The organism is Acidovorax sp. SUPP1855, from assembly GCF_030158955.1.
Classification (GTDB): domain Bacteria; phylum Pseudomonadota; class Gammaproteobacteria; order Burkholderiales; family Burkholderiaceae_C; genus Paracidovorax.
This window is the reverse complement of record NZ_BQXI01000006.1, coordinates 55,016-108,252: the sequence shown is the minus strand read 5'-3', so window position 1 is coordinate 108,252 and position 53,237 is coordinate 55,016. Positions and strand designations below refer to the sequence as shown.

Genomic DNA, 53,237 nt, shown 5'->3' with positions numbered 1-53,237 from the left:
CGCGCGGCGACCAGCGGGTCGATGGGCGCCCCCCCGGCCCGCATGCAGGCCAGCGCGCGCACCAGTTCATCGTCTTCGGCACTCTTGAGCAGATAGCCCCGCGCGCCGGCCTGGATGGCCGCGACGATCGTGTCGGTGTGCCCCCAGGCGGAGACCACCACGGCCTCCAGTGACGGTCGGGCTCGCGAAAACGCCTCCAGCAGCGCCAGTCCCGAACCATCCGGCAGCTGCAGGTCCACCAGCGCCAGATCGAAGCCACGCGCGGGCCACAACGCGCCGGCCTGGGCCAGGCTGCCGGCGTGCGCCACCGATGCCCCGGGATGGACCTGCCCGAGCAGGCGGGCCAGGCGCCGCGCGCAGGCGGGGTCGTCCTCCACCAGCAGCACGGCGGCCACGGCCAGCGGTGCGGGCGCGCTCATCGGCAGGGGCGCTGCACGCAGGAAAAACGGCATGCATCCCCGATATCAGGGATGCGCGCGAGGCACTGCCTCTCTAGTCTTGCGGGTCGGGGGTGCCGGCTGCTACAGGTGGGCGGCACCACCCGCCCGGCAACCGATTTTTCACAAACATGCATTTTTAGGAGGTGAACGATGACTCAGGTGCTCATGCAATGCGCGGCGATCCACGTGCCCACGGGCGAGCTGGCGGCCAGCCGGCAGGGATATCACATGATTCGGAAATAAAGACCAGCAACACCGACTGGATGGCGCACCTGCCGGACGGGCGCAGGCTCAGCGAGCTGTCCCTGCCCGGCACGCACGACACCATGTCGTTCTATGGCGGCGACATCACCCAGACGCAGTCGATGCCGCTGGCGAACCAACTCAAATCCGGCATCCGCGTGCTGGACATCCGGTGCAACCACACCAAGGACGAACTGCCGATCTACCACGGCATCCAATTCCAGTACGCGTACTTCTCCGACGTGCTCGCCACCGTGATCGACTTCCTGAAGACCCACCCGTCGGAAACCGTGTTCATGCGGATCAAGCAGGAGGGCGACGGCGGCGGCAACACCGAGACTTTCGAGGAAACGTTCAAGAACCGCTACTACCAGCCCAACCAGGCCGCCTTCTGGCAGCCGCCCACGGATGGCACCGGCGGCAACCCCGTGCTCAAGGACCTGCGCGGCAAGATCGTGGTGCTGCAGAACTTCACCGCGACGCACCAGTACGGCATCGCGTACCCCGGCGCGTTCAGCATCCAGGACGAATGGAAGCTGGGCACCAACTGGGACCTGTACGACAAGTGGGAAAAGGTCAAGGCACATGCCCGCGCGGCGATCGCCGGAAGCCGCGACCAGGCCTACATCAACTACCTGAGCGCCGCGTCCGGCTCGTTCCCCTATTTCGTCGCCAGCGGGGCGTCGAGCCCCCAGACCAACGCCCCCCTGCTCATGACGGGGCGGACCACCCCGGGCTGGAAGAACAGCTGGCCCGACTTTCCCCGCGTCAAATGCTTCATCGGCATCTGCTCGATCGCCTTCGACGGGACGAACCAGCTCCTGTACCCCCGCATGGGCCCGGGGGGGGAACTGCACGGGCGGGTGGGCATGGTCATGGCCGACTTCCCCGGCCCCGGCCTCATCAGCGCGGTGATCGCCACCAACGGCTGACGCCCCCGCCGCGGGGTCTGCCACAGGGCCCTCGCCTTGGCCACCGCGCCATGGCGGGGGGCAGGCGCCTGCGTACACTACGCCGGTCCCGGCTTCCCTTCCTGCCCCATGCACGTACCCCGGCTGCGCCCCGTTTTGTCCCTGTTTCCTAAGGCGCGCCCGAGGCTGCATGCCTGGGGCCTGGCGGCCCTGCTGGCGACTCTCGCGCCCGGCGCCTGGGCCGACGCGGGCCGCCCGCAGCCCGTGGCGGCCGACCCGGCCTTCTCGACCCCGGCCCCGGAACACATCGCCAGCCCGGCCATGCTCCGCGCGTTCCTGACGGAACTGCGGCAGACGCGGCGGCCCCAGTCGTTTTGCTTCGTGCAGCAGGCGTTTCCGCCGTCCAAGGCCGACCCGGAAGGCTTTGACCTGGTGTGGATGGTCTGGACCAACGGATCGCACATCTACCGGCTGCGGGTGCCGCCAGGGGCCCCGAACCCCGCGCAGGACGACGACCCGGCAGAGCGCGGCGCGGCGCTGGCGAATGGCAAGTCGGTGAACCTGAAGACCGACGTGGTGGCCACCGACGAGGCCGTGGGGTCCAGCACCTTCCTCGTGAGCCGCGCCTGGGTGGAGCGCATCCAGGGCCAGTGCCGGCGCATCGGCACTGCGGTGCGCGTGCCGGCGTTCCGGCCGCCGCCGCCCTGACGCTGCACTGAGGCCGCCCTGGGCGCCTTCCAGGCGTCTCGGCCCTGTCCCGTCCCCTCTTCTCTTCCCTCTTGCCACTTCGCGGCGCATTCCGTGGATGCCCGAAGCACCTGCCTGCGGGTCTGCCGCAGCCCCCTTTTTTCCTTTATTTCTCTCTCTTCCGATCCGAGCCATGCCCAATGCCCTCCTGAAGTTCGCCTACAACGACCCGGTGCCCAGCGTATTGACCCTGGTGGTGGGCAACAAGCTGCGCGTCAAGCTCGAGGCCATCGACAAGCGCCAGAAGCTCGTCGCCGTGAGCGACATCCCCAACCTGCTGGAGGTGAGCAGCACCCACAACAGCCGCGCCGACTCGTGGGCCTTCGTGGTCACCGCCCTGCGCGAGGGCAATGCCAAGCTGGCCATCCAGGTGCAGCAGGGTGCCGGCGCGCCGCTGCTGACGATCACCCCGCCGCTGGTCAGCATCACGATCCGAAAGCCGGTGTCGCTGCCCGATGCCGCCTCCGAGGCCGGCATGCTGATGCGCCTGTTCCTGGCCGAGGCCCCGGCGCCGCAGACATGGCGCGACACCGGCGTGAAGGACATCGAGGATGCCAAGCAGGGCATGCGCATGATGCGGCGCGTGCTCCACAACCGGCTCGCTTCGGGCAAGCCGCAGGACTTCGGCGCCCCCAATGCGCGCAGCCTGACGGACATCGTGCGCGCCAGCGCCCACGGCGTGCAGTTCAAGGGATTCGACCAGTATCCCCGGCTGGGCGGGGGCCAGGAAAAGGTGATCAACGGGGTGCTGGCACTCGTCAACGACGCCACCAACCTGCGCTGGAACGCCCAGTACACGGCCTTCTACAACGCGGCGCTCGAGGTGGCCACGGAGGGCCTTGCGCCCGACCCCAGCCCGACCGGGCTCTTCGGCTGGCGCACCGCCGGCTCGGGGGCGCCGTCGCGCGAGTTCAGCGAGTTCAAGACCTCGGGCGGCAACACGTTCTTCACGCACGCCACCCAGCGGGTCCGCCCCTGAACCAAAAGCGCACGGGGCCCGTGCCCCTCAGCGCTCGATCATCTCCCGCACCTTGGCGGCCAGCGCGCCCACGTCGAAGGGCTTGGTGATCACCTCCATGCCGTATTCCAGCAGGCCGTTGCCCACGGCCGCATTCTCGGCATAGCCGGTGATGAACAGCACCTTGAGGCCGGGGCGCGTGACGCGGGCGGCGTCGGCCACCTGGCGGCCGTTCAGGCCGCCGGGCAGCCCCACGTCGGTGAGCAGCAGGTCCACGCGGCGCCCGGACTGCAGCACGTGCAGACCGGCCGGCCCGTCGCCCACCGAGACGACCCGGTAGCCCAGGTTTTCCAGCTCTTCAGCGATGAGCCCACGGATGATGGATTCGTCCTCGATGACCAGCACCACCTCGCCCTCGCCGCGGTGGTCGTCCATGGCCGGCAGCTCGGGCACCTCGGCATCGGCGTCGCCCAGGTAGCGCGGCAGGTACAGGCACATGGTGGTGCCCTCGCCGGGCACCGAATAGATGCGCACCTGCCCGCCCGACTGGCGCACGAAGCCGTACACCATCGACAGGCCCAGGCCCGTGCCCTGCCCCATGGGCTTGGTGGTGAAGAAGGGGTCGAACGCGCGGGCGGCCACGTCGGGCGCCATGCCCGCGCCGGTGTCGGTCACGCACACCGAGATGTACTGGCCCGGCGCCAGCTCGCGCTCGGTGGCGGCGCGGTCGTCCAGCCACTTGTTGGCGGTCTCGATGGTCAGCCGCCCGCCTTGGGGCGACATGGCGTCGCGCGCGTTGATGCACAGGTTGAGCACCGCGTTCTCCAACTGCGACGGATCGACCCGGGTGAGCCACAGCCCCCCGCGCCGACGACCTCCACCTCCACGCCCGGGCCCACCGTGCGGCGCACCATCTCCTCGATGCTGCCGATGAGCCGGTTGACGTCCACGGGCTTGGGATCCAGCGTCTGGCGGCGCGAGAAGGCCAGCAGGCGCTGGGTGAGGGACGCGGCGCGGCGCACCGAGCCCTGCGCCATGCCGATGTAGCGCTCGGCGTTGTCGAACTTGTGCAGCGCGATGCGCTTTTCCAGCACCTGCAGGCTGGCGCTCATGGCGCCCAGCAGGTTGTTGAAGTCGTGCGCGATGCCGCCGGTCAGCTGGCCGATGGCCTCCATCTTCTGCGCCTGGCGGTACTTGGCCTCTACCTCCATCAGCTCGTGGGTGCGCTGCGCCACCGCCTGCTCCAGCGACTCGTTGACCTCGCGCAGCTGGGCCTCGGTGCGCGCGCGCTCGGCGGCGGTGCGCGTGCGGGCGGCCACTTCGCGCATGAAGGCGATCTCCTCGCCCGTCCACTTGCGCACGTGCTCGTGGTGGGCGAACAGCATGGCCACCAGCTGGCCATGTTCCACCACCGGCATGTTCATGAAGGCGCGGGCGCACAGCCCCTCCAGCGCCGGGGCCCGGTCGCGGGTGCGGGCGTCGCCGCGCACGTCGGCCACGCACACGGATTCATCGCGCGCCAGGTCGTCCAGGAAGCCGCCGAAATCGGGCAGGTGCAGCACCGGCGCGAGCGGATCGCAGCCGGGCGCCATCCAGTCGTGGTGCACGTGCACGGCCTGCGCGGCGGCATCCACCGCGCCATAGCCCGCGCGGCTGACCTTCAAAGTGCGGCCCAGGGTTTCGGCCGCGGCCAGGCAGACGGCGTCCACGCTGTCCAGCGACCGCAACTGGTCGGAAAACCGCGCCAGCGCCTCGCGCCGCGCCTCGGCCGCCATGCGCTCGGTGATGTCCACGCCCTCCACGAAGATGCCGGTCACCGCGCCCGCGGCATCGCGGATCGGCTGAAAGACGAAGTCCACGTACAGCTCGTGCTCCGGCCCGCCAGGCTCGGCCTGGCGGACGTAGCGGGCGGCATGCGCCGTCAGGGCCTCTCCGCTGCCATAGACCCGGTCCAGCAACTCGACATAGCCCTGCGTGGCCGCGTCCGGCAGCGCCTGCGCCACGGTCAGGCCCAGCAGCGGCCGGTTGCCCACGAGCCGCAGGTAGCCGGGGTTGGCCAGCACGATGCGGTGCTCGGGCCCTTCCAGCATGGCCATGAAGCTGGGCGACTGCTCGAACAGCTGGGCGAAACGCTCCTGCTCGCCCTTGAGCTGCCGCTCGGCCTGGACCTTGGCGGTGGTGTCCACCACCAGTGCGAGCACGCCCGCAGGCTGCCCGGTCCCGTCGAGCAGCGGCGAGTAGTCGAGGTTGATCCACACCGGCTCGGCACGCCCGTTGAGGTTCAGCACGAACGGCTGGTCGCGGTAGCTCAGGGTGCCGCCGGCCAGGACGGTCTTCACGACGTGGCGGTTGAACTGCGCCGCCTCGGGCCAGGCGTCGCCGATGTTGCAGCCCAGCAGCTGCGGGTGGCGCTGGCCCGAGAAGGCCGCATAGGCGTCGTTGTAGAGCAGCACGCCGGACTCGCCCCACAGCGTGGCCATGGGCACGGCGGCGTGCAGCATGGTGGAAATGGCCCATTGCATGTGGGCCGGCCAGGCGGCCAGGGGGCCGAGGGGCGTGGCGGCCCAGTCATGGCGGGCGATGCGCTGCGCCATCTCGCCGCCGGAGGCGAGGAACGAAGGGGGATGGATGGGGATACCGCTGGACATGGCACGGTTTCCTATCGATCGAAAGCGACCCGCCCCATGCCCGGCGGGGCCGGATTGCGACCCGTCATACGACCACTCCTTCCTGTTGATTTGCTCCTGAATTCATAGCGTAACGCCCTAGTATTTATTGCGGTGACTGGCATTTTCAATGGGGTTATCCATGCTGCACCAAAAAGAAGATCCAGGCCTTGCGGCGGGGTTCCGGGTGCGCTCAACGGCGCGGGACCGGGCGTTTGGGGGGCGGCACCTCCGGCTCGTCGCCGCCGAAGATGCGGCGCAGGGTTTCACCGATGCGGGCGCCGATGGCCGTGCCGACGCCCGGCGCCACGGCCGTGCCCACGGCCGCGCCGGCCAGCGCGGCCGGCGGAAGGGTCAGCGTGGTGTCGTCCATGGTGCCGCCGAATTCGAGTGGAATGCCCACCACGCCATCCACCAGATCCACGGCCACGTGGCCGCTCACCCGCCGGTTCTGCAGCACCGCGTCGCCCGTGGCCGTGAGCACGCCGGAGGTCGCCTTGAGGTCGCTGTAGCGCACGATGGTGCCGCTGCGGTCCGCCTCGGTGCGCACCACGCCTTCCAGGCTGTCGAGCTGCGTGGTGCCGCCGCGCTGGGTGCCCACAGTCTTCACGGCCCGCTCCAGGTCGAAGGTGAGCAGCCGGGCCCGCGCCACCGTGAAACGGGTGCGGGTGTGCAGGGCCTGCACCGCCTCGGCCGGGTCGGCCCCCTCGGCGATCAGGTCGGTGTGGCCGCTGGCCTTGCCGGCCACCACGGCGCGGCGCTCGAAGGCGGCCATGACGCCCTCCACATCGACGCCAGTGAAGTCGATGGCGCCCGTGACCCGGTAACGGCCGTTGATCTCCTGCAGGCGCAGGGTGCCCTGCTCGGTGCGCCCGCCGGCGGACACGTCGGCCCGCCAGCGGTCCTCGGCGCCCTCGCGCGTGATGGCCATGCGTGTGGACACGGGTGCGCCGGTGCGCTCCAGCCAGGCCTGGCGGGGCCGCCATGCGGTGTCGAATTCGGCGCTGCCGGCGTAGACGAGCGTGCGGCCGTTGCGGCCGATCCAGCGCACGCCTTGCCAGTCGGCCCGCTCCACCGGGATGGGGGACAGGGTGAACGGCAGGGAGGATTCGGCGCCATCATCGGTGGGCCGCACCTGGAACTCCGAAAGCGAGGCCTGCGGGATGGTGGCGTTCTCCAGTTGCAGGTCGGTCAGCGCCAGTCGCCGGTGCAGCAGGTCGCCCCAGCGCACGCCGGCCGAGAGGCGCTCGGCGCTCAAGGGGGCTTCCTGTTCGGTGCGCACGTCGCGCAGTTCCACGCGCGGCGAAGGAAACAGCGACCAGTGCAACTGGCCGACCTTGACCGGCACGCCCAGCCGCTCGGTCGCGGCATCGCCTGCGCGGCGGGCCAGCTCGGTCTCGGACGGCCACCAGATCGCCAAGGCGGCCGCGCACGCCAGCGCCACGGCAGTGGCGCCCAGGGCAATCCAGCGGAGGCGGTAGCGCGGCATGTGCGTCAGAAGGGTTCGAAAAGGTCAAAAAAGCCCCGGGGGCGGGCGGCGGGACGTGCTGCGATACCGAAGGGCTACGTTATCGCAGGGCCCGGCCGCGGCAGGTCGGCCCTGTCCTACGCGGCTGTGGGTCCAGGGGCCGAAACGCGGCGCCCCGCCCCCCGGCCGCACCGGTGTGCATTGACCCTAAACTCGCCCACGCCCCACCGGCCGTTCCCCCATCCAGACGGCACCCGCACGCCGCGGTGCCCATACCCTTTCAGGAGACCTTACCGTGACTTCCCCCTACTTTCCCCGCTGGCGGGTGACCACCGCTGCCCAGGGCGCCGTCGTCGCCCCCGACGAACGCCTGCCCTGGGGGCAGACCGCCGTGATGGGCGTGCAGCACGTGATCGCGATGTTCGGCGCCACGGTGCTCGCGCCCATCCTGATGGGGTTCGACCCCAACGTGGCCATCCTGATGAGCGGGCTGGGCACGCTGATCTTCTTTCTCATCACCGGCGGGCGGGTGCCGAGCTACCTGGGCTCCAGCTTCGCCTTCATCGGCGTGGTCGTGGCCGCATCGGGCTACGCCGGCCAGGGGCCCAATGCCAACATGGCCGTGGCGCTGGGCGGCATCGTCGCGTGCGGCCTGGTCTACACCCTGATCGGCGCGCTGGTGCAGGCCATCGGCACCGTCTGGATCGAGCGCTTCATGCCCCCCGTGGTGACGGGCGCGGTGGTGGCGGTGATCGGGCTGAACCTGGCCGGCATTCCCATCAAGAACATGGCGGCCAACAACTTCGAGAGCTGGATGCAGGCCGTCACCTTCGTGTGCGTGGGCCTGGTGGCCGTGCTCACGCGGGGCATGGCGCAGCGCCTGCTGATCCTGCTGGGGCTGATCGCCGCCAGCGTGGTCTATGCCGTGTTCACCAACCTGCTGGGCTGGGGCAAGCCGATCGACCTGTCGGCCCTGGCCTCCGCCCCCTGGCTGGGCTTGCCGCACTTCACGGCGCCGGTGTTCAGCGGCCCGGCCATGCTGCTGATCGCACCCGTGGCCGTCATCCTGGTGGCCGAGAACCTGGGCCACATCAAGGCCGTGACGGCCATGACGGGCCAGAACCTGGATCGCTACATGGGCCGGGCGTTCATCGGCGACGGCATCGCCACCATGGTGAGCGGCAGTGCGGGCGGCACGGGCGTGACCACCTATGCCGAGAACATCGGCGTGATGGCCGCCACCAAGATCTACTCCACCGCCGTGTTCCTGGTAGCGGGGCTGATCGCGCTGCTGCTGGGCTTCAGCCCGAAGTTCGGCGCGCTGATCCAGGCGATTCCGCTGCCGGTCATGGGCGGCGTCTCCATCGTCGTGTTCGGCCTCATCGCGGTGGCCGGCGCCAAGATCTGGGTGGACAACCGGGTGGACTTCTCGGACAACAAGAACCTCATCGTGGCGGCCATCACGCTCATCATCGGCACGGGGGACTTCACGCTGAAGTTCGGCGACTTCGCGCTGGGCGGCATCGGCACCGCCACCTTCGGCGCGATCGGCCTCTACGCGCTGCTGAACCGCCGGCGCTGACCCCTGCCGCAGCGGGCGCCCGGCCGCCGGTGCGGCCTCAGCGCCGCACCAGCGTCCAGACCAGTTCCAGCCCCGCGGCCAGCAGATCGAAGCCTTCGCCCGCGCCGGTCAGCCGCTCCCGCTCCATCTCACGCCGCTCGCGCGAACGCACGCGCTCCAGGGCCACCAGCGCATCGGCCACGTCGGAGGGCCCGGGCGCAGAGGTAGCCGGTGTGGCCCGCGCCGCGCTGGCGTGGCGGTCCAATGCCCGGTCCACGGCCTGCGGGTCCAGCAGCGACAGGGCCGAGCGGCAATAGGGGCAGGCGTGGTCGTTGCGGATGTCCACCGTGCCACCGCAACTGGTGCACTGGATGGTGCCCACGCGCTCGGCCAGCGCGTCGATCTCCGCCACCGACAGGTGCCGCACGAACCCCTTTTCCACCATGAGCGAGCCGAAGGTGCTGAAACGGCCGTGCCCCGCGGGGCAGCGGAAGGTCTTGTACCGCCCGCCCTTGACCACGTCGAAGCCGGGCTCCAGCGCGCGTGGGCAGTGCGGGCATTGCAGCCGCTGGGCCACCGGGTGGCGCGCATCCCCGCGGTGCTGGTGCAACAGCTCGAACAGCGCCACCACCCCGGCCGGGGCCAGGCGCGTGTTCTCCCGCGGGTCGAACCACAGGCCCTGGCAGGCGAAACACAGGTCCAGCTCGATGGTCTCGCTGCCGTGCGAGCGGAAGCGATGGGACTCGGCGGGCTGCCGGCAGGAGGGGCAAAGGGATGTCGTGGACATGGGTGGCATCGATCGTACCGCCGGTCGCCGCGGGTGCATTCCAAAGTGACCGGGACCGCTTTGACGCTCGGGTAAACCCTGAGGAATGGCACAGGCGGCTGCTAAGATTTCGCGCAGCCTTTGCGGCCCCTTGTGGCCGCCCCTCCTTGCGCCGAAAGCCCCCTCCATGACCCCACCCAGCCGCGTTCTCAACCCCCTGCTGCGCGAACGCACTCTGTCGGCCGAACAGGCCGCCGAGCTGATTCCCGACGGCGCGCGCGTGGGCATGAGCGGATTCACCGGCGCGGGCTATCCCAAGGCCGTGCCGGCGGCGCTGGCCCGCCGCATCGAGCGGCTGCACGCGGCGGGCGAGGCCTTTCGCATCGGGCTGTGGACAGGGGCCTCCACCGCGCCGGAGCTGGACGGCGCGCTGGCCAAGGTGGGCGGCATCAGCATGCGCATGCCCTACCAGTCCGACCCCACCTGCCGCCAGCAGATCAATGCCGGCCAGATGCAGTACGTGGACGCCCACCTGTCGCACGTGGCGCCCTACGTGTGGTTCGGCTTCTGGGGCAAGCTGGACGTGGCGGTGATCGAGGTGGCCGGCGTGCTGCCCGACGGCCGGCTGATCCCCTCGTCGTCGGTGGGCAACAACAAGACCTGGCTGGACCAGGCGGACCGCATCATCCTGGAGGTCAACAGCTGGCAGCCCGAGGGACTGGAGGGCATGCACGACATCTACTACGGCACCGACCTGCCGCCCAACCGCGTGCCGATCCCGCTGGTGCGCCCGGCCGATCGCATCGGCGAGCCCTACCTGCGCTGCGACCCGGCCAAGGTGGTCGCCGTGGTGGCCACGCACGCGCCGGACCGCAACTCGGCCTATGCCGCACCGGACGACACCTCCCAGCGCATCGCCGGCCACATCATCGAGTTCCTGCAGCACGAGGTGGCGCGGGGCCGCCTGCCGCCGGGCCTGCTGCCGCTGCAATCCGGCGTGGGCAACATCGCCAACGCCGTGCTGGCCGGCCTGAACGCCGGGCCGTTCGACCACATGACGGCCTACACGGAGGTGCTGCAGGACGGCATGCTGGACATGCTGCGCTCGGGCAAGCTCGACAGCGCCTCGGCCACGGCGCTGTCGCTCAGCCCGGCGGCCACCGAGGAATTCACCCGCCACATCGACTTCTACCGAGAGCGCATCGTGCTGCGCCCGCAGGAGATCAGCAACCACCCCGAGCTGATCCGCCGCCTGGGCCTGATCTCGATGAACGGCATGATCGAGGCCGATCTCTACGGCAACGTGAACTCCACGCACGTGATGGGCTCGTCCATCATGAACGGCATCGGCGGCTCGGGCGACTATGCGCGCAACGCCTATCTGTCGATGTTTCTCACGCCGTCGCTGGCCAAGGGCGGCGCCATCTCGTGCATCGTGCCCATGGCCTCGCACGTGGACCACACCGAGCACGACGTGCAGGTGATCGTGACCGAGCAGGGCCTGGCCGACCTGCGCGGGCTGTCGCCCTCGCAGCGCTCGCGCGTGGTGATCGAACGCTGCGCGCACCCGGACTTCCGCCCCGCGCTGCGCGACTACGTGGCCCGCGCCGAGGCCAGCGGCTGCGGCCGCCACACGCCCCACCTGCTGGGCGAGGCGCTGTCCTGGCACGAGCGCTACGTGCGCACCGGCACCATGCGCGCCTGAGCGACCCGCGCGGCGGGAAGGGCGCCGGATAATCCGGCCCACTTTCCCGGCCGCCCGCGGCCGGCCCCACCCACCAACGCAAGGAATCCCCCATGCCCATCTGGAAGCGCCCCATCGACCTGCCCACCGTGCAAGCCGGCAACGAAGGCACCGCCGTGTCCCACCTCGGTATCGAGTTCACCGAGATCGGCGACGACTTCCTGCGCGCCCGCGTGCCCGTCGATGCGCGCACCAAGCAGCCCTTCGGCCTGCTGCACGGCGGCGTGAGCGTGGTGCTGGCCGAGACGCTCGGCTCGGTGGGCGCGGTATATGCATCGCCCGAGGGCTGGCACGCCGTGGGGCTGGACATCAACGCCAACCACCTGCGCTCGGCCCGCAGCGGCTGGGTGACCGGCACCGCCAGGCCCGTGCACATCGGCCGCACCACGCAGGTGTGGCAGATCGACATGGTCAACGACGAAGGCGAGCTGACCTGCGTGTCGCGCCTGACCATCGCCATGCTGGCGCCACGCTGACCGCCGCGGCGGCGGATTTCAGGCCGGCGGCGGTGCCAGTCAGGCCGCGCCGGACTCCGAGCGCGCCAGGCGCTCGCTCTTCCAGTACACGTCGTCGCCGCCATCCAGGCGGTTGAGCACGCGCGCCAGCACGAACATCAGGTCCGACAGCCGGTTGAGGTAGCGCCGCGGCGCATCGCGCACCGGCTCGGCGGCGCCCAGGGCCACCACCGCACGCTCGGCGCGGCGGGCGACGGTGCGGCACACGTGGGCCTGCGCCGCGGCGCGCGTGCCGGCGGGCAGGATGAATTCGGCCAGCCGCGGCAGCGCCGCATTGTGGGTGGCCAGGGCCTCGTCGAGCTGCGCGAGCGCCTCGTCCTTGAGCAGCTCGAAACCGGGAATCGACAGTTCGCCGCCCAGGTTGAACAGCTGGTGCTGCACGTCCGACAGCAGCGTGCGCACCTCGGCCGGCAACGGCTCGCACAGCAGCAGGCCGATGTGGGAATTGAGCTCGTCCACATCGCCCATGGCATGCGGGCGCGGGCTGTCCTTGGAGACGCGGGTGTTGTCGCCCAGGCCCGTGGTGCCGTCGTCTCCGGTGCGCGTGGCGATCTGTGTCAGTCGGTTGCCCATGGGCTGCTCCTTGTGCATTGCAAGCCGCGCTGGAGGCGGCCGCGGGCATTGTGCGTTACAACCGGCAGGCAAATGTGTATCAGGGCAACAGCGGGCAAAATCACTGGCCGGGCACCGCAGGTTGCGGTGCAATGCAATCCTGTTCAACTTTCACGGAGCGTGAACCCATGGCACCTCAGCAACGACGCACCCTTCCTTTCGACAGCCGCAGCGTGATGCTGTTCGCGGCGATCACCCTGGGAGGTGCCGCAGTGCATGCACAAACGCCTTCCCCGACCCTCACCTCCCCGTCCAACCAACCTCCCCAGACCGCGTCGGGCACCTCCATGGGCCTGCATCCCGGCGCCAAGGGCGCCACCTTCGGCGGCTCGCAGCCAGCCGCACAAACTTCCAGCGCATTCGATCGCGTTGACAGCGACAAGAACGGACAACTGACCCTGGCAGAGGCCGCACGCCTGCCCGCCATCGGCAACCGTTTCAAGGAGCTCGACAAGGACCATAACGGTGCCCTGTCGCGCTCGGAATTCGAGGCCGGCGCCCACTCCTGACGCCGCCCGGAGCAACTACCACACGAACTCCACTCCACCCCGACGGGCCCGCATGCTGAGGAGCATGCGGGCCTTGATGCGTGTGCGGGCACGGACGGCCCGCCGCCATGGGAGCTACCGGCGAAGGCGGCTCAATCCTTGAGCGACGACAGGAACTGCCGCAGTTCCGGCGTCTGCGGGTCGCCGAACAGGTCCTGTGGCGGACCCATCTCGTGCACGCGGCCCTGGTGCATGAAGATCACGCGGTTGCTCACCTTGCGGGCGAAGGCCATCTCGTGCGTCACCATCAGCAGGGTCATGCCCTCGCGGGCCAGCGACTCCACGACGCGCAGCACCTCGCCCACCAGTTCGGGGTCGAGGGCCGAGGTGATCTCGTCGCACAGGAGCACGGCCGGCTCCATGGCCAGCGCGCGGGCGATGGCCACGCGCTGCTGCTGACCGCCCGACAGCTGGTCGGGCATGGCGTCGAATTTCTCGCCCAGGCCCACGCGCTGCAGCAGCCGTGCCGCCTGTGCGGACGCGTCCTTTTGCGAGCGCTGCTTGACCAGCGTGGGGGCCAGCATGACGTTGCGGCCCACCGAGAGGTGCGGAAAGAGATTGAAGTTCTGGAAGATCATGCCCACGCGCTGGCGCAGCTCGCGCATGGCCATGGCGCTGTCGTGCAGCAACGGCTTGCCGTCCACCGTGAGCGCGCCGTCCTGGAAGGTTTCCAGGCCGTTGATGCAGCGCAGCAGCGTGCTCTTGCCCGAGCCGCTCTTGCCGATGATGGCGATCACCTCGCCGGGCTGCACCGTGAGGTCGATGCCCTTGAGCACCTCGTTGGTGCCGTAGGACTTGCGCAGCGCGGTGACCTGCACGATGGGCCGGCCCGACGGCGCGGGCACGGCAGGCGCCACGGCGGGCGCGTCGGCCAGGGTTTCAGCGGCGGCCATGGAACTTCCTTTCGAGGTGTTGCGCATACAGGCTCACGGGAAAGCACAGCGCGAAATAAACGAGCGCCACGCAGGCGAAGACGGCGAACGGCTTGAAGGTGGTGTTGGCGATCATTCCTCCGGCCTTGGTCAGCTCCACGAAGCCGATCACCGAGGCCAGCGCCGTGCCCTTGACCACCTGCACCAGAAAGCCCACCGTGGGCGCCGTGGCGATGCGCACGGCCTGCGGCAGGATCACGTGGCGCATCTGCTCGCCGAACGACAGGGCCAGGCTGCCCGAGGCCTCCCACTGGCCCTTGGGCACGGCGGCCACGCAGCCACGCCAGATCTCCACCAGGAAGGCGCTGGTGTAGAGCGTGAGCGCCACGGCGGCCGAGGTCCAGGCCGACACGTTGAGCCCGATCAGCGCCAGGCCGAAGTACGACAGGAACAGCTGCATCAGCAGCGGCGTGCCCTGGAAGACCTGCACGTACACGCCCACGGCGCGCTCGGCCACGCGGCCGCCGGTGAGCCGGGTCACGAGCAGCAGCCCGCCCACCAGGCCGCCGCCGACGAAGGCGATCAGCGAGAGCACGACGGTCCAGCGCGCGGCCAGCAGCAGGTTGCGCAGGATGTCCCAGAAGGTGAAATCGACCATCTCGCGTTCCTAGAAAAATGCTCGGGCCATGGCTCAGCGGCCGAAGAGAAAGCGCGGGCCCACCCAGTGCAGCAGCCGGCGCAGCGCGATCAAGAGCACGAGGTAGATGCCGGTGGCCACGATGAACGATTCGAACGCGCGGAAGTTGCGGCTCTGGATCAGGTTGGCGGCGTAGCTCAGGTCCTGCACCGAGATCTGGCTGCACACGGCCGAGCCCAGCATCACGATGACGATCTGGCTCACCATGGCCGGCCACACCTTCTTGAGCGCGGGCGGCAGCACCACGCGCGTGAAGACCTGCACCCGCGACAGCGCCAGGCTCACCGCCGCCTCGATCTGGCCGCGCGGCGTGGCCTGGATGCCGGCGCGGACGATCTCGGTCGAGTAGGCCCCCAGGTTCATCACCATGGCGATGAACGAGGCCGCCTCGGGCGAGAGCTTCAGGCCCGCCGCGGGCAGCCCGAAGAAGATGAAGAACAGCTGCACGATGAAGGGCGTGTTGCGGACCAGCTCCACATAGGCCGCCACCGGCCAGCGCAGCGCCGCCGGCCCCTGGGACCGTGCCCAGGCGCAGGCGATGCCCACCGCCATCCCCACCACGGTGGCCACGGCGGTGAGGGCCAGGGTCCAGGCCACGCCCGTGGCCAGCAGCGGCCACTGCGACAGCACGGCCATGAAGTCGAACTCGATGCGCATGGGCAGCCGATCAGGTCAACGGGTCAGAGAAAGTGCACTGCAGCCAGGGGGCTCAGACCGGCAGGTCGCCGGCGGGACGGCCCAGCCACTTCTTGGCCATGGTGTCCAACTCGCCGCTCTTCTTGGCGCCGGCGATGATTTCATTGACCTTGGCCATCAGCGCGGCCTCGCCCTTGGGCAGGCCGATGAAGCACGGGCTGTCCTTGAGCAGCAGCTTGTACTCGGCCTGCAGCTGCGGGTTCTTCTGCATCATGTTGCCCGCCACCGAGGCGCTGGTGGCCACGAACTGCGTCTGGCCGGCCACGAAGGCGGCGATGGTGGCGTTGTTGTCCTCGAAGCGCTTCACGTCGATGCTGGGCGGGGCGACCTTGGCAAGCTCCTGGTCTTCCATGGCGCCGCGCGTGACCGCCACGCTCTTGCCGGCCAGGTCGCTCCAGGCCTTGGCCGTGAGGGACTTGGGCCCGAACACGGCTTGGTAGAACGGCGCATAGGCCGAGGTGAAGTCGATGACCTTCTCGCGCTCGGGGTTCTTGCCCAGCGTGGAGATGACGAGGTCGGCCTTCTTGGTCTGCAGGTAGGCGATGCGGTTGGCGCTGGTGACGGCGACCAGTTCCACCTTCACGCCCAGCTTGGCAGCGATGAGCTCGGCCATGTCGATGTCCAGGCCCTGGGGCTTGAGGTCGGTGCCGACGAAACCGTAGGGCGGGTAGTCGGTGGGGATGGCGATCTTTATCGTCTTGGACTTCAGGATGTCGTCCAGCGCGGTCTGCGCCTGTGCGGGCGCCACGGCGCACACGAGGCCGGCGGCGGCCACGAGGCCCAGGGCCAGGCGGCGGGAGAGAAAGCGGGTGGCGAAGGTCATAGCAAGGCTCCTAGGTAGGTGGATGCGTCGCCCGGGGACGCGGCGGGGGAAGGGGAAGCGGAAGGGGCGGCCGGGCCACTGGCGGCGCCGGCGCGCACGGGCGCCAGCGCGCTGCGCAGGTGTTCGAGCGGATCGGCGCTGGCCTGCAGCCGCAGGGCAGACTGCACCGAGCCGATGTGCTCGGCCATCAGCGATTCGGCGCGGGCGATGTCGCCCGCCTCCAGCGCCTCGACGATGCGCACGTGGTCTTCGCACGATTGCGCCGCGTCGTGCGACGACTGGTACAGCATGGCGATGAGCGTGGTGCGCGCGGTGAAGTCGCGCAGCGTGTCGGCCAGCAGGCCGTTGCCCAGGCACTCGGCCAGGCACACATGGAAGTCACCCAGCAGGAAGCTGCGCGCGCCCACGTCGCTGCCCGCCAGGGCCGCCTTCTCGCGCTGCAGGTGGGCGCGCAGCTTGCGCACCGCTGCCTTGTCCACCGTCTTCAGCTGGTGCAGCAGGCCCAGTTCGATGACGCGGCGCGCCTCGAAGGCCTCGCGCGCTTCGTCCTCGGAGGGCTCGATCACGTACCAGCCACGGCGCGCGCTAACGGTGACGATGCCGCGCGTGGACAGCCGCGTGAGCGCCTCGCGCACGATGGTGCGGCTGCAGTCGAACAGCATGGCGAGTTGCTGCTCCCCCAGGCGCGCGCCGGGGGCGAGCTTCTGGGCCATCACGGCTTCGATGATGCGGTTGCTGATTTCGGTGGCGCTGGTCATTGCCACGGAACTACGCAGGTTCCGTGCCAACTGGTATACAAGCCAGATGCACCAGTTTGGCGACTGGTGGGCCGCCCGGGATCCGTTCAGTTCAAAGCACGCCGTCCCACGCATCCAGCGTGGCGGAGGCCGGCGCCGGGCCGCACCAGCCCAGGTCGTCGAAGAACTGCATCCAGGGCGTTCCGGGGCCGTTCTCCGGCCAGCCGGGGTCGCCCTGCACCACGAAGTCCGCCCACGCACCGTGCATGGCATCGGCCAGCGGCTGCGGCGGGGCATCGCCGGTCAACTCGCGCCCGGTGGACGTGGCCAGGCGGTCGAAGACGAACGGCAGGTCCACCCCGTGCGCGGCGCCCAGTTGCCCGCTGCACTGCGGCGACCGCCATTCCAGCTCGTACCGGTGCACCGGCAGCCGGTTCGCGACGGCCAGGGCCGCGATGCGGCGCGCCGGCACGCGGTAGTAGTAGTCGGACTGCATGGCGCACAGCATCTCGCCCGCATGGGCGCCGCCCTCGCACGCGGGTAGCGCCGCATACGCCGCACGCGCCGCGGGCGGCAGGCCCGTGTCCCGCATGAAGGCCGTGACCTGTTCATCGGTCACGCGGTCGATGGCGCCGCCGGGCACGTGGTACAGGCGCATTTCCTCGGCATTGCTGCCCACCAGCACCTGCAGCGGCGGCCGCGACGGATCGGACCATTGGCGCTGCAGCGCTGCCAGCGGCGCCTGGGCGAGCACCTGCCCGTCGATCACCGGGCGCAGCGGGAACACGTTGCGGCGGCTGATGCCGTGCTGGTCGCGCAGGGCCGCGTCCTCGGCCAGCCGGTGCACGGCGAACAGCACGTCCGCCGGCGGCGCCGCGCCCAGCGCCGCGAGCGTGGGGGCCACGCCCAGCAGTTGCGCCACGGCAGTGCGCACCACGGTGGCCTCTTCGACGGTCTGGCAGGCCATGCTCGGGCTTTGCAGGATGGCGCGCTGGAACAGGCCCTGCGCCGCCAGCATGCCCATCAGGCAGGTGATGGCGCCCGAGCCCGCCGACTGGCCGAACACCGTCACGCGCCCGGCATCCCCGCCGAAGGCCGCGATGTGCTCCCGCACCCAGCGCAGCGCGGCCAGCAGATCAAGCAGGCCCCGGTTGGCGGGCGCCTCGCCACCGAAGTGCATGAAGCCATCCACGCCCAGCCGGTATTGCAGCGACACGAACACGATGCCCTTGCGCGCGAACGACGCGCCGTCGTACAGCGGGTCGCTTGCGCCGCCGCGCAGAAAGCCGCCGCCGGGAATCCAGACCATCACTGGCAGGTTCGCACCCGCGCGGGGCTCGGGGGTCCACACGTTCACCGCCAGGCAGTCCGGGCCGCCCAGCGGGCGGGCCCGGGCACCGCCGCCGCGCGGCCACTGGGGCGGCACCGGCGCGAAAGCCATCGCCTCGCGCAGTCCCGACCAGGCGGGCGCGGGCTGGGGGGCTAGAAAGCGCAGCGCGCCTTGCGGGGCCTGCGCATAAGGCACGCCGCGAAACACGGCGACGCCATGGTCAAGGCGCCCCTGCAGCCCACCTCCGTGGGAAAGGTGCACGCACGGCACGGTATCCAGAGTCATTCAGTGGACAATCCCAGTTTGTCGATCAACGGTTTCCAGACCGAAGTATCGCGTGCCGCCCAGGTGCGCGCATCCCCCGGGACGGACGCGGCCAGCGTCACGTTCATGGCCTCCATCCGCGCGCGGTAGGACGCATCGCCGCTGCGGCATTTTTCGGTCGCGGCATTGAGCGTGCCCAGCAGCGCGGGCGGCGTGCCGGCCCGGGCCACCACGGCGATCCACGCGGTGCGGGCCAGGTCCTTGGCGGCCGGCAGGGCCTCGCCGATCGAGGGCACATCCGGCAGCAGGGGCGAGCGCTGCGGCGCGAACACCGCCAGGGGCACGAGCTTGCCCGACCTGGCGTGCGGCGCGGCCGTGCCGATGACCAGCGTCATCGCCTGGATCTGCTGGCCCATGAGGGCGGTGAGGCCGGCGCCCTCGCCCACGAAGGGCACGTGCGTGCCGGACACGCCCATGCGGTCGAGCAGCGCCGACGTCAGCAGGTGCGCCGGGCTGCCCTTGCCGGGCGAGCCGAAGTCGAGCCCGCCCGGGTGGGCCCTGGCCTGGTCCGCCAGCTGCGCCAGCCGCGTGATGCCCAGCCCCGCCGGCACGGCCAGCACCAGCGGCGTGCTGCCCAGCACCGCCACGCTGTCGAAGTCGTGCAGCGGGTCGTAGGGCGGCTGCCGGTAGACGTAGGGCGTGATGGTCATCTGCGACATGCCGATGGTCATCAGCGTGTAGCCGTCGGCCGGCTGGGCCTTGAGCGCATTGACCGCCAGGATGCCGTTGGCCCCCGGCTTGTTCTGCACCACCACGGGCTGGCCCATCTCGCGCGCGGCGCAGTCGGCCCAGGCGCGCGTCATCGCATCGGACGCGCTGCCCGGCGGCTGCTGGGCGATGAGCTGGATCGGCTTGGCGGGGTAGGCCGCGGGCTGGGCGCCGGCCGCGAAGGCCAGCGATGCGAGCGCGGCGCCGGCCAGGGCGCGCCGTGCGCCTGTGCGAGGGGGGTTCATGGTGTGTCTCCTGTTGTCGTGATGGATGCCGGGTGCTCTGGGGTGCGAACGTGCCCGGGCCAGGGCACGGCGCCGGTCATGCCGCGCGCGGTAGCCTGGCGCGGGGACGGGGTTTCGATGCCGGAGCGCCCGCGCGGGCCAGGCCGTCGCAGCGCTGCGCGATGAGCGTGGCCAGGCAATCGAGCTGCGCATGGGTGGCTTCGTCGGTGGGGCGGAACATCTCCAGCAGGCCCAGGCCGCGCAGGGTGGAGAACACCAGCCCCACGAACCCCTCGCGCTCCGGGTCGCCCGCCAGTTCGGGAAACGCCTCGAAGAACCCCGTGTGCATGCGCGCATTGAGGTCCTGGCGCAGCGCGGCGATGTGCGCCACCACCTCGGGCTGGTTGCGGCTGCCCAGGTAGACGTTCCACGCCGCCATGAAGCGCGGCTGCGCATAGACGATGTGCCACGCGGACCGCACGAAATGCTGCGCGCGCTGCAGCGCCGGCAGCGATGCGGCGGGCCACAGCAGGCCCTCGCGGTCCTGCGCCGCGATCAGCTCGGCGAGCACGCGCATCATCAGCGCGGCCTTCGACTCGAAGTGATGCTGCACCGCCCCCGACGTCATTCCCGCCGTGCGGGCCAGCTCGTGGATCGACATGGCCTCGAAGCTGCGCGACTGGATGACCTCGATGGCCGTGGCGATCAGGCGCTGCTGCGTGGCGGCGCTGCGCTCGGCATGGGTGCGGCGGGGCGTGCGGTGGATCATCGGCGGCAAACGTTATACATTTCGAACGTAATGTAAATACGCGGCAGCGAGACCGTCAATCCCGGGCAATCCCCTGCCTGCGACGGGCTGCCTACAATGAAAAAGCCGCACCCATTCCAGCCTGGAGACACGCCATGAACGCCCCCGCCGCCGCCAAGCACCTGCTTCCCGAAATCCACCTGCGCCCCGTTCCACAGGCACTGCTCGACGCACTGGCCGCCCGCTTCGGCGCGCAGTGCTCCACGGCCCAGGCGGTGCGTGAACAGCACGGCCGCGACGAGGGCTCGCTCAAGGCGCCGCCCCCCTCGGCCGTGGTGTTCGCCGAAACCACGCAGGACGTGGCCGACGCCGTGAAGCTCGCCGCGCAGCACGACGTGCCGGTGATTCCGTACGGCGCGGGCTCCTCGCTCGAAGGCCACCTGCTGGCCGTGCAGGGCGGCATCAGCATCGACGTGAACCGCATGAACCGCGTGCTCAGCGTCGATGCCGACGACCTCACCGTGACCGTGCAGCCCGGCATCACGCGCAAGCAGCTCAACGATGCCATCAAGGACACGGGCCTGTTCTTTCCCATCGACCCCGGCGCGGACGCCAGCATCGGCGGCATGTGCGCCACCCGCGCCAGCGGCACCAACGCCGTGCGCTACGGCACCATGCGCGAGAACGTGCTGGCCCTCGAAGTGGTGACGGCCGGTGGCGAGGCCATCCGCACCGGCACACGCGCTAAGAAGAGCGCGGCGGGCTACGACCTCACCCGCCTCATGGTGGGCAGCGAAGGCACGCTGGGCGTGATCACCGAGGTCACCGTGCGCCTGTACCCGCTGCCCGAGGCCGTGTCGGCCGCCATCTGCTCGTTCCCGAGCATCGAGGCCGCCGTGCGCGCCACCATCCAGACCATCCAGCTGGGCGTGCCGATCGCGCGCGTGGAACTGATCGACGCGCACACCGTGCGCATGGTCAACGCCCACAGCAAGCTGGGCCTGCGCGAGGAGCCCATGCTGCTCATGGAATTCCACGGCTCGCCGGCCGGCGTGAAGGAGCAGGCCGAGGTGGTGCAGGAGATCGCGGCCGAGTTCGGCGGCAACGCGTTCGAATGGGCCACCACCCCCGAGGAGCGCACCCGCCTGTGGACCGCGCGGCACAACGCCTACTTCGCCGCGGTGCAAAGCCGCCCCGGCTGCCGCGCCATCAGCACCGACACCTGCGTGCCCATCAGCCGCCTGGCCGACTGCCTGCTCGATTCGGTGACCGAGGCCGACGCGAGCGGCATCCCCTACTTCCTCGTCGGCCACGTGGGCGACGGCAACTTCCACTTCGGCTACCTGATCGACCCCGAGAGCGCCGAAGAGCGCCTGAAGGCCGAGGACCTGAACCACCAGCTCGTCGCCCGCGCCCTGCGCCTGGGCGGCACCTGCACGGGCGAGCACGGCGTGGGCCTGCACAAGATGGGCTTCCTGCTGGACGAGACCGGCGCGGGCGCGGTGGACATGATGCGGGCCATCAAGCGCGCGCTGGACCCGAAGAACATCCTGAACCCGGGCAAGATCTTCGCGCTGTGACGCGGGCGGCCGAAGGCCGGTCCGGAGGCGGGCGGATCGCCGGCCATGCCACCCGCCCCATGCCACCGTCTCGGCCATCGGCCCATCCGAAGCCATGCCTGCGAAACGACTGACCTTGCGCCGCCGGCGCTGGACGCTCATTTTTTCCCCTGCCGTTCACCGTGCTGATGCTGGCCATCTGCATCTACTCGGTCGTTCTCCTGTTCACGGGGAATCGGTTGGTCACCTTCCTCGCGGGGCTCTCGGCATTCGGAGCCTTCTGCGTAGGGGGCACGCTGGGAAAGACGGTGCTCGAAGCCCTCTGCGACCTTCAACCTGCCGTGATCGTCGATTCGCACGGCTTGAACGACCGTCGCGGTGGGACGGGCCTGGTGCCGTGGCACGAGATCGAGCGGGTGAAGCTCGACCTGGACGAGCAGCGCATCCTGGTGGATGTGGCGGACCATGCGGCGCCCGATCGGCGCAGGGGGATCAGCAAGACCCGGCGGCTCCTCTGCGGCGGCGACTACACCGTGGCGCTGGCGGGCCTGAGCTACCACCCCCAGGAACTGGAACGGGCGCTGGCCTGGCACCACCGGCAGGGCGCAAATCGCCGCGCGGCCCATGGCAAGATCGGGGTCTGATCCCATGGCGGCGATCGCCGGGTGAACCACGATGTCCAAGATCCTGCTGCTCATTGCACTGACCATTCCGCCCGGGCTGGCGGCCAGGCTGGATGCGCCCAGGTGGGCCTTGCTGCTTTGCGCCGTGCCCTTCGGCCTGCTCGCGATGCACATGGGCGATTCGAACGAGCAGCTGTTCGGCGACGCGTCGGAGAAGGTCGGGCGCTTCCTGTTCTTGGCCATGGGCATCGGCGGCGTCGCGCTGGGGCTGCTGGCGTGGAGCCTGCGGGGCACGGCCTCGGCCCTGGGAATGCTCTGGTGGTTCCTGCCGGTCGCCCTGGTGCTTCTGCTCGTGGGCATCGTCCGCGTCCTTTTCAAGTGATGGCCGCTCCCCGGGCGCCCGTTCCAGCGATCCCAGACATGCCACGTTCTCCCGACGGAACCCACCGGGCGGTGCTGCGCTTCGAAGGCGAGATCCGGTTCGGCCCGGAGTACTTTCGCCTGTCGATCAACGGCCGCGACATCCCGCACCGGATCTTCGGCCAGCCCCTCCTGTGGTCGCCCGACTCGCGCTTTCTGGCCGCGCAGGAGTGGCTGACCACCGACTACGCCGCAGGGCCCATCACCTGCGCTGCGCTGATCGACGTGGACGGGTGGAAGATCGCCCGGCTGGAGGTGCTGGCCAAGGGGTTTGCGCAGGACTTCCGATGGGAGGGGGCCACCCTCCAGTACCAACAAGTCTTTGCGGCCCGATCCACGGCCTTCTCCGCCCAGGCCACGCTGGAATCCGTGGCAGGCTGGGCGCCCATCGACGCCGCCCCGCCGCGTCCAGCCGAAGGGGCATGACGCCTGGGATCGCGTCGCCCGCAACGCTAAAGTCCGCCCCAAGGGCCACCACCCAACAGGAGAATCCATGAAGTGCTTCGTACACCAGGCCGCCGACGCCGTGGGCACCTGCCGCGCCTGCAACAAGGGGATCTGTCCGGCCTGCGCCAAGGACTTGGGCCATTCCATCTGCTGCAGCCAGGGCCCTTGCGAGACCAAGGCGCGCACGCTGGATTCGCAGGTCGCGCAAAGCAGCGTGGTGCTGGCCGCGCAGCGGCGCAATCGGTTCCTCGCGCCCCTGTTCTTCATATTCGCCGGTGCCCTGTTCATCGCCTTTTCCGGCAGCGGCAAAGGGTCGTGGTTCAGTTTCGGCCATGCCTTCGGGCTGGGGTTCATCGTTTTCGGCATCGTCCTGGGCATTGCCAGCCACCGGTACGCCAGGGAGCTCGAACGCAAGGCCTGATGCACCGCCGGCCGGCGCCACCCGCCATGCACGGATGGCCGAAAGGCATCCCAAGGCATGAGATGCTCCGCCAAACGCCCAACGCAGGCTTTTGCGTCCATCCAACCATTCCAACAGGGGAGACAAACCCATGCCAGACCACCACGCCGCCGACAGCGGCTTACAGCAAACGCGCAAGGCCACCGCCAGTGGCTGGATCGGCTCGGTGCTGGAGTACTACGACTTCTTCATCTACGCCACCGCCGCATCGCTGATCTTTCCGCAGATCTTCTTTCCCGCAGGCAACCCGACGGCGGCCATCGTGGCCTCGCTCGCCACCTACGGCGTGGGCTACGTGGCCCGGCCCATCGGTGCCCTGGTGCTCGGCCACTGGGGCGACACCCATGGCCGCAAGCAGGTACTGGTGCTGTGCATGTTCCTGATGGGCTTTTCCACCCTGGCCGTGGGCCTGCTGCCCACCTATGCGCAGGCCGGCCTGCTGGCCCCGGCGATGCTCGTGGTGCTGCGCCTGATCCAGGGCTTCGCGGTGGCCGGCGAGATCTCGGGGGCCAGCTCGATGATCCTGGAGCACGCGCCGACCGGGCGGCGGGGCTTTTACGCCAGCTTCGCGCTGCAGGGCGTGCAGGCGGGGCAGGTGCTGGCGGCGGCGGTGTTCCTGCCGCTGGCGTATTTCTTGCCGGCCGAGCAATTCAACACCTGGGGCTGGCGCGTGCCGTTCCTGCTGAGCTTCATCGTCATCCTGGTGGGCTACTACATCCGCCGCGAAGTGCAGGAAACCCCCGTGTTCACCGCCGAGCGCCGGCAGGGCGCCGTGCCGCGCGCGCCCATCGTGCAGGCGTTCCAGGAGAACGGGCCGAACATGCTGCGCGTGGTGTGCATGGCGCTCATGAACGTGATCCCGGTGGTGGCGACCGTGTTCGGCGCGGCCTATGCCGTGCAGCCGGGCTATGGCGTGGGCTTCGACAAGAGCGTGTACCTGTGGATTCCGGTGCTGGGCAACATCGTCGCGGTGCTCGTGATCCCGCACGTGGGCAACCTGTCGGACCGCATCGGCCGGCGCCCGCCGATCATCGTGGGCGCGCTGCTGTCGGGGCTGCTGGCGTTCCTGTACCTGTATGCCATCAGCATCCACCACGTGCCGATGGCGATCGGCATGTCGCTGCTCATGTGGGGCGTGGTGTACCAGGGCTACAACGCGGTGTTCCCGAGCTTCTACCCCGAGCTGTTCCCGGCCCGCACCCGCGTGACCTCGATGGCCATCTCGCAGAACGTGGGCACCACGCTCACCGCCCTGCTGCCCGCGCTGTTCGCCGCCGTGGCGCCGCCCGGCTCCACCAACGTGCCGGCCACCGTGGGCGCGATCGCATTCGGCGTGACGGCCATCGCGGCGCTGGCCGCGTGGTCGGCGCGCGAGACCTTCCGCATTCCCACGCAGGACCTGGGCCAGCCCGACGCCCAGCCCCTGTCCGAAGCCGCCTACGAACAGGCCCGCCAGGAAGCCCTGCGCAGCCATGGGCGCGGCCGCTGAAAGACCCACGGCAATCGGCCCACCATCGTTCCCCATGCAGCAGCAAACCATCAACGGCAGCACCCGCCTGATCGCCCACCTGGGCTACCCGACCGAGGCTTTCAAGGCCCCGATGATCTACAACCCGTGGTTCGCGCAGCAGGGCATCAACGCCCTGGTGGTGCCCATGGGCGTGCAGGCCGAGGACTACCCCGCCACGCTGCAGGTGCTGCGCCGCATGACCAACTGGCACGGCGCGCTGGTGACCATGCCGCACAAGGTGAGCACGCTGGCGCTGGTGGATGCGCTCACGCCCACGGCGCGCATCGCCGGGGCCTGCAATGCCATCGTGCGCCGACCCGACGGCACGCTGCTGGGCGACCAGTTCGACGGCGCCGGCTTCGTGCGCGGCGTGCAGCGCAAGGGCCTGGCCCTGGCAGGCCGGCGCGCGCTGGTGTCCGGCAGCGGCGGGGTCGGGTCGGCCATCGCCGCCTCGCTGGCCGCCGCAGGGGTGGCCGAGCTGGCCCTGTTCGACGTGGACGGCCACCGCGCGCAGGCGCTGGCCGACCGGCTGCGGCAGCACTACCCCGCCCTGCGCACGGCGGTGGGCCGCAACGACCCCGCCGGCTTCGACCTGGTCGTGAACGCCACGCCCCTGGGCATGCGCGAGGACGACCCCCTGCCCTTCGACGTGGACCGCATCGCCCCCGGCACCTTCGTGGGCGAGGTGGTGATGGCGCAGGCCCACACCCCGCTGCTGCAGGCCGCGATGGCCCGGGGCTGCCCGGTGCAGCAGGGCACCGACATGCTGTTCGAGATGATTCCCGCGTACCTGGAGTTCTTCGGCTGGGGCGGCGCCACGCCCGAGGCGCTGCGTGCGGTGGCGCGCATCGTGTATTGACCGGTGCCTGCCCGGCCGCTACCGTCACGCCACCTTCCGCTTCGCACACCAGCGCCATTCGATGCCCACCACCCCACGCTCCCTCGGCCCCTTCCAGGTCCACCCCATCGGCCTGGGCTGCATGAACCTCAGCCATGCCTACGGCGTGCCGGCCTCGCGCGAGCAGGCCGAGCGGGTGCTGCTCACCGCGCTCGACGAGGGCGTGACGCTGTTCGACACCGCGGCGCTCTACGGCTTCGGGGCCAACGAGACGCTGGTGGGCGAGATCCTCGCGCCGCACCGCCAGCGCATCACGCTGGCGAGCAAGTGCGGCATGCAGGGCGTGGATGCGAACGGCGATGGCAAGCTGGTGCGCGTGATCGATGGCCGCCCCGCCACCTTGCGCGCGACCTGCGAGGCCAGCATGCGCCGGCTGCGCACGGACGTGATCGACCTGTACTACCTGCACCGCTGGGACCGGCGCGTGCCCATCGAAGACAGCGTGGGCACGCTGGGCGACCTGGTGCGCGAGGGCAAGATCCGCGGCGTGGGCCTGTCGGAGGTGTCGGCCGCCACGCTGCGCCGCGCGCATGCCGAGTACCCCATCACCGCGCTACAGACCGAATATTCGCTGTGCACGCGCAACCCCGAGATCGCCGTGCTGCAGGCCTGCCGCGAGCTGGGCACGGCGTTCGTGGCGTTCAGCCCGCTGGCGCGGGGCTTTCTGGGCGGCGCGCTGCGCGATGTGTCCACGCTGGCGCCGGGCGACATCCGCCGCACGATGCCCCGCTTCGCGCCCGAGGCCTACGCGGCCAACCTGCGGCTGCTGGGCGCCTACGAGGCCCTCGCCCGCGAGGCCGGCTGCACGCCCGCGCAGCTGGCCCTGGCCTGGCTGCTGGCGCAGGGGCCGGAGATCATCCCGATTCCCGGCACCACAAGCGTGGCGCACCTGCGCGACGACCTGGGCGCGGCGGATGTGCGACTGCCGCCCGAACTGCTGGCGCGGCTCGATGCGCTCGTCCATGACCGCGCCATGGCGGGCGACCGCTACCCGCCCCAGGCACAGGCCGAGGTGGATACCGAAGCGTTCTGAGCCCCAAAGCACATTGCTACTATTTTAATAGCAATATGCCCTAGGGGAATCTGCCCTGGAGCCCTGAAAGGCTCGGAACCCTTCCTGCTGGCGCCCCGCGTCAGGCGGCCATGGGCCGGGCCGCGCGGGCCCGGGCCGCCACACCCGCACCGACCACGCCGGCCGAGGCCACGCCCAGCACCAGCGCCGCGGCCGATCCGTAGAAGATCCCGTGCGCCGCGCCGCGGTCCAGCAGTGCGCCGAAGATCGGCGCTGCCACGCAAAAGCCCAGGTCCAGGCCCGAATACACCGTGCCATAGACCCGGCCCGTCGCCCCGGGGGGCGCGGCCCGCTTGATGAGCATGTCGCGCGAGGGGCCCGCCAGGCCCGTGCCCAGGCCCGCGATGGCGGCGAACGCCACGGCGCCCATGCCGGGCAGCCAGCCGGTGCCCACCAGCAGCAGCAGCACGCCGGTGGCCAGCAGGCACACGGTGATGATGCCCTCCAGCCGCGCCACGCGGCCGGCGAGAAAGCCGCCCACCACCATGCCGGCGGCGCCGCACAGCATGTAGCCCGTGACCACCATGGAGGTCACCGCCAGCGGCAGGCCGTACATCTGCTGCAGCGCGGGGCTGGCGAAGCTCTGGATGGCGCTCAGGGCGCAGGTGGTCCAGAAGAAGAACGAGAAGCACAGCCACACCGAGGGCAGCTTGAGGAAGGCCATGGGGTGCTCGGCCACGGCCGCAGCGCCCGGCGCGCCGGCGGTGCCGGGCTTGGGCGCGTGGGCCCAGGCGCCCTGCCGGTCATCGAGCGCGTCGCGCTGCCACACCATGATGGCCAGCACCACCGCCGCCAGCGCGGCCCCGCACAGGCAGGCGGTGCGCCACGATCCGGTGGCCGCGGCGATCCCGGCCATGAAGACCGGCGCCGTGGCCCAGCCCAGGTTGCCCGAGATGCCGTGCATCGAAAAGCCGTGGCCCAGGCGCTGCGGCGACACGCGCTTGTTCAGGATGGTGAAGTCCACCGGATGGAAGGGCGCATTGCCCAGCCCCGCCAGCGCCGCCGCCAGCATCAGCCCCGCATAGCCCTGCGCCGTGCCGGCCACGAGGCCCGCCACGGCGAAGCTGGACAGCGCGAAGAACAGGATGGGGCGCGCGCCCACCCGGTCCACCAGAAAGCCCGACAGCGCCTGGCCCACGCCCGAGATCACGAAGAACACCGACACCAGCAGCCCCAGCTCCGAGTAGTTGAAGCCGAACTCCGCGATCAGGAACGGAAACAGCGGCGGCAGCAGCATGTGAAAGAAGTGCGAGGAGCCGTGGGCCAGGCCGATGAGGCCGATGGTGCGGGCGTCCTGGCGCAGCGTGCCGGCGGGCGCTGCGGGGTGGGGGGATGCGGTGGAGGTCATGGCAGCGATCTTAGGCAGCGGCGCGGCGGCAGGTTGACGATAGACTGCCAACTTCTGTCGCGATCATGCCAAGCACTGCCCATTCCACTCCCGCGCCGGCCCCCAGCGCCGCACCGCGCCCGCGCCGCGCGGTGTCGTACGTCAGCTCGCTCACGCCCGACCTGTTCGTGCCCGCCGGCACGCGCCCGGTGCGCGCCAAGGCCCGCTGGCTACCCGCCGACACGCAGGTGCTGCCCCACCGCCACCCGTGGGCGCAGGTGGCGATCTCGACCACGGGCGTGATCCGCCTCACCGCAGCGCAGGGCACCTACATCGTGCCGCCCTCGCGCGCGCTGTGGATTCCGCCCGGCGTGGAGCATGCCGTGACCATGGTGCAGGACGCCGACCTGCGCACGCTGTACTTCCACCAGCCGCGCGGGCGCTGCGGGCCGGGCGTGCCCATCGGCGCGGCGCGCGCGGACGACGCGGCCTGGCGCCAGTGCCGCGTGCTGGAGGTGTCGCCCCTGCTGCGCGCCCTGGTGTGCGAGATGCCCTCCGAGCCCGACGACAGCGCCACGCCCCCGACGCCCGAGCTGCTGCGGCGCGAGCGCCACCTGAGCGCCCTGATCTGCGAGGAGCTGCGCCGCGCCGCCGCCCTGCGACTGGGCGTGGACCTGCCGCGCGACAAGCGCCTGCTGCACCTGTGCGAGGCCGTGCTGGCCGACCCCACGCGCCACGAGGCCCTGGAGGACTGGGCGCGCGACACCGGGGCCAGCCCGCGCACCGTGGCGCGGCTGTTTCGCGCCGAGCTGGGCAGCACCTTCACGCAGTGGCGCCAGCAGGTGATCCTGGCCAAGGCGGTGGCGCTGGCTGCCGAGCGCCTGCCCGTGGGGCAGATCGCGGCCGAACTGGGCTACAGCGCCAGTGCCTTCAGCGCCATGGTGCGGCGCGCCGTGGGCATGCCCCCGGCCCGCTTTCTCGGCCTGCAGTCGCCCGCGGGCCTGGGCCCGTAGCGCCCCGCGCGCGATCGATCAGCCCACGGGGCCGCGCGAGCGCTGCCCCTCGGCCAGCAGCCACTCGCGGAACGCGGCGAACGCCGGCAGCTTGAGCCGCCCCGGGTGGTAGCACAGGTAGTGGCCCTGGTCGATGGCCACGGGCTCGCCGCAGGGGCTCACCAGCGCGCCCTCGGCCAGTTCCTCCTGCACCAGCACCCGGGGGACCAGGCCGATGCCAAAGCCCGCGAGCGCGGCCTGGATGAGCGGCGCGTACTGCGCAAAGCGCGGCCCCGCTGCCGTGTGCGCCGCGGCCACCCCGTGCTGCGCGGCCCACTGGCGCCAGGCGGTGGGCGCATTTTCGTGGTGCAGCAAGGTGTGCCCCAGCAGGTCCTCGGGCCGGGCGATGCGGTGGTGCGCGTCCACCAGCGTGCGCGCCGCCACCAGCACGAATTCGCGCCCCGCGATGTATTCGGACACCACGCCGGGCCAGCCGTCCGGCCCGTAGCGGATGGCCGCGTCCACGCCGGGCGGCATGCCGTCGGTGGGCTCCAGGTGGCGGCTGAAACTCAGGGTGACCTGGCGGCTTTGCTGGCGAAAGGCCGGCAGCCGGGGGATCAGCCACTTGGTGAGGAAGGTGGGCACGCTGGCCAGCGTGAGCAGCCCCGCCCCCGCATCGCCCGCCCGGGCCTCGAAGGTGGCCGCCTCGATGGCGCGCAGCCCGCCCGCCACCTTCTGCCAGTACACGTGGCCCTGGGGCGTGAGCTGCACGCCGCGCCCGCTTTTCTGCAGCAGCGGCCGGCCGATGAAGGCCTCCAGCCCAGCCACCTGCTTGCTGACCGCGCTCACCGTGACGCACAGCGCCTGCGCGGCCAGCGTGAGGCTTTCATACCGCGCCACGGCATCGAAGGCCAGCAGCTCCTGGATGGTGGGGCAGGTGCGCTTCATGCGGCCCCCTGGGCAACGCCCCGGCCGGCAATGCAGCCGGCTCGCATGACACGGATGTGAAAAACACTTTCCTTTTGCTCAAGCAACGTCATCCAGGTTTCACCCATCGATGGCACCGTTCTTCCTAGAATTTTGATGAACCTTCCACGCTGCCATTGGCAATGTGGCGTTTCAGGAAAGTATGCCGGGTCGCCCGGTGCCTGCAAAGCCCCTCGCCCGCCCCCTCCACCGGAGTCACCCCTTGGTCCGCGCCGCCGCCCTGCTCTACGCCGCCTACCTGCTGCTGCCCATCGCCCTGCTGCTGCTGGGCAGCGTGGGCGAGCGCTGGACGAACACGCTGCTGCCCACGGGCCTGACCGGCCGCTGGTATGCCGAACTGTGGGCCGACCCCGCGTTCCGCAAAGCCTTCGGCACCAGCCTGCTGGTGGCGCTGTCGGCCTGCGCCATCAACACGGTGCTGGCGCTGCCGCTGGCCCACGCGCTGTACCACGGCGCCCGCCGGGGCCGCGCCGGCATGGCGCGGCTGGTGAGCGCGCTGCCCATCGCCGTGCCGCCGGTCACGCTGGCGTTCGGCTACGTGATCGTTTTCAACACCGACGCCCTGCCCTGGCTGGGCTCGCTGCCGCTGCTGATCGCCGCGCACGCCGTCGCCACCCTGCCCTACCTCACCCAGACGCTGCTGGCCGACCTGCGCCACCAGGACCTGGCCCGGCTGGAGGCCGCCGCCGCCACGCTGGGCGCCTCGGGCTGGCGCCAGTTCACCACCGTGGTGCTGCCCAGCCTGCGCCAGAGCCTGCTCAGCGGGCTGGTGATGGTGGCGGCGCTGTCGGTGGGCGAGTTCAACCTGTCCAACCTGCTGGCGGGCTTCCAGAGCCGCACGTACCCGGTGCTGCTGCTGCAGGCCTTCTACGGCGCCACCGGCTTCGCCTGCGCGGCCACGGTGGTGTTGCTGGTGCTGGCGGGTTCGGCGGCGCTCTTTTCCTCGTCCCTCGTGAAACACCGCCCATGAGCCTCGTTCTCCAAGACGTCCACTACCGCTACCCGGACAGCCCGCACGGCCTGCACGGCGTGTCCCTGGAGGTCGCCACCGGCGAGCTGGTGGCGGTCATCGGCCCGAGCGGATCGGGCAAGTCCACGCTGCTGCAGGTCGTCGCGGGCCTGCAGGGCGCGGGCCACGGCGGGCGCATCCTGCTGGCCGGCGAAGACCTCGCCCACACGCCGGTGCACCGCCGCGGCATCGGCATGGTGTTCCAGAACTACGCGCTGTTCCCGCACCTGCCGGTGATCGACAACGTGGCCTACGGCCTGCACATGCGCGGCGTGCCGGCCCCCGAACGCCGACGCCGCGCGCTGGCGCTGCTGGAGACGGTGGGCCTGGCCGACCGCGCCGCGCACCCGGTGGCGCGGCTGTCGGGCGGCCAGCAGCAGCGCGTGGCCCTGGCGCGCGCGCTGGCCATCGACCCGCGCGCGCTGCTGCTGGACGAGCCGTTGTCCGCCCTGGACGCCAGCGTGCGCGGCCACCTGCGCGACGAGATCCGCCAGCTGCAGCGGCGCTTCGGCGCGACCACGCTGCTGGTCACGCACGACCAGGAAGAGGCCCTGGCCATGGCCGACCGCGTGGCCCTGCTGCAGGACGGGCGCCTGCTGCAGTTCGCCACGCCGCGCCAGCTCTACGAGGCGCCCGCCAGCCGCGCGGTGGCGCGGTTCGTGGGCCTGTCCACCGTCTGGCCCGCCACCGTGGCGGGGCCGGACCGCATCGACCTGGGCTTCGCGACGCTCTGCACGCCCACCGGCCCGCGCGCCCCGGGCCAGGCCGTGCACGCCCTGGTGCGCCCCGAGCACGTGCGGCCCGACCCGGCCCTGCGCGCCGTCAACCGCCTGGAGGGGCGGACCGGCGCGCTGCGCTACCTGGGCAGCACCACGCGCTACGACTTCGCGGTGCCCGGCGCGCCCACGCCGCTGCTGGCCGAGTCACCGCAGCCGGCCCAGGCCGCCGTCGCCATCGCGCCCGAACACATCCGCCTGCTGGACGACTGACCGCACGGCGCTGCCCGCCCCCATCCGATTCCCCGCATTCCCACCGACCCTTTCGGAGATTTCCCCATGCAACGCAGACAACTCATCCAGGCCGCCGGCGCCCTGCCGCTGGCCGCCCTCGCGCCCGCCGCCTTCTCGTTCGACGGCCCCGAGCTGTACGCCGGCGAGAAGGCGCTCTACCAGGCCGCGCAGAAGGAGGGCCTGTGCGTGTCGTTCGACACCGGCCCCGAATGGGCGAACTGGAAGGCGCTGTTTCGCGAGTTCAAGAAGCGCTACCCCGAGATCGAGCTGACCTACAACGACATCGGCTCGGCCGCCACCGTGCTGGCGCTGGAGAAGACCCGCCGCCGCCCCCAGGCCGACACCGCCTACTACTTCGCGGCCTCGGCCGTGGACGCCGCCGCCAAGGACGTGGTGGCCCCGTTCAAGCCGGTGAACTTCGAGCACCTGCCACCGGTGTTCCGCGAGGCCGAAGGCCGCTGGTTCACCATCCACACGCTCAACATCGCCTTCCTGGTGAACCGCCAGCTCGTGAAGACCGTGCCCACCGGCTGGGCCGACCTGCTGCGGCCCGAGTACCGCAACGCCGTGGTGTACCTGGACCCGCGCACCGCCGGCGTGGGCCAGGTGGTGGCGTTCGCCGCCGCCTACGCCATGGGCGGCAGCGTGAACGACGTCAAGCCCGGCACCGACTACCTGGGCCGCCTGCATGCGGCCGGCAACGTGCTGCGCGTGGAGGGCACCACGCCGTACGCCAAGTTCCTCAAGGGCGAGATCCCCATCTGGATCGGCTACGAGAACGACGGCCTCAAGGCCAGGCACGTGGACGGCATGGGCGATGCGCTGGAGGTGGTGATCCCCCGCGAGGCCAGCGTGGCCGCGCCCTATGCCATCAGCCTCGTCAAGAACGGACCCAACCCCAACGCCGGCAAGCTGTGGCTGAACTTCACCATGAGCCTGGCCGGCCAGGCGCTGTTCGCCCAGGGCTTCGTGCGCCCCGCCGTGCCGGGCGTGCCGCTGGCCGCCGACATCGCCGCGAAGATGCCCGCCGCGCCGCAGATCCGCCCGCTGGACGTGGTGAAGGCCTCCGCGCGCAAGGCCGAGGTGGACCGCCTCTGGGCCGAGGCCACCGTGGGCCGCTGAACGCCATGCGGCGATTCGGTGCCTGGCCCGCCTGGGCCTTCATGGCGCTCTTTCTGGCCGTGCCGCTGGCGGCGCTGCTGCCCGAGGCCCTGGCCGATCACGGCGCGGTCTTCGGGCGGCTGCTGCACCACCCGCTGTTCGCGGGCGCGCTGCGCAACACGCTGCTGCTGGGGCTGGGCAGCGGCGCGGTGTCGGCCGTGGTGGGCAGCTGCCTGGCCCTCGAACTGGCACGCCAGCCCGAGGGCCGGCGCCGCTGGCTCATGGCGATGCTGGGGCTGCCGCTGGCCTTCTCGGGGCTGGTGATCGCCTACGGCTTCATCCTGGCGTTCGGCCGCGCGGGCCTGGTCACGCAGCTGGCCGCCCGGCTGGGCGCCGACCCCGCCGTGGTGGGCGGCTGGATCTACAGCGTGGGCGGCCTGGGCCTGGCCTATGCCTACTACCTCGTGCCGCGCGTGGCCCTGTCGCTGTACCCCGTGTTCGCGCACCTGGACCTGCGGCCCCTGGCCGCCGCGCGCACGCTGGGCGCCACGCCGCTGCGCGCGTTCTGGGACACCGTGGTGCCCGAGGTGGCGCCCTCCGTGCTCGCCAGCGCCTGCACCGTGGCCGCGCTGGCCATGGGCACCTACGGCACGGCGCTGGCGCTGGTGGGCACGCAGCTGAACATCCTGCCGCTGATGCTGCTCGCGCAGGTCAGCGACGGGGGCAACGACTTTTCCATGGCGGCGGCGCTCTCGCTGGTGCTCATGGTCGTGTGTGTGATCGTGATGGGAGTTGGAGATGTGGCCACCCGCCAACGGGAGCGCGATGCTTCCCGAAACCACCGTTGAGGCGCTGGTGCGGCTGGCCGCCCGCCAGCGCGGCCCGCGCCGCCATGCCCAGCCGGTGGGCGTCATCGGCCCCGGCGACGGCGGCGTGCGCGAATGCCAGGCCGCCTACGCCGTGGGGCGCCACCTGGCGGCCGCGGGCATGGCCATCGTCTGCGGCGGGCGCGGCGGCGTGATGGCCGCGGCCTCGCGCGGCGCGCACGACGCGGGCGGCATCGCCATCGGCCTGCTGCCCGAGGACGACGACCGCCACGCCAACGAATGGCTCAGCGTGGCCGTGCCCACCGGCATGGGCGAGATGCGCAACGCCCTCATCGCGCGCAGCAGCCGCTGCCTGGTGGCCGTGGGCGGCGGCATGGGCACGCTGTCGGAGATGGCGCTGGGCCTCAAGTGGGGCAAGCCGGTGTACGTGCTGCACGGCGACATCGCCCTGCCCGGCGCCGTGCCGGTGGCGGACCTGGGCGAACTGCTGGGCGCGGTGGCCGCCTGCCTGCTGGACTGAAGGCGCCCGGGCGGGCGGTGAAGGGGCGTTCGCAGCCTTTGCGAACCTTTCAGGCCGCACGCCGGGAGATTGATTGCCCTGTTAGCTATAAAAATAATAGCAAACGCCCTGGCCGGCGAATCCGGAACCGTTTGTGTATCGTGCAGGCATGATGACCGCCACCTCCCCCCACGACGCCGCCCCGGCCGCCTCCGGCATCCACAGCTACGAGCCGCGCCAGGGCCACGGCCTGCCGCACGACCCCTTCAACGCCATCGTGGGGCCGCGCCCCATCGGCTGGATCGCCTCGCGCAGCGCGGCCGGCGTGCTCAACCTGGCGCCCTACAGCTTCTTCAACGCCTTCAACTACACGCCGCCCATCATCGGATTCGCCAGCATCGGCGCCAAGGACACGCTCGCCAACATCCAGGCCACGGGCGAGTTCGTCTGGAACCTGGCCACCCGCCCGCTGGCCGAGGCCATGAACCGTACCTGCGCCGCCGTGCCGCCCGAGGTGGACGAGTTCACGCTCGGCGGCCTCACCCCCGCGGACTCGCGGATCGTGTCCGTGCCCCGCGTCGCCGAAAGCCCGGTGGCCATGGAATGCCGCCGCACGCAGATCGTGCGGCTCGAGGGCGCGGACGGCGAGAAGGTGCCCACCTGGCTGGTGCTGGGCGAGGTGGTGGCGGTGCACATCGACCGCGCGCTACTCAAGGACGGGGTGTACGACACGGCCCATGCCGGGCACATCCTGCGCGCGGGCGGCCCGGCGGACTATTTCACGGTGGGGCCGGAGCAGCTGTTCAAGATGCACCGACCGCGCTGAGCGGCCGCCGGGGTGGGGCGCAGCCTCACTGCAGCCGATAGGCGTTTTCCACCGTGTATCTGCCGCCCTTGACGACTCCGCCTTCATCTTGTTCTTCATCGTCCTCGTCGGTGTGGTCCGCGTCCACGTACTCGAAAGGCGCCGGACTGCCGAGAGACTTCAATAAGCCCTCATAGGCTGGCAACGTCCCGTCCTCTTCGTTGCTCCCGGAGGCGGCGCACACCAGCGCGCACCCCATGGCGTCGGCCTTGCACCGGGCGAGTTGCACCAAGGCCTTGTCTGCCGGACTGTCGGCCTCTATGCCCGTGTTGGCATACAGCTTTTCGACATACAGAACCGGCCGTCCCGTCGCCTCGTCCAGCAGAAGCCGGACCATGCGCCGGGCAGCGATGGTGCCGTCAGGTGCCCGGGCCATCAGCATGCGGTATTTCCCATCGATCACATAGCCCATCAGGGCCTTGCTGCGCATTGCGTCATCATTGACGCTCTGGCAACTCGCAACGTCGGTTCCACACAGCAGCAGATCTTCCGGGTGGTCGGTGTCCTCGACGGCGAATGCCTGTGCAACAGTCTCCAGTACCGCTGGCTTCTTCCACTGCGCATAGGCCTCGGGAGCCTGCTTCTCGATCTCGGCCAGATGGGGCGATGCGGTGGTGGCGTAACGCATGGCCCGGAACTGGGCGAGCCCGTCCCGCGACCAGACGGCGCTGTCGGCAAACCCATCCAATGCGTTCAGGACCGCCTCTTTCCCCTCGTCCTCGTCGAGGTTGGAGCGGATGTTCTGCGCATGGACGATCAGCGCTTCGGGTTGCCGCCAGGAAGAGAGAAACGCCTTCCAGGCCACCAGGCTTTCAGGGCCCGCGTCCTGGGCTCCCACTCCCGGCATCGCAAGACGCAGCACGGGTGCAATGGCGTCCTTGATCGATGCAGGCCTGTCCGGGGATCGCGCCAGATCGGTCAGCTTGTCGAGCACCATGGAAGACTGCGCATCCTCTCCCGTGGCGCACTGCACCGCGATGGCGATAGAACGCAGGTTGTCGAGAAAGCCACGACAAGGTGACACCGTTCCATCGGGAGGCAGCGCATGCTCCAGAAGCTGGCGGCGCTCCTCATGAGAGAGATCGCACTCGCTGTCCGCCAGCAGGAGCAGATCCTTCAACGCGCGGTGCAGCCAATGGCTGTTCTTGAGATCGGACGAGCCCAGGATCTTCAGCAATTCCGCAGGAGGCCGGGCAGGACTCGCAAACAGCGGATACAGCGCGATGGCCAGACTGCGCATGTGCGGCCGGTGAAACGGCACTGAAAATTGCAGATAGTCGCGGGCATCGTCACCGGCATGGGCCGGCAACGCCAGCCGCTCCGTCAATTGCCGGCGCAAAAGGGGCGCGTGCAGTCGCGCCAAAGACTGCAAGGTGCCCTCCAGTGCCGCAAGCCCCGAGGGTGGCAGGCCGCCGAACATGACCGCGGCTTCGAAGGCCCATTGCTGATGCGTCGCGCGCGCCTGGGCACCCCGGTGGGTGGGATCGCCATCGGCCACACGCTGGAGCACCGGTTGAAGCTGCATGCCAGCCAGTATTTTCTGCAGCGCATGCAAGCGGACTGCAGGGTCCGAATGCGTCATCTCGGTGAAACTGCCCCAGACGGGCTTCCAACGCTGGAATTCTTCGCCCACCAGCCGGGCCAACTCTTCGCGGGTGGCAAGGGGCGCAAAAAGCCGCATTGCCTGCGCAAACATCCGCGAATGGCTAGCGGGGGCCAGATCGAGCTGGTAAAAGCCGCTGCGATGGCGACCATGGAACTGCATGTTCTTTGCATCCAGCGCCTGCTGCGCGAGCGCTACCGCAAGGCGCACGGGCTCTGGCAAGGCGAGCAACTCCGGTATGCGGCGCTTTTCCAAATCGAAACGATGACGCCCAGCCACCGCCGCTGCGACGATCGAGAGGGCCTCGACCGTCGCCCCTTCCATTTTTTCCAGCGAGTACAAGGCCGACAGACCCCGTGGATGCCCTGCCAGGGCCTCGGCCAGTGCGCGCCGCTCGGCTTCGCCCATCCGTGAATCCACCGCCAGGGCCACGATGTCTGAAAACTGGCCGCTGCTCAACGCCACGCGGTCCAGCAACGCTTTCCGGGCGCGTTCGAAAAGCGCGTGGGCCTGCCGCTGCACGGCAGATTCGGTGGCCCGGGCCGCGGCACCGGAAGAGGAAGCCTGCGCCCCACCCTGGCGCGCAGCCAGCGATTGCCGAGGCGCCATCGCTCCGGCTTCCTGTGGAGCGGCACGGGACGCGAGCGGGCCGGTTTCCACCGGCGCACGATGCGTTGGTGGCGGCGGGGTTGCCTCTTGCACCGGTAACGGCGCGGCCTGCGCGGGCAAGGCCGGGTTGCGGGCCGCAACGGGTGTGGTCATGGAAAGAGAAATTTCTGGAGTTGTGGTTCGCCGCACCAACCGGCAGACCCATCGATTGCATCGTGCCGCGATCGTTTCCGCTGAGCGCCTGCCGTGCGAAGCGTTGCATGCCATTGCGATGCCTTGGCGGGCAACCCCGATCTCGCAGTGGCGGTGCGCCACGACGGTCTGGGCATCGCACCGAGCAGGGCCTGTGCGGTGCCAACGACACAGAACCCATCGGCACCCAGCTTTCCTGAACAACCCCAGCCTGTAGCGCTTATGCTGCTGGCGCACGCAGCGATCCTTTTTTGAAAACCCGGCGCCCATCGCATGCTGCTGCTGACCCCGGCGGTGGGGCGCCTGACGCGGAGCGACGACACATGAACCCCACCCGACTGATCGCCATCGTTTTGATCGTGGCCGGCGCCCTGGGCCTGGCCTACGGCGGCTTCAGCTACACGAAGGACACCACCGTGGTGAAGGTCGGTCCGCTGGAGATCTCGGCCAAGGAGAAGGAGACCGTCAACATCCCGCTGTGGGTGGGCATCGGCGCCATCGCCGTCGGCGGCCTGCTGCTGGTGCTGGGCGCGAAGAAGTGATGCGGAGGCACGGCCCGCTGCCAGCCCCTGCGCGGTGCGGGGCGGCTGCGATGGACGGGGACGGCCCGGCATGAGGGCCGCCGCGCTGCGCCGATTCGCCGTGCGCTGCTGGTTCGGCCTGCTGTGCATCGCCCTCGGCCTCGCGCCGGTGCTGCTGCTCTTGCTGTCGTGGCCGCTGCTGCGCCTGCTCGGCTGCGAAGGCAACGAGGGCTCGGGCATGCAATGCGCCGCGGCCCCCGGGCTGTCGGACGCGGCGTATTCGGTGCTCATGATCGGTGCGTGGGGGTCGATGTTCACGCTGCCCTCGGCGCTGATGCTGTACCTGGCCGGGGTGGGAGTGCGCTGGCTGGCGCGCCCGCCGGCGCAGCGGTAAGGCCGGAGCGATACACCCCCGAAAGACGTTCGCCTCCCGGGCATTCGCGGCCGGGGAGCGGTCAGCGCGTGAAGTCGGCCACCACCTTGCCGATGCGGGGGCCGGTGCGACTGCGTTCGATGGCTGCCGGAATGCCGTTGAAGCCCACGGTATCGCTCAGCTTCGAGATCAGCGAGCCTTGGGCAATTTCCTGCGCGAACTGCGCCAGGAGCACCGCGTCCGCCTGGTTCACGAACCACAGTCCGCGACGGCCGGCAGGGGTGCGTGCGGCGATGTCGGGCGCGGCTGCGCTGACGATGGCGCCACCTTCGGCCAGCACGGTCCACGAGCGATCAAGCGCTTCGCCGCCAACGTAGTCCAGCACCAGGCCGATGCCCTGCGCCACCGACTCGAAACGCTCGCTTCGGTGGTCGATGACGTGGTCCGCGCCCAGGCTTCGGACATGGTCGAGGTGCGCTGCGGAGGCCGTGGCGAAGACCTCGGCGCCGGCCCGCTTGGCGTACTGCACGGCATAGCCGCCCAGCCCTCCCGCAGCGCCGTGGATCAGGATGCGCTGGCCTGCCGCGATGGGCCCCGCCTGGTGCAGGCTCTGCCAGGCCGCGACGGCCGCCACGGGAATACCGGCGGCCTGCACATCGTCCAGCCCCGCGGGCGTATGCACCAGGTTCGCCTCGGCCACCGGCACGAATTCCGTGTAAGCGCCGAGCCGGCCCAGCGGGCCCATGACGCGGTCGCCGACCCGAAAGCGCGAGGCCCCCGGCCCGACGGCCTCGACGGTGCCGGCCAATTCGATGCCGAGCACCGCAGGCAGGGGGATCGGGAACGCCTTCTGGACCAGGCCTTCGCGGACTTTCCAGTCGATGCCGTTCACGCCGGCCGCGCGAACCCGGACCAGCACCTGGCCGTCGCCGGCGGAGGGTTTCGGGATCTCGCCGATCTCGGCGGCCGACGCGCCGCCGTAGGCGCGGATCAGGACCGCGCGTTGGGTCGTTGTCATGGGAGGTTCTCCTGTGCAGGTGTCGATGGCGGGGCGCGCCGTTTCAGGCGGCTGCGCCGGCCAGGCCCGGGTAATCGGTGTAGCCCTTGGCACCACCGCCGTAGTAGGTGTTGTGGTCCGGCGCATTCATCGGGGCGTTGGTTTTCAGGCGCTCGACGAAGTCGGGGTTGGCCAGCACCATCTGTCCGTAGGCTTCCAGATCGGCCAGGCCCGACACCAAGTCGGTACCGATCTGCTCGCGTGCACGCCCCGGGCGGTTGACGATGAGCGTGCCGCGCCAGAGCTTGCGAATGTCCGCCACCAGGGCTTCGTCGCCCACGTGCATCACATGCACATAAGCCAGGCCCAGCCGGGAGAGTTCGGCGCTCAGGTAGCGGTACAGGGCCGGCCCTTCGGGCCCCTCATCGATGCCCCCCAGCTGGGCGCCGGGCGACAGGCGAATGGCGGTACGGTCCGCACCGATTTCCTCGGCGATCGCGGTGGCCACTTCGATCGCGAAACGGGCGCGGTTCTCGATCGATCCGCCGTACTGGTCGGTGCGGGTGTTGGCGCTCGGGGCGAAGAACTGCTGGACCAGATAGCCATTGGCACCGTGGATCTCGACGCCGTCGGCACCCGCCTCGATCGCCCGGCGAGCGGCCCGGCGAAAGTCCGCCACGGTCTGGCGGATCTCCTCGGTGGTCAGCGCGCGCGGCTCGGGGATGGGCTGCATGCCCGTCATCGTGAACATCGGCGCGCTGGGCGCGATCGCCGAAGGGGCCACGGCCTGCCGGTGGTGGGGCGTGTTATCGGGGTGCGACATGCGGCCCACGTGCATGAGCTGGATGAACAGGCGCGCGCCCTTGGCGTGCACGGCGCCAGTGATGCCCTGCCAGCCGGCCACATGGGCATCGGTGTAGATGCCGGGGGTGGTGAGGTAGCCCTGGCCGTCGTCGGAAGGCTGCGTGCCTTCGGAGACGATCAGCCCGACATCGGCGCGCTGCGCGTAGTAGGTGGCCGCGAGGGCCGTGGGCGTGCCGTCGGGCGCGGCGCGGGAACGCGTCATGGGCGCCATCACGAGGCGGTTCGAGAGGGTGTAGCGGCCGACGGTGGCAGGGCTGAAAAGGGCGGTCATGGGTTTCTCCGGTTGCGACGCTGCATCTTCGATTAACCTACCCATGAGATAAAGATGGTTTGATGGGAATGATTGATCCAATATTGACGCAATGGCCCTCGAATACCTGAACGACATGGCGCTTTTCGTGGAGGTGGTGAAAGCCAAGAGCTTTCGCGCGGCCGGCGATGCGACCGGGGTGCCCAACTCGACCTTGTCGCGCCGGATCGGCGCGCTGGAGAAATCGATCGGCCTGCGCCTGCTGCACCGCACGACCCGCAGGATCGAGTTGACCGAGGCGGGGCAGATCTACTACGAGCGCTGCCGGCGCATCGTCGAGGAGGCGCGGATCGCGCACGAGCAGCTGGGCGACCTGCTGGCCCAGCCCAGCGGGGTGCTGCGCGCCTCGCTGCCGGTGGACTTTGCGACCATCTACGTGGCGCCGCTGATCGCGGAGTTCGCCCGCCGCTATCCGGGCATCGCCTTCGATCTGGACCTCAGCCCGCGCCGGGTGGACCTGGTGGCCGAGCCCTTCGATGTGGCCATCCGCATGGGCGAGCAGCCGGACTCGACGCTGGTCGCGCGCCAGTTGGCCCGCCTGACCACCCACCTGTACGCATCGCCCCGCTATCTGCAGGCAGCGGGTGAGCCCGCAGACCCCGCTGCGCTGTCACAGCATGAGTGCATCGGCTCTCCGAAGCTCGGCCCGTGGGTGCTGAACGCCAACGAGGGAGGGGTCACCGTGGAAGTCGCTATCGGCCAGCGCTTCAAGGTCAACAGCGTGGGGATGTGCCGCAGCCTGGCCGTGCTGGACCAAGGCATCGCTTTTCTGGCGGAAGGCGTCGTCGCGGACCACGTGGCCGAGGGGCGCCTGCGCCGCATCCTGCCGGGCTGGTACGGAACGCCCGTCCCGGTCTACGCCTTGACCGAAACGCGGCTCCTGCCAGCGAAAACGCTGCGTTTCATCGAGTTCCTGCAGGAGCGGCTGGCCACCGGTCCGTGAAGCCGGCCGCAAGGTGCACGGCCCGGTCGCCCCGGCCGCCGCACCCGCGCCGTTCAGCCCCCGGACGGCCCCTGGTGGAACACCAGGTCCTGCACCGGCTGGCCGCCCACCAGGTGGCTTTCGATGATGCGGTCCATGTTGGCGGGCGTGACGTCGTAGTACCAGGTGCCGTCGGGCTGCACGCACATCACCGGCCCGCCCTTGCAGGCGGCGAAGCAGCTCACGCGGCTGCGCTTGACGCGCAGCTCGCCATCGTTCAGGCCCGCGGCCTTGAACTTGTCGCCCAGGCTGTCGAACAGGGCCTGCGCCTGGCCGTCTTCGGCGCAGCGCGGGCCGGTGCAGATGAGGATGTGGCGGCGGTAGGCACCGATCTTCGGCCGGATGGCCACGCGCACCGCTTCGGGCGCTGCGGTCGTGGCGGTGGCGGTGGTGGGGTCTTGCTGGCTCATGCCTCTTCCTCGGTGGTGGCGACGGCCTCGGCCGCCAGGGGCTGGGCCAGGGTGTCGCGAATGTAATCGGCCGGCAGGCGGTGGCGCCGGGCCAGGGCCTCGATGCTCTCGCCGGCCGCGTGGTCGAGTTGCAGGTTCTCCAGCCAGCCGTTGAGGCCGGTGGAGAGCGACCGGCCCGGCCGCTCGCCGGCCCGCGTGGCGCCGCCGCCCTCCACGTCGTACTTGTTGGCGTAGCCGCGTGGCGTGACCATGAGGCCGTGCTGCACGATGGTGTTGCTGTTGCCGATCAGCACCGTGCTGAGCATGCCGATGTCGGCATCGCACATGGTGGCCAGCGTGGCGAACTCGATGCGCTCGCGGCGGCGGTAGGCGCTCTTGACGATGGCCACCGGCGTGTCCGGACTGCGGTGGCGCAGAAAGAGGCGCTGGGCCTCCTCGATCTGCCGCGTGCGCCGGCCGCTCTTGGGGTTGTAGAGCGCGACCACGAAGTCGGCCAGGGCGGCGGCGTCGAGCCGGCGCGCGATGGTGGGCCAGGGCGTGAGCAGATCGGACAGCGAGATGGCGCAGAAGTCGTGCGTGAGCGGCGCGCCCACGCGGGCGGCGCAGCTGTTGATGGCCGAGGCGCCGGGCACGATCTCGACCTCGATGCCGCCGGGCTCGACCACGCCGTTCTCGTCGAAGGCGGGCGGCGTCCAGCCGGCCTGGAACAGCACCTCGAACGTGGGGCCGGCCATGCCGTACACGCCCGCATCGCCCGAGGAGATGAGCGCCACCTTCTTGCCCTCGCGGGCGCGGGCCAGCGATTCGATGGCGCGGTCCAGCTCCTCGGTCATGGACTTGCGGATGATCTCCTTGCCCTCGATGAGATCGGCCACCAGCTTGATGTAGGTGACGTAGCCGATGATGGTGTCGGCCTCGGCGATGGCGGCGCGCGCGCGCGCCGTCATGTGGTCGGTGCTGCCGGGGCCGATGCCCACGAGCATGATCTTTCCTGCGGACATGGTCGCGGGGCCCCTCACGCAGCGGCCGCCGGGGCGGGGGATGCGACGCGCTGCAGCGTGCGCTCGTCGATGCAGGCGGCCAGCCAGCGGCGGCCGCGCAGGCGGGCGGCGCCGAGCGTGATGCCGATGGTGAGCAGCGGCTCCACCGCCACGAGGCTCAGGTACGACGCGGCGAACAGCGCCCAGTCGGCCACGGGCGCCGCATCGCTGCTGATGGACAGCCAGAAGCCCACCATGAGCGTCACGCCGGCGTAGTACATGGCATCGAGCTTGAGCACGTTGGCCACGCTGATGCGCTGCATGCGCTTTCCGAGGCCGTGGTGCACGGCCACCAGCGGCACGGCCAGGCTCAGGAAGTTGATGGCCAGGTGCGCCAGGTCCTGCGGCTCGAACACGAGGGCCTGGGCCAGCAGCCCCAGCCCGAAGCCGAACAGCGTGGGAATGAAGCCGAACAGCAGGTAGATGGGCATGGCGCCCACGAAATGCAGCTCCGACGGCCCCACCGGCATGTGCCAGACCTGCATGAGCACGCTGAAGAAAAAGGCCGCCAACAGCGTGCGCAGCCAGGCGGTGGGGCTTTTGAGCAGGGGCAGCGCGTGCGCGCCCAGCAGCGCCGTGGCGGCGACGGAGGCAAAGGCGATCTTGTCCTGCGAGAGGATGCCGATTTCGATGTGCATGGTGTGAACCTTGGGGTGAAGAAGGGGAAAATCGGAACGAAGGGATCAGCCGGCCGCGCGCGCCATGCGCGCGATCGACACGGTGGCGTTGCGGCCGTCCTCGCCGCGCAGCCGGTGCTTTTCCACCAGCAGGGCGGATGCGTCGTGCGCGGCACCGGCCGCCAGCAGCGCCGCGGCCTCGCTGACCGACGGGGTGCCCATGTAGCGCAGCACCGTGGCCGAAGGATTGGGCACGGGCACGGCCGCCAGTTGCGCGGCGGTGTACCACTGCAGCGGCCAGCCGTGGCGCGCCGCCAATGCGAGAAAGGCGGCCTCGTCGGCCTTGGCGGCGATGCTGGCGGCGGCAGCCACGTGGCGCAGGTCGGCGGGCACCTGCGCCAGGGCTTGCAGCAGGCAGGCCTGAACGGTGGCCTCGGGCGTGCCGCGGTCGCAGCCCAGGCCGATGGCCAGCCGCAGCCCACCGGTGCCGGGCGCCGCCGTCATGCCGCAGCGCCTTCCAGCGGCGGGCGGTAGACCACCAGGCGCTCTTGCAGGGCCTGCCACTGCTCGGGCGGCACCGGCGCATGGGTGACCCACAGCACGGCCCGGTAGTGCGCCAGGTCGACATCGCCCAGGCGGTCGAAGCAGGCGATGTTGGCGGGCAGCGGCGTCGGGCGGTTCCACCAGTCGCGGCGGCCGGCCTCCTGCACCACGGCGATGGGCTCGCCGTTGACGACGTGGGCCGACACGCGCGTGATGTTGATCTTGGGCGCCTCCACGCGCCAGCCCAGGTGGCGCCCGAGGATGTCCACGGGAATGGTCTTGCCCACGTCCGACGCGGTGGTGAGCACGGGCGTGGCGCCGATCAGCGCGGCGATGCGCTCGCTCCAGTCGTTGGCGCCGCCCACATGGCCCGACAGCACGGGGATCACGAACTGGCCCGCGTCGTCCACCACCGTCACGCCGGGGTCCTCGTCCTTGGATTTCAGCACCGGCGCGATGAGCCGCACCACGGCGCCGAGCGAGACGAAGAACACCAGCTGGTCGTAGGCAGCGAAGAGCGGCGCGATCTCGTCGCGCAGCGCGCCTTCGTAGGCCCGCAGGGTGTTGGGCAGGCCCTCGAACGCGCTGGCGAATTTAGCGGCAGTGCACACATGGGCCTGCGGCACGTCGCGGGCCAGCTGCGCGGCCTGCGCGGCGCCGTGGCGGGTGATGGCGACGAGGCACACGCGCACGGCCTCCAGCGGCTGCGCGGGCGCGGAGAGCACCACGGCGGGGGTGGCGGGGGAATTCATTCGGCAGGCTCCGGTTCGGATAGGAAGGCGCCCACATCGGTGAGCGAGGATTTCTTGAGGCAGCCCTTGATGCGCTCGCCGCGGATGCGGTGCGGGTTCTTGACAACCATGAGCGAGAGGTAGCTGACCTTGGTGCCGCGCAGGGCCGGCAGGTCCGGGCCGTTCACGCAGCGCTCGTCGGGCGCACCCACGCGCTCGATGAACTGCGTGTGCGGCAGCAGCCCGCGCCGCACGAGCCAGTCGATCAGCTCGTCCATCAGCGGCTTGACCTTCATGAGCACCAGGGTGTCGAAGTCGGGCAGCAGGCGGTCCACCGCGCCCACGCCGTAGGCGGCGGGCACGATGGCGACGGTGTCGTCCTGCTCGGCCAGCGGCATGCCGCGCGCGGCGCAGGCGGCGGTGAAGGCGTTCACGCCCGCGATCACTGGCACCTCGATGCGCGCATCCAGCGCCCGCACGGTGCGCGCCAGGTGGCCGAAGGTGGCATAGGTGCTGGCATCGCCCTCCACCAGGAACAGCACGTCCTGCCCGGCCTGCAGCCAGGGCAGCACGGCGGCGGCGGCGCGCGCCCAGGCACGGGCGAGCTTGTCGCCGTCGTGCGTCATGGGGAACAGCAGCGTCTGGTGCGTGGCGGGCGGCGTCAATCCTGCGCGCTGCACGATGTCGAAGGCGTAGCTGGGCGTCTTGGTGCTGCGGGCCGGGTAGGTCCACACGGCATCGCTGCGCTGCAGCTGCGCCCAGGCCGCGCGGGTGATGAGGCCGGGGTCGCCGGGGCCGAGCGACACGCCGATGAGGCGGCCCAGGGCGGCGCTGGACGGGGTCGTATCGGTCATGCGCCCTCCTCCACCACCGACGCTGCCGGGGCCTCTGTGCTCACGGCCTGCGCGCAGACGATCCACACCGGGTTCTCGGCCGCCATGCGGTGCATGTGCAGGATGGGCTTGCTGCGCGCGGCCTGCAGCTGCAGCACGTCCCACGCGGCGCCCGCGGCCTGCAGGGCCTGCGTGGCGGCGGCCAGGTTCTCCAGCGTGACGAAGTTCATCACCAGCCAGCCGCCCGGGCGCAGGCGTTTCAGGCACAGCGCGATCAGCTCGGCCAGCTCGCCGCCCGAGCCACCGATGAAGACGGCATCCGGGTCGGGCCACGCATCCAGCCCCTCGGGCGCCTTGCCGTGCACCAGCGTGTGGTTGGACACGCCGAAGGCCTGCACGTTCTGCCGCGCGATGGCCGCATCGGCCTCGTTCTTCTCGATGGCCCACACATGGCCCTGGGGGCACAGGCGCGCGGCCTCCAGCCCCACCGAGCCGCTGCCCGCGCCGATGTCCCACACGCGGCTGTCGGCGCGCAGCTGCAGGCGCGCCAGCGACACGGCACGCACCTCCTGCTTGGTGATGAGGCCCTTGTCCGGTTGGCGCTGGTGGTAGGCAGCATCGGGCAGGCCGAAGCGCACCGGCGCGGGCCGCTGGCGCGTGCGCACCAGCAGCACCACGTTGGGGTCGGCAAAGGCCTGCTGCGCCGCGTCGGCCGGCGCCAGGTCGGCGCACACGCGCTCGTCGGCCGTGCACAGGCGCTCGGCCACGCTGAGCTGGAAGTCGTCCTGCAGGCCCTCGGCCACCAGCAGGCGGGCGATGCGCGCGGGCGTGTTGTCGGGGCTGGTGAGCACCGCCAGCCGGTCGTGAGCGCGCACGGCCTGCGCCAGGGCATACAGGCCGTGCGACGGTGCGGCGCCCTGCTGCCACTCGCCCGCATCCCTGGCGTGCACCGAGACGATGCGCGCGTCCTGCCAGGCCAGGCCCAGGCGGGCGCAGGCCAGCTGCAGCGTGGAGACGTTGGGAATGACCTCGATGGCCTCGATGCACAGGCGCGAGGCCAGGTAGCTGGCGATGCCGTGGCACAGCGGATCGCCCGTGGCCAGCACCACGCTGGCCTGCTGCGCATCGCGCGCGGCGGCGATCCAGCCGGGCACGGCGGAGAGCTGCCCCGTGAGGTCGCGCCGCGTGGCGCCGGGGGCGATGTCGTCCTCGAACAGCGCCAGCGCGCGCGTGCCGCCCACCACCAGGTCAGCGCGGCGCAGCAGGGCCAGCGCGGTGGCACCCAGGCTGGCCGCACCGTCGTCGAGCACGCCGATGATGCGGCAGGGTTGGGGGTCGGGCATGGCGGTCGGGGCGGTGGTCAAGGCGGTCACGGTGTCGGGGGCGTTCATGCGGAGCAGGCCTCAGCCATCTTGCGGCCGTCGAAGTCGCAGACGAGCACCTGGAGCTGGAAGCGGCCCCCGTAGCGGTCGGGGGCCATGAGGGTGTCCACCACCGCGCGGGCCAGCGCGGCGTGAAAGGATGCGGCCAGGCCCAGCGCTTCCATGCGCTCGGCGGCGAAGCGCGCGGTCTCGGCGGCGGCGATCTCGGCGCACACGTCGGCCGGCGCGCCGATGCCGGCGGCCAATTCGGCCAGCAGTTGCGTGTCGACCTCGGCGCGGTTGGCGTGGGTGATGGTCTCGCCCTGGGCGATCTTGGTGAGCTTGCCCACCATGCCGCCGATGACGACTTCGCGCAGCCCCTGGGCCACGGCCTCGTCGAGCGCGTAGCGCAGGAAGTCGCCCATCTGCACGAAGCAGGCGGCGGGCAACTGCGCGCGCTCCTTCATGGCGAACTGCTCGGTGCGTCCGCCGGTGGTGAGCACCGCCACGCCGTGGCCCAGCGTGGCCGCCACCTGCACGCCCTGCACCACGCTCGCGCGGTAGGCCGAGGTGGAATAGGGCTTGACGATGCCGGTGGTGCCGAGGATGGAGATGCCGCCCAGGATGCCCAGGCGCGCGTTGAGCGTCTTCTTGGCCATGTCCACGCCCTGCGGCACGGAGATGGTGACCTCCAGCCCCGCATGGGCGAGCAGCGCCTCGCCCACGGCGCGCACGTTCTCTTCGATATTTTGGCGCGGCACCGGGTTGATGGCCGGGCCGCCCACCGCCAGGCCCAGGCCGGCCATGGTGACGGTGCCCACGCCGAAGCCGCCCGCCAGCCGCACCGCGCCGGCGTCGCCGGGCAGCACGCGCACGTCGGCGGTCAGGTGGGCCTTGTCGGTGCAGTCGGGGTCGTCGCCCGCGTCCTTGATGACCATGGCATGCGCGGCCTGGCCGTCGCAGCGGCCGTCGTTCACGGCGAAGCGCACCACGTCGCCGTTGGGCAGCAGGCAGTCCACCGCCTCGGGCACGCAGCCGTGCACCAGCCCCAGCACGGCGGCGCGCGCGGCGGCGGCCGAACACGCCCCGGTGGTGAAGCCAGTGCGCGTGCCGCGGCGCACGGTCTTTTCCATCATGGCGACGGCGTCCCCGGCATCGTGGCCTTCTGGCGGGCCTCGGCCAGCGCCAGCAGCGCGTGCAGCGCGGCCACCACCAGCGTGGAGCCGCCCTTGCGGCCGCGGATGACGATCCACGGCACCGCGTCCACGCCGGCCATCAGGTCCTTGGATTCGGCGGCGGAGACGAAGCCCACCGGCATGCCCACCACGAGCGCGGGGCGCACGCCCTCCTCGCGGATCAGCCGCACCAGCTCGATGAGGGCCGTGGGCGCGTTGCCGATGCCGACGACGGCCCCCTGCAGCAGCCCGTGCCGGTGCGCCTTGCGCATGGCCTGCACGGCGCGCGTGGTGTCCTCGGCCTGGGCCTGGGCGATCACGTCGGCGTCGCTGATGAACTGGTGCGTGCGCATGCCGAAGTGGGCCAGGCGCGGCTGCGACAGGCCCGAGCAGATCATCTCCACATCGGCCACCACGGGCGCGCCGCCGCGCAGCAGGGCGGCGATGCCGGCCTCCACCGCCTTCGGGTGGAAGTCGGTCAGGCCGTTGAACTCGAAATCGGCGTTGGCGTGGATCATGCGGCGCACGATGGGCCACTGCGCCGCGGTGTAGGGGTGCGGGCCGGCCTCGGCGTCGATGATGGCGAAGCTGTCGTGCTCGATGGCCTGGCCGGCGCGCGTGAGCTGCTCGGTGACGGTGTTGACGGTGCTCATGCCGTGGCGGTCTCGTGCGGGTGCGGGTGCGGGTGCGGGTGCGGGTGCGGGTGCGGGTGCGCCGCGCCATGGGCGTGGTCGGCCCCGTGCGGGGCGTGCGCGTGGCGGTGCATCGGCGCCCCGCCCGCGGCGAGGGCCACCACCGCCTCGGGGGTCGGCGCGGGCGCGGCCGCCGGGGCGTGCGTGTGCTCGTGGCTGTGGCCGTGCCCCAGGTCGTGCGCGATCTCGCGGTACTTGCAGCCGTCGCAGGGCAGCAGGCTGCCCGGGGTGCCCTCCAGCAGGTCGGCCACGCGGCCCTCCAGCAACTCGAAGATCTCGCGCTCCAGGCCGAAGTGCGGCGACTGGGCGAAGCGCACCTGCGGGTACTGCGCGCGCAGGTGCGCCACCTGCCGGCCGATGCGCTGCATCAGCGTGCCGGTGTACAGGTAGTACGGCAGCACCACGATCTGCTTCATGCCCAGCAGCACCTGGCGCTGCACCACGCGCTCCAGGCGCGGCCAGGTGATGCCGGTGAAGGCGATCTCGACCAGCTCATGGTGGCCGTCTTCCTGCAGCCAGCGCGCCATCTTGGCGACGTCGCCGTTGGCCTGCCGGTCGGACGATCCCCGGCCCAGCAGCACCACGCCGGTGGTGGTGGGGTCGGGCATGTCCAGCGCGTTCATGCACTGGCGCAGCTGGCGCTGCAGGATGGCCAGGATGGGCTCGCACGCCGTGAGGTGCGGGCCGTAGAGAAACGCCACGCCCGGGCAGTGCGCGCGCGCATGCTCGATGGCCTCGGGGATCTCCATCTTCACGTGGCCCGCCGCGTTGAGGATGAGCGGCAGCACCAGCACGCGCTGGCTGCCCTGCGCGGCCTGCAGCAGGCCGTCGTGCAGGCCGGGCGGCGCGAACTCGATGAAGCACACCTCGATGCGCCAGGCCGGCTGGCGCGCGCGCCATTGCGCCACGAAGGCGTGGATCTCGTCGTTGCCCTCGGGCTCGCGCGAGCCATGGCCGATCAGCAGGATGGTGGTGTTCATGGGGCACGCTCCAAGGGGGTTTGGGTGGGGCGGGCGGGCTCGCTCGCCCGGCGGAAGCGGTGCGTGAAGGTGGGGTCGTACAGCTTGGACTTGGCCAGCTCCGTCCACTGCCGGGCACCCAGCGTGGGGCTGGCGATCACCATGGCCTGGCTCACCACCTGGGCCTCGCGGCAGCGGTCGCGGATGTCGGCCAGCGTGCCGCGCACGATCAGCTCCTCGCCCGGCCAGCTCGCCTTGTGCACCACGAGCAGGGGCGCGTCCTCGGCCCAGCCGGCCTCGCGCAGCCCGGCCTGCACCTTGTGCAGCAGCGTGATCGACAGAAAGATGCACAGCGTGCAGTGGTGGCGGCCCAGCTCGGCCAGCGACTCGCCCGGCGGCATGGGCGTGCGGCCCTCCACGCGGGTGAAGATCACGCTCTGCGTGACCTCGGGCAGGGTGAAGCTCTCCACCGCCGCCGCGGCCGAGGCCATGGCCGAGGACACCCCCGGCACCACGCGCACCGGCACGCCCGCGGCGTCCAGCGGCTGCACCACCTCGATCAGCGCGCCGTACAGGGCCGGGTCGCCCGTCTGCAGGCGGATCACGGTGTCGTGCTTTTGCGCCTGCAGGATGAGCCACGCCGCCATCTGCGGCAGCGTCATGTCCTTGCTGTCGGCGATGGTGCAGCCGGGCGGCGCCCAGCGCGTGGCCGCTTCGTTGACGAGCGAGCCCGCGAACAGGATGGCGCCGGCGCGCTCGATGAGCGCGCGGCCCTTGACGGTGATGAGTTCGGGATCGCCCGGCCCGGCGCCGACGAACCAGACGGTGCCCGGCGTCATGGCCGCGGGGCTGGCGCACGCGCCAGCACAGAGAAGATTTGCATGGGGACCACAGGAATGCATTCGCCCGGACCCCTGCCTCCCCGCAGGTTCCGTGAAATGGGCCGCGCGCTCCAAGGCCTGTGCCTTGGCGCGCGCGGCCCCCTGTCGGCCGGTCTCCGGGCTGGCGAAAACCCGTGGGCCCTTCCCAGATGCCGAGGCATCCAGTGGGCACGATCCACGGGGTGAAGGCGAGGCCTTCTTTCGCTTACCGTTGCGGGGGCAGCCCAGGTTGGGGCGCGGTCCGTGCCGGACGCGCCCTCCCTGGTTCCCGTTTAACTGCGCGGTCGCAATGACCGCGCGAGCACCAACGGGCGGGAGTATAGATCGATTGCAAGCCTTTTAGGCCGTACGCCCTAGTGAAACATGCCTTGGTAGCTATTATTTCAATAGCAAACATGACAAGCCAGGCCAAGGATTCCAAGGAGCTGTGACCGCAGGTAACGCCTTGCACACGGCCCCCCTGGGCCGGCACCGCCACCCAGAACGATTCAGAAGGCTTCAGGCGCTGCGGCGGCCCGGGGCCCGTGCTTTCTCCAAGAATGGACCCGCCCCCCGCCCGGGGGGCGCGACACACCGATCCATCGAACAAGAGAGGGAGATTTCCATGCAACGACCCCCTTCCGCCCGACGCGCCTTGCTGGCGCTGGCGGCCCCTGCCCTGCTGTGCCTGGGCGCCCCGAAGATGGCCGCGGCCGCCACGGCACCGGCCTGCGCGAGCGGCACCACCGTCACCATCGCCGGCGCGCCCGCGGCGCCCACGCTGTGCGGGCTACAGACGCCCGTCACCCCCGCGGGCGCATCGGCGCCGCTGCCGGTGAACGCCTACCTGGGCATCCAGTACGCGACGGCCGCGCGGTTCCAGCCCCCGGCGGCGACGGTCCCGGCAGGCAGCAACGTGGCGCAGACGGCCGCCGGCCCGTTCTGCCCGCAGGCCGCGCGGCCGAACCTTCCCACCAGCGCGCAGAGCGAGAACTGCCTGTACCTGAACGTCTTCACGCCGCAGTCGGCCATCGGCGCGCAGCCCCAGCGGCCGGTGCTGTTCTTCATCCACGGCGGCGCGTTCGTGGAGGGCAGCGGCTACCTGCCGCTGTACGACAGCGCCAAGGGCGCCACGGTGGGCAACCTGTACGACGGCTCGTACCTCGCGGCGGCGGGCGACATGGTGGTCGTCACCATCAACTACCGCCTGGGGGCGCTGGGCTTCCTGGCCCTCGACAACGCGGTGGAAAACCCCACCGTCGGGGGACCGCTGCGGGGCAATTTCGGCATCCTGGACCAGCAGGCGGCGCTGGACTGGGTGCAGAAGTACATCGGCGCCTTCGGGGGCGATGCCACCCGGGTGACGGTCGCGGGCGAGAGCGCCGGGGCCATGTCGGCGGGGCTGCACCTGTTCTCGGCACCGGACAGCGCCACGCGCTTTCAGGCCGCCATCATGGAGAGCAACCCGGTGGGCTCGGTGTACCGCACGCCCGCGCAGGCGCAAGGCATAGGAAGCCTGTTCCGCGATGCCCTGTGCACCCAGGTGGGCGGGTGCCTCGCGGGCAAGCCCATCCTGCTGAAGGCCACGCCGGCGCAGATCGTCGCGGCCCAGGCGGGCCAG

56 protein-coding genes and 1 riboswitch (2 of these 57 running past the window's edge) are annotated in these 53,237 nt (G+C 70.8%); of the genes, 26 read left to right on the top strand and 30 right to left on the bottom strand.

Annotated features, from left to right (window positions below; genetic code table 11):
* Window positions 1-419, bottom strand: the 5' portion of a protein-coding gene (locus tag AVMA1855_RS07335; RefSeq protein ID WP_284425195.1) for a response regulator transcription factor. The gene continues 289 nt to the left of window position 1, outside the view; 419 of the gene's 708 nt are visible here — the first part of the coding sequence; its start codon is at window positions 417-419; its stop codon lies beyond the left edge, outside the window.
* Window positions 420-703: 284 nt separating this feature from the next.
* On the opposite strand from AVMA1855_RS07335, the gene AVMA1855_RS07330 reads away from it, so the two are divergent.
* From AVMA1855_RS07330 to AVMA1855_RS07320, 3 genes are all read left to right on the top strand, one after another.
* A complete protein-coding gene (locus AVMA1855_RS07330) occupies window positions 704-1,615 on the top strand; it encodes a phosphatidylinositol-specific phospholipase C (protein ID WP_284425194.1) in 912 nt (303 codons plus the stop codon).
* 108 nt (window positions 1,616-1,723) lie between these two features.
* On the top strand, window positions 1,724-2,302 hold the full coding sequence (locus tag AVMA1855_RS07325; RefSeq protein ID WP_284425193.1) for a hypothetical protein: 579 nt from the start codon (window positions 1,724-1,726) through the stop codon (window positions 2,300-2,302).
* A gap of 172 nt (window positions 2,303-2,474) precedes the next feature.
* Window positions 2,475-3,320, top strand: coding sequence for a hypothetical protein (locus AVMA1855_RS07320; protein ID WP_284405618.1), 846 nt, complete (start codon window positions 2,475-2,477; stop codon window positions 3,318-3,320).
* A 27-nt stretch (window positions 3,321-3,347) separates the two neighbouring features.
* Here the strand turns inward: AVMA1855_RS07320 and AVMA1855_RS26610 are convergent, their stop codons facing one another.
* The 3 genes from AVMA1855_RS26610 to AVMA1855_RS07310 all read right to left on the bottom strand — a co-directional run bounded on the left by AVMA1855_RS26610 (window position 3,348) and on the right by AVMA1855_RS07310 (window position 7,454).
* On the bottom strand, window positions 3,348-4,115 hold the full coding sequence (locus tag AVMA1855_RS26610) for an ATP-binding protein (RefSeq protein WP_349817095.1): 768 nt from the start codon (window positions 4,113-4,115) through the stop codon (window positions 3,348-3,350).
* Window positions 4,058-5,947 (bottom strand): PAS domain-containing sensor histidine kinase, encoded by a 1,890-nt coding sequence (locus AVMA1855_RS07315; RefSeq protein ID WP_349817094.1) that lies wholly within the window; start codon window positions 5,945-5,947, stop codon window positions 4,058-4,060. The genes AVMA1855_RS26610 and AVMA1855_RS07315 overlap by 58 nt, the downstream gene beginning before the upstream one ends.
* Window positions 5,948-6,158: 211 nt before the next feature.
* Window positions 6,159-7,454 (bottom strand): AsmA family protein, encoded by a 1,296-nt coding sequence (locus AVMA1855_RS07310; RefSeq protein ID WP_284425192.1) that lies wholly within the window; start codon window positions 7,452-7,454, stop codon window positions 6,159-6,161.
* A gap of 274 nt (window positions 7,455-7,728) precedes the next feature.
* On the opposite strand from AVMA1855_RS07310, the gene AVMA1855_RS07305 reads away from it, so the two are divergent.
* Window positions 7,729-9,015 carry a solute carrier family 23 protein gene (locus AVMA1855_RS07305; RefSeq protein ID WP_284425191.1) on the top strand — a complete coding sequence of 429 codons (1,287 nt, stop codon included), beginning with the start codon at window positions 7,729-7,731 and terminating at the stop codon, window positions 9,013-9,015.
* Window positions 9,016-9,052: 37 nt separating this feature from the next.
* On the opposite strand, the gene AVMA1855_RS07300 is transcribed toward AVMA1855_RS07305, so the two are convergent.
* Window positions 9,053-9,781 (bottom strand): TFIIB-type zinc ribbon-containing protein, encoded by a 729-nt coding sequence (locus tag AVMA1855_RS07300; protein ID WP_284410218.1) that lies wholly within the window; start codon window positions 9,779-9,781, stop codon window positions 9,053-9,055.
* 166 nt (window positions 9,782-9,947) lie between these two features.
* Here AVMA1855_RS07300 and scpC point away from each other — a divergent pair, with 166 nt between their 5' ends.
* Together scpC and AVMA1855_RS07290 are read left to right on the top strand one after the other, a co-directional pair.
* Window positions 9,948-11,465 (top strand): succinyl-CoA:acetate CoA-transferase ScpC, encoded by a 1,518-nt coding sequence (gene scpC / locus AVMA1855_RS07295; protein ID WP_284425190.1) that lies wholly within the window; start codon window positions 9,948-9,950, stop codon window positions 11,463-11,465.
* A gap of 92 nt (window positions 11,466-11,557) precedes the next feature.
* Window positions 11,558-11,980 (top strand): hotdog fold thioesterase, encoded by a 423-nt coding sequence (locus tag AVMA1855_RS07290; RefSeq protein WP_284397097.1) that lies wholly within the window; start codon window positions 11,558-11,560, stop codon window positions 11,978-11,980.
* 39 nt (window positions 11,981-12,019) lie between these two features.
* On the opposite strand, the gene AVMA1855_RS07285 is transcribed toward AVMA1855_RS07290, so the two are convergent.
* Entirely contained in the window at window positions 12,020-12,592 is a 573-nt protein-coding gene (locus AVMA1855_RS07285) for a cob(I)yrinic acid a,c-diamide adenosyltransferase (protein ID WP_284425189.1), read from the bottom strand.
* A 17-nt stretch (window positions 12,593-12,609) separates the two neighbouring features.
* On the opposite strand from AVMA1855_RS07285, the gene AVMA1855_RS07280 reads away from it, so the two are divergent.
* Entirely contained in the window at window positions 12,610-13,140 is a 531-nt protein-coding gene (locus AVMA1855_RS07280; RefSeq protein WP_284425188.1) for an EF-hand domain-containing protein, read from the top strand.
* A 131-nt stretch (window positions 13,141-13,271) separates the two neighbouring features.
* Here AVMA1855_RS07280 and AVMA1855_RS07275 read toward each other — a convergent pair whose 3' ends face one another.
* The 8 genes from AVMA1855_RS07275 to AVMA1855_RS07240 form a co-directional block, all read right to left on the bottom strand.
* Entirely contained in the window at window positions 13,272-14,072 is an 801-nt protein-coding gene (locus AVMA1855_RS07275) for an amino acid ABC transporter ATP-binding protein (protein ID WP_284425187.1), read from the bottom strand.
* Complete coding sequence (locus AVMA1855_RS07270) at window positions 14,059-14,709, bottom strand: amino acid ABC transporter permease (RefSeq protein ID WP_284425186.1); 651 nt, start codon at window positions 14,707-14,709, stop codon at window positions 14,059-14,061. Before AVMA1855_RS07270 ends, AVMA1855_RS07275 begins: the two co-directional genes overlap by 14 nt.
* Window positions 14,710-14,742: 33 nt before the next feature.
* The gene (locus AVMA1855_RS07265; RefSeq protein ID WP_284425185.1) at window positions 14,743-15,405 is read right to left on the bottom strand and encodes an amino acid ABC transporter permease; all 663 of its coding nucleotides are present in this window, start codon (window positions 15,403-15,405) and stop codon (window positions 14,743-14,745) included.
* 52 nt (window positions 15,406-15,457) lie between these two features.
* Window positions 15,458-16,267, bottom strand: coding sequence for a transporter substrate-binding domain-containing protein (locus AVMA1855_RS07260; protein ID WP_272566205.1), 810 nt, complete (start codon window positions 16,265-16,267; stop codon window positions 15,458-15,460).
* Window positions 16,264-17,025 carry a GntR family transcriptional regulator gene (locus AVMA1855_RS07255; protein ID WP_284397649.1) on the bottom strand — a complete coding sequence of 254 codons (762 nt, stop codon included), beginning with the start codon at window positions 17,023-17,025 and terminating at the stop codon, window positions 16,264-16,266. Before AVMA1855_RS07255 ends, AVMA1855_RS07260 begins: the two co-directional genes overlap by 4 nt.
* A gap of 91 nt (window positions 17,026-17,116) precedes the next feature.
* Window positions 17,117-18,619 carry a carboxylesterase/lipase family protein gene (locus AVMA1855_RS07250; protein ID WP_284425184.1) on the bottom strand — a complete coding sequence of 501 codons (1,503 nt, stop codon included), beginning with the start codon at window positions 18,617-18,619 and terminating at the stop codon, window positions 17,117-17,119.
* Window positions 18,616-19,611 (bottom strand): Bug family tripartite tricarboxylate transporter substrate binding protein, encoded by a 996-nt coding sequence (locus tag AVMA1855_RS07245; RefSeq protein ID WP_284425183.1) that lies wholly within the window; start codon window positions 19,609-19,611, stop codon window positions 18,616-18,618. Before AVMA1855_RS07245 ends, AVMA1855_RS07250 begins: the two co-directional genes overlap by 4 nt.
* Before the next feature lie 76 nt (window positions 19,612-19,687).
* A complete protein-coding gene (locus tag AVMA1855_RS07240; RefSeq protein WP_284425182.1) occupies window positions 19,688-20,359 on the bottom strand; it encodes a TetR/AcrR family transcriptional regulator in 672 nt (223 codons plus the stop codon).
* Window positions 20,360-20,493: 134 nt separating this feature from the next.
* Between AVMA1855_RS07240 and AVMA1855_RS07235 the strand changes: the two genes are divergently transcribed.
* From AVMA1855_RS07235 to AVMA1855_RS07200, 8 genes are all read left to right on the top strand, one after another.
* Window positions 20,494-21,918, top strand: coding sequence for an FAD-binding oxidoreductase (locus AVMA1855_RS07235; RefSeq protein ID WP_284397120.1), 1,425 nt, complete (start codon window positions 20,494-20,496; stop codon window positions 21,916-21,918).
* Between the two features lie 161 nt (window positions 21,919-22,079).
* Window positions 22,080-22,541: a hypothetical protein gene (locus AVMA1855_RS07230; RefSeq protein WP_284425181.1), complete on the top strand. Its 462-nt coding sequence runs from the start codon at window positions 22,080-22,082 to the stop codon at window positions 22,539-22,541.
* Between the two features lie 31 nt (window positions 22,542-22,572).
* The gene (locus AVMA1855_RS07225; RefSeq protein ID WP_284425180.1) at window positions 22,573-22,902 is read left to right on the top strand and encodes a hypothetical protein; all 330 of its coding nucleotides are present in this window, start codon (window positions 22,573-22,575) and stop codon (window positions 22,900-22,902) included.
* 38 nt (window positions 22,903-22,940) lie between these two features.
* Window positions 22,941-23,366 carry a hypothetical protein gene (locus tag AVMA1855_RS07220; RefSeq protein WP_284425179.1) on the top strand — a complete coding sequence of 142 codons (426 nt, stop codon included), beginning with the start codon at window positions 22,941-22,943 and terminating at the stop codon, window positions 23,364-23,366.
* A 67-nt stretch (window positions 23,367-23,433) separates the two neighbouring features.
* Window positions 23,434-23,808 carry a DUF485 domain-containing protein gene (locus AVMA1855_RS07215; protein WP_284425178.1) on the top strand — a complete coding sequence of 125 codons (375 nt, stop codon included), beginning with the start codon at window positions 23,434-23,436 and terminating at the stop codon, window positions 23,806-23,808.
* Window positions 23,809-23,938: 130 nt separating this feature from the next.
* A complete protein-coding gene (locus AVMA1855_RS07210; RefSeq protein WP_272566220.1) occupies window positions 23,939-25,336 on the top strand; it encodes an MFS transporter in 1,398 nt (465 codons plus the stop codon).
* A 34-nt stretch (window positions 25,337-25,370) separates the two neighbouring features.
* Window positions 25,371-26,216 carry a shikimate dehydrogenase family protein gene (locus AVMA1855_RS07205; RefSeq protein ID WP_284425177.1) on the top strand — a complete coding sequence of 282 codons (846 nt, stop codon included), beginning with the start codon at window positions 25,371-25,373 and terminating at the stop codon, window positions 26,214-26,216.
* 61 nt (window positions 26,217-26,277) lie between these two features.
* Window positions 26,278-27,288: an aldo/keto reductase gene (locus tag AVMA1855_RS07200; RefSeq protein ID WP_284425176.1), complete on the top strand. Its 1,011-nt coding sequence runs from the start codon at window positions 26,278-26,280 to the stop codon at window positions 27,286-27,288.
* A 100-nt stretch (window positions 27,289-27,388) separates the two neighbouring features.
* On the opposite strand, the gene AVMA1855_RS07195 is transcribed toward AVMA1855_RS07200, so the two are convergent.
* Window positions 27,389-28,675 carry an MFS transporter gene (locus tag AVMA1855_RS07195; protein ID WP_284425175.1) on the bottom strand — a complete coding sequence of 429 codons (1,287 nt, stop codon included), beginning with the start codon at window positions 28,673-28,675 and terminating at the stop codon, window positions 27,389-27,391.
* Between the two features lie 65 nt (window positions 28,676-28,740).
* On the opposite strand from AVMA1855_RS07195, the gene AVMA1855_RS07190 reads away from it, so the two are divergent.
* Entirely contained in the window at window positions 28,741-29,667 is a 927-nt protein-coding gene (locus tag AVMA1855_RS07190; RefSeq protein WP_272566225.1) for an AraC family transcriptional regulator, read from the top strand.
* An 18-nt stretch (window positions 29,668-29,685) separates the two neighbouring features.
* Here the strand turns inward: AVMA1855_RS07190 and AVMA1855_RS07185 are convergent, their stop codons facing one another.
* Window positions 29,686-30,594, bottom strand: a complete 909-nt coding sequence (locus AVMA1855_RS07185) for a LysR substrate-binding domain-containing protein (protein ID WP_284425174.1) — start codon at window positions 30,592-30,594, stop codon at window positions 29,686-29,688.
* A 181-nt stretch (window positions 30,595-30,775) separates the two neighbouring features.
* Between AVMA1855_RS07185 and AVMA1855_RS07180 the strand changes: the two genes are divergently transcribed.
* The 6 genes from AVMA1855_RS07180 to AVMA1855_RS07155 all read left to right on the top strand — a co-directional run bounded on the left by AVMA1855_RS07180 (window position 30,776) and on the right by AVMA1855_RS07155 (window position 35,905).
* Window positions 30,776-31,603, top strand: coding sequence for an ABC transporter permease (locus tag AVMA1855_RS07180; RefSeq protein WP_284405598.1), 828 nt, complete (start codon window positions 30,776-30,778; stop codon window positions 31,601-31,603).
* Window positions 31,600-32,631, top strand: coding sequence for an ABC transporter ATP-binding protein (locus AVMA1855_RS07175; RefSeq protein WP_284425173.1), 1,032 nt, complete (start codon window positions 31,600-31,602; stop codon window positions 32,629-32,631). The genes AVMA1855_RS07180 and AVMA1855_RS07175 overlap by 4 nt, the downstream gene beginning before the upstream one ends.
* A gap of 66 nt (window positions 32,632-32,697) precedes the next feature.
* Window positions 32,698-33,774, top strand: coding sequence for an extracellular solute-binding protein (locus AVMA1855_RS07170; protein ID WP_284425172.1), 1,077 nt, complete (start codon window positions 32,698-32,700; stop codon window positions 33,772-33,774).
* A gap of 5 nt (window positions 33,775-33,779) precedes the next feature.
* Window positions 33,780-34,601, top strand: a complete 822-nt coding sequence (locus tag AVMA1855_RS07165) for an ABC transporter permease (RefSeq protein WP_284425171.1) — start codon at window positions 33,780-33,782, stop codon at window positions 34,599-34,601.
* Window positions 34,579-35,100: a TIGR00725 family protein gene (locus tag AVMA1855_RS07160; protein ID WP_284425170.1), complete on the top strand. Its 522-nt coding sequence runs from the start codon at window positions 34,579-34,581 to the stop codon at window positions 35,098-35,100. The genes AVMA1855_RS07165 and AVMA1855_RS07160 overlap by 23 nt, the downstream gene beginning before the upstream one ends.
* A gap of 151 nt (window positions 35,101-35,251) precedes the next feature.
* Entirely contained in the window at window positions 35,252-35,905 is a 654-nt protein-coding gene (locus AVMA1855_RS07155) for a flavin reductase family protein (protein WP_284425169.1), read from the top strand.
* A gap of 25 nt (window positions 35,906-35,930) precedes the next feature.
* Here the strand turns inward: AVMA1855_RS07155 and AVMA1855_RS07150 are convergent, their stop codons facing one another.
* Window positions 35,931-38,309, bottom strand: coding sequence for an amino acid adenylation domain-containing protein (locus AVMA1855_RS07150; protein ID WP_284425168.1), 2,379 nt, complete (start codon window positions 38,307-38,309; stop codon window positions 35,931-35,933).
* A gap of 362 nt (window positions 38,310-38,671) precedes the next feature.
* On the opposite strand from AVMA1855_RS07150, the gene AVMA1855_RS07145 reads away from it, so the two are divergent.
* Both AVMA1855_RS07145 and AVMA1855_RS07140 read left to right on the top strand, forming a co-directional pair.
* A complete protein-coding gene (locus AVMA1855_RS07145) occupies window positions 38,672-38,890 on the top strand; it encodes a hypothetical protein (RefSeq protein WP_272566235.1) in 219 nt (72 codons plus the stop codon).
* Window positions 38,891-38,960: 70 nt separating this feature from the next.
* Complete coding sequence (locus tag AVMA1855_RS07140; RefSeq protein WP_284397150.1) at window positions 38,961-39,263, top strand: hypothetical protein; 303 nt, start codon at window positions 38,961-38,963, stop codon at window positions 39,261-39,263.
* Between the two features lie 61 nt (window positions 39,264-39,324).
* Here the strand turns inward: AVMA1855_RS07140 and AVMA1855_RS07135 are convergent, their stop codons facing one another.
* Both AVMA1855_RS07135 and AVMA1855_RS07130 read right to left on the bottom strand, forming a co-directional pair.
* Window positions 39,325-40,260 (bottom strand): NADP-dependent oxidoreductase, encoded by a 936-nt coding sequence (locus AVMA1855_RS07135; protein ID WP_284425167.1) that lies wholly within the window; start codon window positions 40,258-40,260, stop codon window positions 39,325-39,327.
* Between the two features lie 43 nt (window positions 40,261-40,303).
* Window positions 40,304-41,374 carry an alkene reductase gene (locus AVMA1855_RS07130; RefSeq protein ID WP_284425166.1) on the bottom strand — a complete coding sequence of 357 codons (1,071 nt, stop codon included), beginning with the start codon at window positions 41,372-41,374 and terminating at the stop codon, window positions 40,304-40,306.
* A 91-nt stretch (window positions 41,375-41,465) separates the two neighbouring features.
* Between AVMA1855_RS07130 and AVMA1855_RS07125 the strand changes: the two genes are divergently transcribed.
* Entirely contained in the window at window positions 41,466-42,356 is an 891-nt protein-coding gene (locus tag AVMA1855_RS07125; protein ID WP_284425165.1) for a LysR family transcriptional regulator, read from the top strand.
* Between the two features lie 53 nt (window positions 42,357-42,409).
* On the opposite strand, the gene AVMA1855_RS07120 is transcribed toward AVMA1855_RS07125, so the two are convergent.
* From AVMA1855_RS07120 to cobM, 11 genes are read right to left on the bottom strand one after another with little or no spacing between them, the layout of a single operon-like run.
* Window positions 42,410-42,805 (bottom strand): (2Fe-2S) ferredoxin domain-containing protein, encoded by a 396-nt coding sequence (locus AVMA1855_RS07120; protein WP_284425164.1) that lies wholly within the window; start codon window positions 42,803-42,805, stop codon window positions 42,410-42,412.
* Window positions 42,802-43,806: a precorrin-3B C(17)-methyltransferase gene (gene cobJ / locus AVMA1855_RS07115; protein ID WP_272566244.1), complete on the bottom strand. Its 1,005-nt coding sequence runs from the start codon at window positions 43,804-43,806 to the stop codon at window positions 42,802-42,804. Before cobJ ends, AVMA1855_RS07120 begins: the two co-directional genes overlap by 4 nt.
* Before the next feature lie 14 nt (window positions 43,807-43,820).
* Window positions 43,821-44,483 (bottom strand): energy-coupling factor ABC transporter permease, encoded by a 663-nt coding sequence (locus AVMA1855_RS07110; protein ID WP_284397162.1) that lies wholly within the window; start codon window positions 44,481-44,483, stop codon window positions 43,821-43,823.
* Between the two features lie 45 nt (window positions 44,484-44,528).
* A complete protein-coding gene (locus AVMA1855_RS07105; protein ID WP_284425163.1) occupies window positions 44,529-44,966 on the bottom strand; it encodes a cobalamin biosynthesis protein in 438 nt (145 codons plus the stop codon).
* Window positions 44,963-45,757 (bottom strand): cobalamin biosynthesis central domain-containing protein, encoded by a 795-nt coding sequence (locus AVMA1855_RS07100; RefSeq protein WP_284425162.1) that lies wholly within the window; start codon window positions 45,755-45,757, stop codon window positions 44,963-44,965. Before AVMA1855_RS07100 ends, AVMA1855_RS07105 begins: the two co-directional genes overlap by 4 nt.
* A complete protein-coding gene (gene cobI, locus AVMA1855_RS07095; protein WP_284425161.1) occupies window positions 45,754-46,590 on the bottom strand; it encodes a precorrin-2 C(20)-methyltransferase in 837 nt (278 codons plus the stop codon). Before cobI ends, AVMA1855_RS07100 begins: the two co-directional genes overlap by 4 nt.
* Window positions 46,587-47,960: a precorrin-6y C5,15-methyltransferase (decarboxylating) subunit CbiE gene (gene cbiE / locus AVMA1855_RS07090; protein WP_284425160.1), complete on the bottom strand. Its 1,374-nt coding sequence runs from the start codon at window positions 47,958-47,960 to the stop codon at window positions 46,587-46,589. The genes cobI and cbiE overlap by 4 nt, the downstream gene beginning before the upstream one ends.
* The gene (locus AVMA1855_RS07085; RefSeq protein WP_284425159.1) at window positions 47,957-49,066 is read right to left on the bottom strand and encodes a cobalt-precorrin-5B (C(1))-methyltransferase; all 1,110 of its coding nucleotides are present in this window, start codon (window positions 49,064-49,066) and stop codon (window positions 47,957-47,959) included. The genes cbiE and AVMA1855_RS07085 overlap by 4 nt, the downstream gene beginning before the upstream one ends.
* On the bottom strand, window positions 49,063-49,758 hold the full coding sequence (locus AVMA1855_RS07080; protein WP_284425158.1) for a precorrin-8X methylmutase: 696 nt from the start codon (window positions 49,756-49,758) through the stop codon (window positions 49,063-49,065). The genes AVMA1855_RS07085 and AVMA1855_RS07080 overlap by 4 nt, the downstream gene beginning before the upstream one ends.
* Window positions 49,755-50,777, bottom strand: a complete 1,023-nt coding sequence (locus tag AVMA1855_RS07075) for a sirohydrochlorin chelatase (protein WP_284425157.1) — start codon at window positions 50,775-50,777, stop codon at window positions 49,755-49,757. Before AVMA1855_RS07075 ends, AVMA1855_RS07080 begins: the two co-directional genes overlap by 4 nt.
* A complete protein-coding gene (cobM, locus tag AVMA1855_RS07070) occupies window positions 50,774-51,595 on the bottom strand; it encodes a precorrin-4 C(11)-methyltransferase (RefSeq protein WP_284425156.1) in 822 nt (273 codons plus the stop codon). The genes AVMA1855_RS07075 and cobM overlap by 4 nt, the downstream gene beginning before the upstream one ends.
* A gap of 132 nt (window positions 51,596-51,727) precedes the next feature.
* Window positions 51,728-51,961, bottom strand: a riboswitch (cobalamin riboswitch).
* 280 nt (window positions 51,962-52,241) lie between these two features.
* Here cobM and AVMA1855_RS07065 point away from each other — a divergent pair.
* Window positions 52,242-53,237, top strand: partial view of a carboxylesterase family protein gene (locus AVMA1855_RS07065; protein ID WP_284425155.1) — the start only. It continues 1,005 nt past the right edge of the window; 996 of the gene's 2,001 nt are visible here — the first part of the coding sequence; it begins with the start codon at window positions 52,242-52,244; its stop codon lies off the right edge, out of view.

Excerpts from the sequence above, each read along its gene's own strand:
- AVMA1855_RS07310 (WP_284425192.1), bottom strand. The coding sequence starts at position 7,454 with ATGCCGCGCTACCGCCTCCGCTGGATTGCCCTGGGCGCCACTGCCGTG.
- AVMA1855_RS07155 (WP_284425169.1), top strand. The coding sequence starts at position 35,252 with ATGACCGCCACCTCCCCCCACGACGCCGCCCCGGCCGCCTCCGGCATC.
- AVMA1855_RS07140 (WP_284397150.1), top strand. The coding sequence starts at position 38,961 with ATGAGGGCCGCCGCGCTGCGCCGATTCGCCGTGCGCTGCTGGTTCGGC.
- AVMA1855_RS07285 (WP_284425189.1), bottom strand. The coding sequence starts at position 12,592 with ATGGGCAACCGACTGACACAGATCGCCACGCGCACCGGAGACGACGGC.
- AVMA1855_RS07130 (WP_284425166.1), bottom strand. The coding sequence starts at position 41,374 with ATGACCGCCCTTTTCAGCCCTGCCACCGTCGGCCGCTACACCCTCTCG.
- AVMA1855_RS07260 (WP_272566205.1), bottom strand. The coding sequence starts at position 16,267 with ATGACCTTCGCCACCCGCTTTCTCTCCCGCCGCCTGGCCCTGGGCCTC.
- AVMA1855_RS07210 (WP_272566220.1), top strand. The coding sequence starts at position 23,939 with ATGCCAGACCACCACGCCGCCGACAGCGGCTTACAGCAAACGCGCAAG.
- cobM (WP_284425156.1), bottom strand. The coding sequence starts at position 51,595 with ATGACGCCGGGCACCGTCTGGTTCGTCGGCGCCGGGCCGGGCGATCCC.
- AVMA1855_RS07150 (WP_284425168.1), bottom strand. The coding sequence starts at position 38,309 with ATGACCACACCCGTTGCGGCCCGCAACCCGGCCTTGCCCGCGCAGGCC.
- AVMA1855_RS07145 (WP_272566235.1), top strand. The coding sequence starts at position 38,672 with ATGAACCCCACCCGACTGATCGCCATCGTTTTGATCGTGGCCGGCGCC.
- AVMA1855_RS07125 (WP_284425165.1), top strand. The coding sequence starts at position 41,466 with ATGGCCCTCGAATACCTGAACGACATGGCGCTTTTCGTGGAGGTGGTG.
- AVMA1855_RS07170 (WP_284425172.1), top strand. The coding sequence starts at position 32,698 with ATGCAACGCAGACAACTCATCCAGGCCGCCGGCGCCCTGCCGCTGGCC.
- AVMA1855_RS07215 (WP_284425178.1), top strand. The coding sequence starts at position 23,434 with ATGAAGTGCTTCGTACACCAGGCCGCCGACGCCGTGGGCACCTGCCGC.
- AVMA1855_RS07225 (WP_284425180.1), top strand. The coding sequence starts at position 22,573 with ATGTCCAAGATCCTGCTGCTCATTGCACTGACCATTCCGCCCGGGCTG.
- cobI (WP_284425161.1), bottom strand. The coding sequence starts at position 46,590 with ATGACCGATACGACCCCGTCCAGCGCCGCCCTGGGCCGCCTCATCGGC.
- AVMA1855_RS07085 (WP_284425159.1), bottom strand. The coding sequence starts at position 49,066 with ATGATGGAAAAGACCGTGCGCCGCGGCACGCGCACTGGCTTCACCACC.
- AVMA1855_RS07290 (WP_284397097.1), top strand. The coding sequence starts at position 11,558 with ATGCCCATCTGGAAGCGCCCCATCGACCTGCCCACCGTGCAAGCCGGC.
- AVMA1855_RS07205 (WP_284425177.1), top strand. The coding sequence starts at position 25,371 with ATGCAGCAGCAAACCATCAACGGCAGCACCCGCCTGATCGCCCACCTG.
- AVMA1855_RS07075 (WP_284425157.1), bottom strand. The coding sequence starts at position 50,777 with ATGAACACCACCATCCTGCTGATCGGCCATGGCTCGCGCGAGCCCGAG.
- AVMA1855_RS07265 (WP_284425185.1), bottom strand. The coding sequence starts at position 15,405 with ATGCGCATCGAGTTCGACTTCATGGCCGTGCTGTCGCAGTGGCCGCTG.
- AVMA1855_RS07135 (WP_284425167.1), bottom strand. The coding sequence starts at position 40,260 with ATGACAACGACCCAACGCGCGGTCCTGATCCGCGCCTACGGCGGCGCG.
- AVMA1855_RS07330 (WP_284425194.1), top strand. The coding sequence starts at position 704 with ATGGCGCACCTGCCGGACGGGCGCAGGCTCAGCGAGCTGTCCCTGCCC.
- AVMA1855_RS07320 (WP_284405618.1), top strand. The coding sequence starts at position 2,475 with ATGCCCAATGCCCTCCTGAAGTTCGCCTACAACGACCCGGTGCCCAGC.
- AVMA1855_RS07180 (WP_284405598.1), top strand. The coding sequence starts at position 30,776 with ATGCCGGGTCGCCCGGTGCCTGCAAAGCCCCTCGCCCGCCCCCTCCAC.
- AVMA1855_RS07200 (WP_284425176.1), top strand. The coding sequence starts at position 26,278 with ATGCCCACCACCCCACGCTCCCTCGGCCCCTTCCAGGTCCACCCCATC.
- AVMA1855_RS07105 (WP_284425163.1), bottom strand. The coding sequence starts at position 44,966 with ATGACGGCGGCGCCCGGCACCGGTGGGCTGCGGCTGGCCATCGGCCTG.
- AVMA1855_RS07220 (WP_284425179.1), top strand. The coding sequence starts at position 22,941 with ATGCCACGTTCTCCCGACGGAACCCACCGGGCGGTGCTGCGCTTCGAA.
- AVMA1855_RS07185 (WP_284425174.1), bottom strand. The coding sequence starts at position 30,594 with ATGAAGCGCACCTGCCCCACCATCCAGGAGCTGCTGGCCTTCGATGCC.
- cbiE (WP_284425160.1), bottom strand. The coding sequence starts at position 47,960 with ATGAACGCCCCCGACACCGTGACCGCCTTGACCACCGCCCCGACCGCC.
- AVMA1855_RS07325 (WP_284425193.1), top strand. The coding sequence starts at position 1,724 with ATGCACGTACCCCGGCTGCGCCCCGTTTTGTCCCTGTTTCCTAAGGCG.
- AVMA1855_RS07315 (WP_349817094.1), bottom strand. The coding sequence starts at position 5,947 with ATGTCCAGCGGTATCCCCATCCATCCCCCTTCGTTCCTCGCCTCCGGC.
- AVMA1855_RS07245 (WP_284425183.1), bottom strand. The coding sequence starts at position 19,611 with ATGAACCCCCCTCGCACAGGCGCACGGCGCGCCCTGGCCGGCGCCGCG.
- AVMA1855_RS07100 (WP_284425162.1), bottom strand. The coding sequence starts at position 45,757 with ATGAATTCCCCCGCCACCCCCGCCGTGGTGCTCTCCGCGCCCGCGCAG.
- scpC (WP_284425190.1), top strand. The coding sequence starts at position 9,948 with ATGACCCCACCCAGCCGCGTTCTCAACCCCCTGCTGCGCGAACGCACT.
- AVMA1855_RS07275 (WP_284425187.1), bottom strand. The coding sequence starts at position 14,072 with ATGGCCGCCGCTGAAACCCTGGCCGACGCGCCCGCCGTGGCGCCTGCC.
- AVMA1855_RS07120 (WP_284425164.1), bottom strand. The coding sequence starts at position 42,805 with ATGAGCCAGCAAGACCCCACCACCGCCACCGCCACGACCGCAGCGCCC.
- AVMA1855_RS07270 (WP_284425186.1), bottom strand. The coding sequence starts at position 14,709 with ATGGTCGATTTCACCTTCTGGGACATCCTGCGCAACCTGCTGCTGGCC.
- AVMA1855_RS07250 (WP_284425184.1), bottom strand. The coding sequence starts at position 18,619 with ATGACTCTGGATACCGTGCCGTGCGTGCACCTTTCCCACGGAGGTGGG.
- AVMA1855_RS07190 (WP_272566225.1), top strand. The coding sequence starts at position 28,741 with ATGCCAAGCACTGCCCATTCCACTCCCGCGCCGGCCCCCAGCGCCGCA.
- AVMA1855_RS07240 (WP_284425182.1), bottom strand. The coding sequence starts at position 20,359 with ATGATCCACCGCACGCCCCGCCGCACCCATGCCGAGCGCAGCGCCGCC.
- AVMA1855_RS07235 (WP_284397120.1), top strand. The coding sequence starts at position 20,494 with ATGAACGCCCCCGCCGCCGCCAAGCACCTGCTTCCCGAAATCCACCTG.
- AVMA1855_RS07195 (WP_284425175.1), bottom strand. The coding sequence starts at position 28,675 with ATGACCTCCACCGCATCCCCCCACCCCGCAGCGCCCGCCGGCACGCTG.
- AVMA1855_RS07165 (WP_284425171.1), top strand. The coding sequence starts at position 33,780 with ATGCGGCGATTCGGTGCCTGGCCCGCCTGGGCCTTCATGGCGCTCTTT.
- AVMA1855_RS07255 (WP_284397649.1), bottom strand. The coding sequence starts at position 17,025 with ATGACCAGCGCCACCGAAATCAGCAACCGCATCATCGAAGCCGTGATG.
- AVMA1855_RS07300 (WP_284410218.1), bottom strand. The coding sequence starts at position 9,781 with ATGTCCACGACATCCCTTTGCCCCTCCTGCCGGCAGCCCGCCGAGTCC.
- AVMA1855_RS07160 (WP_284425170.1), top strand. The coding sequence starts at position 34,579 with ATGCTTCCCGAAACCACCGTTGAGGCGCTGGTGCGGCTGGCCGCCCGC.
- AVMA1855_RS07110 (WP_284397162.1), bottom strand. The coding sequence starts at position 44,483 with ATGCACATCGAAATCGGCATCCTCTCGCAGGACAAGATCGCCTTTGCC.
- AVMA1855_RS07175 (WP_284425173.1), top strand. The coding sequence starts at position 31,600 with ATGAGCCTCGTTCTCCAAGACGTCCACTACCGCTACCCGGACAGCCCG.
- AVMA1855_RS07080 (WP_284425158.1), bottom strand. The coding sequence starts at position 49,758 with ATGAGCACCGTCAACACCGTCACCGAGCAGCTCACGCGCGCCGGCCAG.
- cobJ (WP_272566244.1), bottom strand. The coding sequence starts at position 43,806 with ATGTCCGCAGGAAAGATCATGCTCGTGGGCATCGGCCCCGGCAGCACC.